Annotated in this window: 45 protein-coding genes, 2 tRNA genes and 2 pseudogenes (2 of these 49 cut by a window edge); 28 read left to right on the forward strand and 21 right to left on the reverse strand. The window is 67.1% G+C overall.

What is annotated here, in order from left to right; all coding sequences use genetic code 11:
* From AB0O65_RS02110 to AB0O65_RS02175, 14 genes and pseudogenes are all read left to right on the forward strand, one after another.
* Window positions 1–444 carry the final stretch of a hypothetical protein gene (locus AB0O65_RS02110; RefSeq protein WP_363382631.1) on the forward strand. The gene continues 762 nt to the left of window position 1, outside the view, so only the last 444 of its 1,206 coding nucleotides appear in the window; the start codon falls outside the window, past its left edge; the stop codon is at window positions 442–444.
* Window positions 441–3,221, forward strand: coding sequence for a multicopper oxidase domain-containing protein (locus AB0O65_RS02115; RefSeq protein WP_363382634.1), 2,781 nt, complete (start codon window positions 441–443; stop codon window positions 3,219–3,221). Before AB0O65_RS02110 ends, AB0O65_RS02115 begins: the two co-directional genes overlap by 4 nt.
* Window positions 3,222–3,608: 387 nt before the next feature.
* On the forward strand, window positions 3,609–4,301 hold the full coding sequence (locus AB0O65_RS02120) for an ankyrin repeat domain-containing protein (protein WP_363382636.1): 693 nt from the start codon (window positions 3,609–3,611) through the stop codon (window positions 4,299–4,301).
* A gap of 13 nt (window positions 4,302–4,314) precedes the next feature.
* Window positions 4,315–4,797 carry a nucleoside deaminase gene (locus tag AB0O65_RS02125; RefSeq protein WP_313478871.1) on the forward strand — a complete coding sequence of 161 codons (483 nt, stop codon included), beginning with the start codon at window positions 4,315–4,317 and terminating at the stop codon, window positions 4,795–4,797.
* 9 nt (window positions 4,798–4,806) lie between these two features.
* Complete coding sequence (locus AB0O65_RS02130; RefSeq protein WP_071643660.1) at window positions 4,807–5,298, forward strand: FBP domain-containing protein; 492 nt, start codon at window positions 4,807–4,809, stop codon at window positions 5,296–5,298.
* A 283-nt stretch (window positions 5,299–5,581) separates the two neighbouring features.
* Window positions 5,582–6,391, forward strand: a complete 810-nt coding sequence (locus AB0O65_RS02135) for an enoyl-CoA hydratase/isomerase family protein (protein ID WP_363382640.1) — start codon at window positions 5,582–5,584, stop codon at window positions 6,389–6,391.
* Between the two features lie 73 nt (window positions 6,392–6,464).
* Window positions 6,465–7,832 carry a hypothetical protein gene (locus AB0O65_RS02140; protein ID WP_363382643.1) on the forward strand — a complete coding sequence of 456 codons (1,368 nt, stop codon included), beginning with the start codon at window positions 6,465–6,467 and terminating at the stop codon, window positions 7,830–7,832.
* Window positions 7,829–8,622 (forward strand): annotated as a pseudogene (locus AB0O65_RS02145) (inositol monophosphatase family protein). Before AB0O65_RS02140 ends, AB0O65_RS02145 begins: the two are co-directional and overlap by 4 nt.
* Before the next feature lie 280 nt (window positions 8,623–8,902).
* Window positions 8,903–10,051 (forward strand): M23 family metallopeptidase, encoded by a 1,149-nt coding sequence (locus AB0O65_RS02150; RefSeq protein ID WP_363382645.1) that lies wholly within the window; start codon window positions 8,903–8,905, stop codon window positions 10,049–10,051.
* Window positions 10,052–10,117: 66 nt separating this feature from the next.
* A tRNA-Thr gene (locus AB0O65_RS02155) sits at window positions 10,118–10,189 on the forward strand.
* A 32-nt stretch (window positions 10,190–10,221) separates the two neighbouring features.
* Window positions 10,222–10,295 (forward strand) — tRNA-Met (locus AB0O65_RS02160).
* A 93-nt stretch (window positions 10,296–10,388) separates the two neighbouring features.
* Window positions 10,389–11,858, forward strand: coding sequence for a DUF3375 domain-containing protein (locus AB0O65_RS02165; RefSeq protein WP_363382648.1), 1,470 nt, complete (start codon window positions 10,389–10,391; stop codon window positions 11,856–11,858).
* Window positions 11,859–12,015: 157 nt separating this feature from the next.
* Window positions 12,016–12,693 carry a DUF4194 domain-containing protein gene (locus tag AB0O65_RS02170; protein ID WP_363383506.1) on the forward strand — a complete coding sequence of 226 codons (678 nt, stop codon included), beginning with the start codon at window positions 12,016–12,018 and terminating at the stop codon, window positions 12,691–12,693.
* On the forward strand, window positions 12,690–16,037 hold the full coding sequence (locus tag AB0O65_RS02175) for an SbcC/MukB-like Walker B domain-containing protein (protein ID WP_363382650.1): 3,348 nt from the start codon (window positions 12,690–12,692) through the stop codon (window positions 16,035–16,037). Before AB0O65_RS02170 ends, AB0O65_RS02175 begins: the two co-directional genes overlap by 4 nt.
* A 121-nt stretch (window positions 16,038–16,158) precedes the next feature.
* Here the strand turns inward: AB0O65_RS02175 and AB0O65_RS02180 are convergent, their stop codons facing one another.
* Window positions 16,159–17,532: a DUF222 domain-containing protein gene (locus AB0O65_RS02180; protein WP_363382652.1), complete on the reverse strand. Its 1,374-nt coding sequence runs from the start codon at window positions 17,530–17,532 to the stop codon at window positions 16,159–16,161.
* A 204-nt stretch (window positions 17,533–17,736) separates the two neighbouring features.
* Here AB0O65_RS02180 and truA point away from each other — a divergent pair, with 204 nt between their 5' ends.
* Both truA and AB0O65_RS02190 read left to right on the forward strand, forming a co-directional pair.
* A complete protein-coding gene (gene truA, locus AB0O65_RS02185) occupies window positions 17,737–18,585 on the forward strand; it encodes a tRNA pseudouridine(38-40) synthase TruA (RefSeq protein ID WP_363382655.1) in 849 nt (282 codons plus the stop codon).
* A gap of 63 nt (window positions 18,586–18,648) precedes the next feature.
* Window positions 18,649–19,317 carry an endonuclease/exonuclease/phosphatase family protein gene (locus AB0O65_RS02190; protein ID WP_071640488.1) on the forward strand — a complete coding sequence of 223 codons (669 nt, stop codon included), beginning with the start codon at window positions 18,649–18,651 and terminating at the stop codon, window positions 19,315–19,317.
* 438 nt (window positions 19,318–19,755) lie between these two features.
* Here AB0O65_RS02190 and AB0O65_RS02195 read toward each other — a convergent pair whose 3' ends face one another.
* Window positions 19,756–20,751, reverse strand: a complete 996-nt coding sequence (locus AB0O65_RS02195; RefSeq protein WP_363382658.1) for a hypothetical protein — start codon at window positions 20,749–20,751, stop codon at window positions 19,756–19,758.
* Window positions 20,752–21,221: 470 nt separating this feature from the next.
* Between AB0O65_RS02195 and rplM the strand changes: the two genes are divergently transcribed.
* The 5 genes from rplM to AB0O65_RS02220 all read left to right on the forward strand — a co-directional run bounded on the left by rplM (window position 21,222) and on the right by AB0O65_RS02220 (window position 26,261).
* A complete protein-coding gene (gene rplM, locus AB0O65_RS02200; RefSeq protein ID WP_071640481.1) occupies window positions 21,222–21,668 on the forward strand; it encodes a 50S ribosomal protein L13 in 447 nt (148 codons plus the stop codon).
* A 29-nt stretch (window positions 21,669–21,697) separates the two neighbouring features.
* On the forward strand, window positions 21,698–22,183 hold the full coding sequence (gene rpsI, locus AB0O65_RS02205) for a 30S ribosomal protein S9 (protein WP_363382661.1): 486 nt from the start codon (window positions 21,698–21,700) through the stop codon (window positions 22,181–22,183).
* A gap of 17 nt (window positions 22,184–22,200) precedes the next feature.
* Window positions 22,201–23,565, forward strand: a complete 1,365-nt coding sequence (gene glmM, locus AB0O65_RS02210; RefSeq protein WP_363382663.1) for a phosphoglucosamine mutase — start codon at window positions 22,201–22,203, stop codon at window positions 23,563–23,565.
* Window positions 23,566–23,902: 337 nt separating this feature from the next.
* On the forward strand, window positions 23,903–25,237 hold the full coding sequence (locus AB0O65_RS02215) for a hypothetical protein (RefSeq protein WP_363382665.1): 1,335 nt from the start codon (window positions 23,903–23,905) through the stop codon (window positions 25,235–25,237).
* 106 nt (window positions 25,238–25,343) lie between these two features.
* Window positions 25,344–26,261, forward strand: a complete 918-nt coding sequence (locus AB0O65_RS02220) for a Wzz/FepE/Etk N-terminal domain-containing protein (protein WP_363382668.1) — start codon at window positions 25,344–25,346, stop codon at window positions 26,259–26,261.
* Window positions 26,262–26,286: 25 nt separating this feature from the next.
* Here the strand turns inward: AB0O65_RS02220 and AB0O65_RS02225 are convergent, their stop codons facing one another.
* The 3 genes from AB0O65_RS02225 to AB0O65_RS02235 all read right to left on the reverse strand — a co-directional run bounded on the left by AB0O65_RS02225 (window position 26,287) and on the right by AB0O65_RS02235 (window position 29,975).
* The gene (locus tag AB0O65_RS02225) at window positions 26,287–27,780 is read right to left on the reverse strand and encodes a glycoside hydrolase family 16 protein (protein ID WP_363382670.1); all 1,494 of its coding nucleotides are present in this window, start codon (window positions 27,778–27,780) and stop codon (window positions 26,287–26,289) included.
* Between the two features lie 171 nt (window positions 27,781–27,951).
* Complete coding sequence (locus AB0O65_RS02230; protein WP_363382672.1) at window positions 27,952–28,866, reverse strand: hypothetical protein; 915 nt, start codon at window positions 28,864–28,866, stop codon at window positions 27,952–27,954.
* Window positions 28,863–29,975: a Gfo/Idh/MocA family oxidoreductase gene (locus AB0O65_RS02235; protein WP_363382674.1), complete on the reverse strand. Its 1,113-nt coding sequence runs from the start codon at window positions 29,973–29,975 to the stop codon at window positions 28,863–28,865. Before AB0O65_RS02235 ends, AB0O65_RS02230 begins: the two co-directional genes overlap by 4 nt.
* A 198-nt stretch (window positions 29,976–30,173) precedes the next feature.
* Between AB0O65_RS02235 and AB0O65_RS02240 the strand changes: the two genes are divergently transcribed.
* From AB0O65_RS02240 to AB0O65_RS02250, 3 genes are read left to right on the forward strand one after another with little or no spacing between them, the layout of a single operon-like run.
* Window positions 30,174–31,091: a glycosyltransferase family 2 protein gene (locus AB0O65_RS02240; RefSeq protein ID WP_363382676.1), complete on the forward strand. Its 918-nt coding sequence runs from the start codon at window positions 30,174–30,176 to the stop codon at window positions 31,089–31,091.
* A 2-nt stretch (window positions 31,092–31,093) separates the two neighbouring features.
* On the forward strand, window positions 31,094–31,543 hold the full coding sequence (gene pssD, locus AB0O65_RS02245; RefSeq protein WP_363382679.1) for a PssD/Cps14F family polysaccharide biosynthesis glycosyltransferase: 450 nt from the start codon (window positions 31,094–31,096) through the stop codon (window positions 31,541–31,543).
* Entirely contained in the window at window positions 31,540–32,112 is a 573-nt protein-coding gene (locus AB0O65_RS02250; protein WP_363382681.1) for a glycosyltransferase, read from the forward strand. The genes pssD and AB0O65_RS02250 overlap by 4 nt, the downstream gene beginning before the upstream one ends.
* Window positions 32,113–32,143: 31 nt before the next feature.
* Here the strand turns inward: AB0O65_RS02250 and AB0O65_RS02255 are convergent, their stop codons facing one another.
* From AB0O65_RS02255 to AB0O65_RS02285, 7 genes are all read right to left on the reverse strand, one after another.
* On the reverse strand, window positions 32,144–33,655 hold the full coding sequence (locus AB0O65_RS02255) for a lipopolysaccharide biosynthesis protein (protein WP_363382683.1): 1,512 nt from the start codon (window positions 33,653–33,655) through the stop codon (window positions 32,144–32,146).
* Window positions 33,645–34,988, reverse strand: coding sequence for a hypothetical protein (locus AB0O65_RS02260; protein WP_363382686.1), 1,344 nt, complete (start codon window positions 34,986–34,988; stop codon window positions 33,645–33,647). The genes AB0O65_RS02255 and AB0O65_RS02260 overlap by 11 nt, the downstream gene beginning before the upstream one ends.
* A gap of 14 nt (window positions 34,989–35,002) precedes the next feature.
* Window positions 35,003–35,710, reverse strand: a complete 708-nt coding sequence (locus AB0O65_RS02265; protein WP_363382689.1) for a CDP-alcohol phosphatidyltransferase family protein — start codon at window positions 35,708–35,710, stop codon at window positions 35,003–35,005.
* Window positions 35,707–40,149, reverse strand: coding sequence for a fibrinogen-like YCDxxxxGGGW domain-containing protein (locus AB0O65_RS02270; protein ID WP_363382691.1), 4,443 nt, complete (start codon window positions 40,147–40,149; stop codon window positions 35,707–35,709). Before AB0O65_RS02270 ends, AB0O65_RS02265 begins: the two co-directional genes overlap by 4 nt.
* Window positions 40,150–40,233: 84 nt before the next feature.
* Window positions 40,234–40,887: a hypothetical protein gene (locus tag AB0O65_RS02275; RefSeq protein WP_363382693.1), complete on the reverse strand. Its 654-nt coding sequence runs from the start codon at window positions 40,885–40,887 to the stop codon at window positions 40,234–40,236.
* On the reverse strand, window positions 40,887–42,419 hold the full coding sequence (locus tag AB0O65_RS02280) for a sugar transferase (RefSeq protein WP_363382696.1): 1,533 nt from the start codon (window positions 42,417–42,419) through the stop codon (window positions 40,887–40,889). The genes AB0O65_RS02275 and AB0O65_RS02280 overlap by 1 nt, the downstream gene beginning before the upstream one ends.
* A gap of 225 nt (window positions 42,420–42,644) precedes the next feature.
* Entirely contained in the window at window positions 42,645–43,088 is a 444-nt protein-coding gene (locus AB0O65_RS02285) for an adenylyltransferase/cytidyltransferase family protein (RefSeq protein ID WP_363382698.1), read from the reverse strand.
* Window positions 43,089–43,222: 134 nt separating this feature from the next.
* Between AB0O65_RS02285 and AB0O65_RS02290 the strand changes: the two are divergent.
* Both AB0O65_RS02290 and rfbB read left to right on the forward strand, forming a co-directional pair.
* Window positions 43,223–43,324 (forward strand): annotated as a pseudogene (locus AB0O65_RS02290) (glucose-1-phosphate thymidylyltransferase); the annotation flags it as partial.
* Entirely contained in the window at window positions 43,321–44,316 is a 996-nt protein-coding gene (gene rfbB / locus AB0O65_RS02295) for a dTDP-glucose 4,6-dehydratase (protein WP_363382701.1), read from the forward strand. The pseudogene AB0O65_RS02290 and the gene rfbB, both read left to right, overlap by 4 nt.
* A gap of 106 nt (window positions 44,317–44,422) precedes the next feature.
* On the opposite strand, the gene galE is transcribed toward rfbB, so the two are convergent.
* Window positions 44,423–45,448: a UDP-glucose 4-epimerase GalE gene (galE, locus tag AB0O65_RS02300; RefSeq protein WP_363382703.1), complete on the reverse strand. Its 1,026-nt coding sequence runs from the start codon at window positions 45,446–45,448 to the stop codon at window positions 44,423–44,425.
* A gap of 129 nt (window positions 45,449–45,577) precedes the next feature.
* Between galE and AB0O65_RS02305 the strand changes: the two genes are divergently transcribed.
* Complete coding sequence (locus tag AB0O65_RS02305; RefSeq protein WP_363382704.1) at window positions 45,578–45,946, forward strand: VanZ family protein; 369 nt, start codon at window positions 45,578–45,580, stop codon at window positions 45,944–45,946.
* 50 nt (window positions 45,947–45,996) lie between these two features.
* Here AB0O65_RS02305 and AB0O65_RS02310 read toward each other — a convergent pair whose 3' ends face one another.
* From AB0O65_RS02310 to AB0O65_RS02325, 4 genes are all read right to left on the reverse strand, one after another.
* Window positions 45,997–46,587: a hypothetical protein gene (locus AB0O65_RS02310; protein WP_363382707.1), complete on the reverse strand. Its 591-nt coding sequence runs from the start codon at window positions 46,585–46,587 to the stop codon at window positions 45,997–45,999.
* A 249-nt stretch (window positions 46,588–46,836) separates the two neighbouring features.
* Window positions 46,837–48,597: a DUF4012 domain-containing protein gene (locus AB0O65_RS02315; protein ID WP_363382710.1), complete on the reverse strand. Its 1,761-nt coding sequence runs from the start codon at window positions 48,595–48,597 to the stop codon at window positions 46,837–46,839.
* Window positions 48,598–48,643: 46 nt separating this feature from the next.
* A complete protein-coding gene (locus tag AB0O65_RS02320) occupies window positions 48,644–49,531 on the reverse strand; it encodes a UDP binding domain-containing protein (protein WP_363383508.1) in 888 nt (295 codons plus the stop codon).
* Entirely contained in the window at window positions 49,425–50,735 is a 1,311-nt protein-coding gene (locus tag AB0O65_RS02325; RefSeq protein ID WP_363382713.1) for an ISL3 family transposase, read from the reverse strand. The genes AB0O65_RS02320 and AB0O65_RS02325 overlap by 107 nt, the downstream gene beginning before the upstream one ends.
* 301 nt (window positions 50,736–51,036) lie before the next feature.
* On the opposite strand from AB0O65_RS02325, the gene AB0O65_RS02330 reads away from it, so the two are divergent.
* Entirely contained in the window at window positions 51,037–52,113 is a 1,077-nt protein-coding gene (locus AB0O65_RS02330; RefSeq protein ID WP_363382716.1) for a polysaccharide pyruvyl transferase family protein, read from the forward strand.
* Window positions 52,114–52,147: 34 nt separating this feature from the next.
* Here the strand turns inward: AB0O65_RS02330 and AB0O65_RS02335 are convergent, their stop codons facing one another.
* The 4 genes from AB0O65_RS02335 to AB0O65_RS02350 form a co-directional block, all read right to left on the reverse strand.
* Window positions 52,148–53,455, reverse strand: a complete 1,308-nt coding sequence (locus tag AB0O65_RS02335) for an O-antigen polymerase (protein ID WP_363383510.1) — start codon at window positions 53,453–53,455, stop codon at window positions 52,148–52,150.
* Window positions 53,456–53,555: 100 nt separating this feature from the next.
* Window positions 53,556–54,701 carry a glycosyltransferase gene (locus AB0O65_RS02340; protein WP_363383512.1) on the reverse strand — a complete coding sequence of 382 codons (1,146 nt, stop codon included), beginning with the start codon at window positions 54,699–54,701 and terminating at the stop codon, window positions 53,556–53,558.
* Complete coding sequence (locus AB0O65_RS02345) at window positions 54,701–57,037, reverse strand: glycosyltransferase (RefSeq protein WP_363382718.1); 2,337 nt, start codon at window positions 57,035–57,037, stop codon at window positions 54,701–54,703. The genes AB0O65_RS02340 and AB0O65_RS02345 overlap by 1 nt, the downstream gene beginning before the upstream one ends.
* 139 nt (window positions 57,038–57,176) lie before the next feature.
* Window positions 57,177–57,671 carry the end of a sugar transferase gene (locus tag AB0O65_RS02350; protein ID WP_363382721.1) on the reverse strand. It continues 1,026 nt past the right edge of the window, so the window shows 495 of its 1,521 coding nt (coding positions 1,027–1,521); the start codon falls outside the window, past its right edge — the gene reads right to left on this strand; the stop codon is at window positions 57,177–57,179.

Below are 57,671 nucleotides of genomic sequence, written 5' to 3' on the forward strand. Positions count from 1 at the left end.
TACATGGCCGCGTGCATCCTCGCCGGGTACGTCTGGCTCGCGGTCGCCGGGCTGGTGCTGCTGCTCGGAGCGCCGCAGGCGCAACCCGCCTACGACGCGGTGATCCACGCGATCTTCCTCGGCTACACGTTCTCGATGATCATGGCGCACGCGACGACGATCCTGCCCGCCGTGCTGCGCACCGCCCTGCCGTACCGCCCCGCGTTCTGGGCGCCGATCGTGCTGCTGCAGGTGGCGCTCGTCGTGCGGGTCTGGTTCGGCGACGGGCTCGGGATGCCGGTGGCCTGGCGCCTCGGGGGAGTCCTCGGCGTCATCGCCCTGCTGCTCTTCGTGCTGACGGCGGTGGGCAGTGCGGTGCTGGCCGGCGCGGTGCGGAGGAAGGCTCCCGCGGTCGCGGCACCCGCATCCGCCGATGCCGCCGCACGTGAGGGAGGCGCACGATGACGAAGAACCGCGGATTCTGGCCCATGCGCGACATCCCCACGGTGCTGTGGCTGCTGCTCACGGTGATCGCCGCTCTCGCGCACCGCGCGCTGCCCATGCCCGGCTGGCTCATGATCCACCTGCTGCTGCTCGGCGCCGTCACGCACGCGATCCTCGTGTGGAGTCAGTACTTCTCGTTCGCGCTGCTGCGCCGCGCGGCGACCGACGGTGACCGCCGCCGTCAGAGCATCCGGCTGATCCTGTCGAACGGTGCCGCCGCGCTCGTGATCACCGGCGTGCTGAGCGGCATCTGGGCGGTCACCGTGGCCGGCGCCGCGGCGCTGATCGTGGCGGTCACCTGGCACGCGGCGACGCTGGTGCGCCGCACGCGCGGCAGCATGCCGGGCCGGTTCGGGCGCACCATCCGGTACTACATCGCCTCCGCGGCGCTGCTGACGATCGGCGCGGCCCTCGGTGCGTGGCTCGCCCGCGGCGATGCGGCGTCGAACCTCGTGGTCGCCCACGCCCTGATCAACCTGCTGGGCTGGATCGGCCTCACGGTCGCCGGCACGGTCGTCACGCTGTGGCCCACCATCCTGCGCACTCGCGCCGACGAAGGCGCGGCGACCGGGGCATCCCGCGCTCTGCCCGTCCTCGCCGGGGCCGTCGTGATCGCGGCCACCGGTGCCGCCCTCGAGCAGCTCGTCGCCGTCGCCGCCGGGCTCGGCGCGTACCTCGCGGGGCTCGGCATCATCTTCTTGTCGCTGTTCCGCGCCGCACGTCAGAAGGCGCCGCGCAGCTTCGCCGCCCTGTCGGTGACAGCCGCCATGCTGTGGTGGGCGGGCGCCGTCGCCGCGGTGGCCGTCGGCGCGATCGTCGCCGCTGTCGACGGCGGCGGCTTCGAGGCGCTCGATGCGCTCTTCGGTCAGGTCGTGCCCTATCTCGCCGCGGGATTCGCGGTGCAGGTGCTCGTCGGCGCGCTGAGCTATCTCGTGCCCGTCGTGCTCGGCGGAGGCCCCACACCCGTGCGCGTCGGCACGGCCGGATTCGACGCGGCAGGGATTCTGCGCGTCACCGTCGCCAACGCTGCGCTCGCCGTCTGCGCGCTGCCGGTGTCGAGCCTGATGCGCGTGGCCGCATCGATCATGTACCTGGTGGCGATGGCGTCGTTCCTCGTGGTGATGTGGCGCGCGATGCGCACGCAGCGACGGGCGAAGGCCGCGCCCGGTCTGCCCGACGGGGGTCTGCCCACGATCGACCGCCCCGGCGGCGGCCTGCTCGCGATCGGCCGGCCCGGCGGCGGCCGGCGCGCGGCCGACCAGCCCGCGGCCGGTCTGACCGACGGCGGCCGGCCCGACGGCGGTCTGTCGCGCCGGCACGGGCCGATCGTGCCCGAGGGTGCTCAGCCGCCGGGACGCCGTTCGGGGCAGGCGGTCGCGGGTCTGCTGTCGGTCGTCCTCGTCGCGGCGGGCCTCGCGGCGGCCGATCCGGTCGGGCTCGGCTGGGGTGCGGCTCCGGTCGGGGCGGCGGATGCTCCGGTGCAGACCGTGCAGGTCGAGGCGGCGAACATGCGCTTCACGCCCGACCGCATCGAGGTGCCCGCGGGCACCCGGCTGGTGATCGAGGTGACCAACACCGACGACGAGCAGGTGCACGATCTGGTGTTCGCCAACGGCATCGCCGGCGGCCGCCTGGCACCCGGCGAGAAGGAGACCATCGACGTCGGCGTGATCACCGCGGATCTTGACGGCTGGTGCTCGATCCTCGGGCATCGGCAGATGGGCATGACTCTGCAGATCGTCGCGACCGGCTCTGAAGCCGTCTCCGGTGCGAGTCCGGATGCCGGTGCGCGTCCGGATGCCGGTGCGCACGGCATGGGCCACATGGGCGGCGGCACGGCCACCGGGTCGTCGACCGCTCCCGACCTCATGGCGGAGCCCGGCCCCGGCTTCGACCCGATCGATGCCGAGTTGCCCGCGCTTCCGGCATCCGATTCCCCGATCACCCGCGAGCTGACCCTCACCGTCCGCGACGAGAAGCGCGAGGTCGCGCCGGGCGTGACCCAGACGCTGTGGACGTACAACGGCACCGCGCCGGGGCCTGTGCTGCACGGCAGGGTCGGCGACCGGTTCGTCATCACGCTCGAGAACAAGGGCACGATGGGTCACTCCATCGACTTCCACGCCGGCTCGCTCGCGCCGGACCGGCCGATGCGCACCATCCCGCCCGGCAAGAGCCTGACGTACACGTTCACCGCCACGCGCGCCGGGATCTGGATGTACCACTGCTCGACCATGCCCATGAGCACGCACATCGCCAACGGCATGTACGGCGCCGTGGTGATCGAGCCCGCAGGGCTGCCTGCCGTCGACCGCAGCTACGTGCTCGTGCAGGGCGAGTACTATCTCGGCGACCACGACGGGGGCACGGTCGACCCCGACCGCATCGCGACGCGCAACCCCGACCTCGTCACCTTCAACGGGTACGCGAACCAGTACGACCACGCGCCGCTGCCGGCGCGGGTCGGTGAGCGGGTGCGCATCTGGGTTCTGGATGCCGGTATCGAGCGCCCCAGCAGCTTCCACGTGATCGGAGGCCAGTTCGACACGGTGTGGGCCGAGGGCGCGTATCTGCTGGACCACGCGACCGACACCGGTTCGCAGGCGCTGGCGCTGCAGCCGGCCCAGGGCGGCTTCGTCGAGCTCGCCTTTCCCGAGGCCGGCACGTACCCGTTCGTCTCGCACCTCATGGTCGATGCCGAACGGGGAGCACACGGCCTGTTCGCGGTGGACGAATAGCCGCACCGCCCGCCGCCGCCCGCCGCTCGCCGGCCGGTCGCGCGGGGCAGCCGGTCGCCCATTCGCGGGGCGGCCTGTCGCCCGGGACGGTTGACGAATCGGGGGCCGACACGCCACCGGTCGACGGTTTCCCCGTGATCGGTCCGACATCTGGAGTGTCGGCCCCCGAAGTGTCGCGGGCACAGGACAGGCTGGCCCGACCGGGTGGCTGACGAATCGGGGGCCGACACTCCACCGGTCGGCCGTTTCCCCGTGATCGGTCCGACATCTGGAGTGTCGGCACCCAAAGTGTCGCGCGCACAGGGCCGCGCGGACCGGCCCCGACCCGGGCAGCGTCCCGCGGTCGCAGGCCGGTGGCCTACGCTTCCCTTGATCCGAGGAGGCACCATGATTCGCACGGCCCTGGTCGCGGCAGCGGCCGCGTTCACGCTCGGCAGCCTGGTCGGGTGCGCCCCGGCATCCGACTCCTCCCCGCCCGACGCGACGGAGCGCGCGACGGCTGCGCTCTGGGCGGCGATCGAGGCGGAGGATCCCGACGCCACAGCCCGCGCGATCGAAGACGGCGCGACGCTCGAAGACCGCAGCGGTGAGAAGAACGCGACGCCGCTCGTCGAGGCCACGAAGAAGAACCTCCCGCCGATCGCTCGGGCGCTCATCGACGCCGGCGCCGATGTGAACGCGAAGGACGCCATCCAGGACTCCGCGTTCCTGTACGCCGGAGCCGAGGGGCTCGACGAGATCCTCACCCTCACGATCGCCGCCGGAGCCGACGTCACCAGCACCAACCGCTACGGCGGCACGGCGCTGATTCCTGCCAGCGAGCACGGGCACGTGAGCACGGTGAAGATCCTGATCGCGGCGGGTGTTCCCGTCGACCATGTGAACGACCTCGGCTGGACCGCCATGCACGAGGCGATCGTGCTCAACGACGGCGGGCCCGCCCAGGTCGAGACCGTGGGGCTGCTGCTCGAGGCCGGCGCCGACCCCGACATCACCGACCGGGAGGGACGCACCTCGCGCGAGCTGGCTCTCGAGCACGGCCACGACGAGATCGTCGCGGTCATCGACGCCGCCGGATGAGAGGGTGGATGCCATGGACGCCACAGACATGACCCACCTGCGCCGCTGCGTCGAACTGGCCCGCGAGGCGCTCGACGCCGGCGATGAGCCGTTCGGCTCGCTGATCGTCTCGGCCGACGGGGACGTGCTCTTCGAGGACCGCAATCGCGTCGCCGGCGGTGACCACACCCGGCATCCCGAGTTCGAGATCGCGCGGTGGGCGGCGGCCCACCTGTCTCCGCAGGAGCGGGCGGATGCCACGGTGTACACCTCGGGGGAGCACTGCCCGATGTGCTCGGCCGCGCACGCCTGGGTGGGCCTCGGCCGCATCGTGTACGCGACGTCATCGGACCAGCTGTCGCAGTGGCATGCGGAATGGGGACTCGAGCCCGGGCCCGTGGCCGCGCTGCCGATCCGGACGGTCGCTCCCGGCATCCCGGTCGATGGTCCCGCAGACGACCTCGTCGACGAGGTCAAGGAGCTGCAGCGGCGCCTCGCGGAGCGCCGGTCTTCCTAGACTGGATCGATGCGACCACTCACCGAGACCCAGGTCCGCGAGGCGATCAAGAACGCCGATGCCGATGAGATCGAGCAGATCGGGATGCCCCACGACTTCATCCTGACCGACTGGGACTACATCGACTTCCTCGCCTGGCGCGACCCTGAATCGAGCCGTCGCGCGGTCGTGGTCGTCGAGCACGACGGGCATCCGATGGGCATCGTGCTGCGCTCCACCGACCCGGCGCGGGTGCGCTCGGGCATGTGCAACATCTGCCGCACCATGCAGCCGGGCAACCAGGTGGCGCTGCTGACGGCGCGGCGCGGTGGAGCGAAGGGCCGGCGCGGCGACAGCGCGGGCACGTACATCTGCGCCGACCTGTCGTGCCACGACAACGTGCGACTCGCGCATCCGCTGGCACCGAGCGAGGTGCGCGCGCCCGGCCAGATCGATCAGCGGCTCGACGGCACGAAGCACCGCATGGAGGACTTTGTGGTGCGCGTCCTCTCGGAGGACTGACCGCGCCGGCGGGGTCGCGTCGGTACCGGGTCACTTTCGTACGCTTTCGAGCCGATGCGCGTACCGAGGTGACCTGGCATGCGCGGCCGTGCGCGCAGGGGCGGTGCGGCGGGCGGCACTGCGGGCAGTGGTGCGGGTCGCATCCCGGGCGTGTGGGGTCAGGTTCGTACGGTTTCCGGGCCGTGAGCGTACCGAAGTGACCTCGCAGCGGCTGCGGCTCCCGCAAGGATGACGCTCAGTACCAGGTAGTCTGGAACCCCGTCCTGCGCATCGAAGGAGAGCCATGACCGAGCCGCTGCTGCTCACGATCGACCAGGGTCTCGCCCGACTCACGCTCAATCGTCCCGCGAGCCTGAACGCCTTCGACGCCGATCTCGCGCACGCGTGGCGTGATGCCACGGCCGAGGTGGTCGCCCGCGATGACGTCGGGGCGATCCTCATCGACGCACGCGGCCGCGCCTTCTGCGCCGGCGGCGACGTGCGCGCCATGTCGACGAGCATGTCGGGCGGGCACGAGATCACCGCCCTGGCGCGGGTGATCAACGCCGGCATCCTGTCACTGACCACCTCCGCCATCCCCGTCGTCGCCGCCGCGCATGGCACGACGGCGGGCGGGGGGCTGGGCATCCTGATGTGCAGCGACTACGCGGTCGTCGGCGCGAGCTCGACGATCGGCAGCCGCTACGCGAACATCGGCCTCACGCCCGACCTGTCGGTCTCGGCGCAGCTCGCGCGCGCCATCGGCGAACGTCGAGCGCTGCAGCTGCTGCTGCAGGACCGGATGCTGTCAGCCGACGAAGCCGTCGAATGGGGCCTCGTCGCCGAGCGGGTGGCAGGACCGGCCGACGCGAGCGGGTCTGATCCGGAGGCCGAGGCGGATGCCGTGCGCGGGCGCGCCGAGCAGGTCGCGCGGTTCTGGCTGGCGGGCGCCTCCGTCGCGTACGGGCAGGCGAAGCGCCTGGTGCGCTCGCAGCCGGCGCGCTCCTTCGAGGAGCAGCTGAACGCCGAGGCCGACTCCATCGGCGCGGCGTTCGACACGGCGGACGCGCAGGCGCGCATCGCCGGATTCGCGGCCGCCTCGCGCCGGCGCTGAGGCTTATCCACAGCATCCGATCGTCCTGACGGGCGCATGCGAGGATGAGACCACCGACCGGGAGGATCTCACCATGTCCGACGTCACACCGTCAGCCGAGCATCCGGCGAATGCCGATGCGCACCAGCCGATGTCGTCGAAACTGCTGCGCGGCGCGATCTGGATCGCCATCGGAGCGCTGATCGCCGCCGCTCTCGTCTGCGTGGTCTGGGTGCTCGTCGGCGATCAGGACGGCATCATCGGCCGGGCGTTCCTGACGATCCTCCTGCTCGCCCTGTTCGCGGGTGTCGCGATCGCCGAAGCGCATCTCGCCGAGCGGCGTCCGGACTGGCTCGCCCTCGCCAGCATGATCAGCTGGATCATCGTGCTCCTGGTCGGCGCGGTGAAGATCTGGCTGCCGTACGACGCCGCGGAGCCCTACGGCTGGGCCGGAGCGAGGTTCTTCCAGTTCCTGTTCGTGATCGCGGTCCTTCAGCTCGCGCTCGCGCACGTGCGCCTGTTCACGAAGGCATCCCGTCGGTATGTCACGACCTTCACCCGGGTCATCGTCATGGTCACGTTCGCGATGCTCGCGGGCCTGGTCGCTCTGCTGGTGTTCCACCTGACCTTCCCCGATCAGTTCCGGTACGACGATCTGTACTGGCGCATCGTGGTCGCGCTCGCGATCCTCACCGCGGTCGGCACCACACTGATCCCGCTGCTGAACGCCCTGTTCGCACCCCGAGCACCTCGGCCCGCGCAGCCGGCCGCCATCGCCCCGCAGCAGATGTGGCCGACGTACGCCGACGGTCGCACGCCGCTGCCCGCGCTGCCCGACGGCAGCCCGGACCTCAACGCGTACTACACCGGTCGCCCGACATACGCGCCGCAGCAGACCTCGAGCTTCCCGACCCTCGAGGCCCCGCCTCACGCGTACGGGCACGGAGCGCCGGCGGGCGCGCCGGTTGCGCCCCGGGTCGAGTCGAGGCGGGATGCCGATGCGCCGTTCGCCCGGGTTTCCGAGCGTCACGGTGGCGGGTCGGCTGCCGGTGCGAGCGCGGCTCCTCCTGCGCCACCGGCACCACCTGCGCCGCCCGTACCACCGGCCGCGAACGCGCCGTCCGCGCAGTCTGCGCCGGCGGGCGGTGGCGGCGCCGGTGCGCACGCCGCGGCACCGGTTCCGCCGGTTCCGCCTGCGCCCGGCGTCAGCGCCGACGTTCCGCCGGCTCCGCCTGCACCCCCCGCTCCCGGCGAGGGCGTCGGTCTTCCTCCGGTTCCCCCGGTTCCGCCCGCACCTCCGGGTCCGCCCGCGATGGACGCGAGCTCCCCGGCTGCGCAGCCCACCGGTGAGCCGCACTCAGCCGAGCCGCACTCAGCCGAGCCGCGCTCAGCCGAGCCGCACTCAGCCGAGCCGCACTCAGCCGAGCCACACGAGCCGCACGAGAGCGAGGGCCAGCGATGACCGCCATCGATCTCGGAGCCCTCGCCGCGGAGATAGCGCGCGAAGCCGGAGACCTGGCGCGACGGCGACGCTCCGAGGGCGTCGCGCTCGCCGCGACCAAGTCCACGCTCGCCGACATCGTGACCGAGGCCGACCGCGAGGTCGAGCAGCTGATCCGCGAGCGACTGCGGGTCGAGCTGCCCGATGACGGATTCCTCGGCGAGGAGACCGGAGCCGAGCGCGGTTCCAGTGGACGCACCTGGGTCGTCGACCCGATCGACGGCACCGTGAACTACGCGTACGGCATCCCGGGTACTCGATCAGCATCGCCGTCGTCGAGGGTGAGCCCGACCCCGAGCGCTGGCAGAACCTCGCCGCAGCGGTGTACGCCCCCGCGCTGGGAGAGCTGTTCACCGCCGTTCGCGACGAGGGCGCCTGGCTCGACGGCACGCGCCTGGCGGTGAACACCGAGACCCCGGCCGGAGCACTGCTCGGCACCGGGTTCGGGTACGACCCGTCGACCCACGACGGTGACCTGGCCACCGTCCGGCGAGTGATGGCCATGGCCCGCGACGTGCGCCGCATGGGGTCCGCGGCGATCGACCTCGCATATGTCGCAGCCGGGCGCCTCGACGGGTTCTTCGAGCGCGGACTGAAGCCATGGGACTTCGCCGCCGGAGCCCTCCTGGTCGAGGAGGCCGGGGGAGTGGTGACTCGTCTTGATCCCGGCGTCGACCGGCCCATGCTGGTCGCCGGCGGCCCCGACGTCCACCGTCGGCTGTGCGAGCTGATCACCGAACCGCGCGGCTGAGCGATATGTTCGGTCTCATGGCTTTTTCAGTCTGAGCACGTTATCGTTTATCTGATCGTTACTTTCGTTGCCCGAACGACGAGAGTGATCAAGCCCTCATCTGCTTGACCCGAAACACGAGAGATCCGTTTTGCCCCCTGAGCACACCGAGAACGCCGCTGCCCCGACGCGTCGTTCGAATCGACTTCGCACCGCGACCGAGGTCTCCGCGAACTCGACGACTCCGAACGCAGACCAGGTCGTCCCCTCTTCGGCATCCGCTGTCGCCGCCGCTGCAGCCGTGACCGCCGCCGCTGTCTCGGCCGCCGCGAGCAGCCGTCGCGCGCGGCGGATGGCCGCGAGCGGAAGCGCCGAGGGTCAGAGCGTCACCGAGCCTGAGTCCGTCATCGCCGCACCCGCGGCGGTCATCGCCGAGATCGTCGCGTCCGTGGCATCCGCTGCCTCGACCGCGCCGGCGCCCGCCGTGCGCGAGGAGCCGGCCGAGATCGTCGATCCGGCCGCATCCGAGAGCGATAAGGACGCACTCACCGAGGCGACCGGGAGCGATAAGGACGCGTTCACCGCGGCATCGGCGGCCTTCGGCTTCCGGCCCGTGGATGACGCTCCGGCCGACGACCAGTCCGTCGATGACGTGCCCGTGGCCGACAAGCCCGTGTCTGCGGGTGTCGTCGTCCCGCACGTCGCGCCCCGTCGTGCGCGGGTCTCACGATTCGTCGCCGCCGGTGCGAGCCTCGGCGTCATGGGCGTCGCCGGCCTCATTGCCGTGTCGATGACGCTGCCCGTCTCGGCCGTCGCCGCCACGCAGGGCGGCGCGTCGGCGTCGCTCGTCGCCGGTGCGACCGCGGCCTCCTCGACGAAGGTCGGCGAGGGCGAGATCCAGGCGTTCGTCGCCCCCGCCGATGTGCAGGACGAGTCACTCACCCGCTCCGACTCGTACTCGTCGGTCTCGCTGGCACAGGTGGCTGCCGAAGAGGGCATCAAGTTCTCGGAGAGCCTGTACACGAACGACCCCGAGGCCGCGATCCAGTGGCCGTTCAAGGTCGGCGTGGCCATGAGCTCGCCCTACGGCCAGCGCTGGGGCCGACTGCACGCCGGCATCGACCTCGTCCCGGGAGAAGGTGCGCCGATTCAGGCCATCGCCGACGGCACGGTGCGCATCGCCACCGAGTCTGGCGGCGCGTACGGCGTGACGATCTACATCGACCACGTCATCGACGGTCAGGTGGTGACGAGCCACTACGCGCACATGCAGCAGGGCTCGATGCAGGTCAAGGCCGGCGACAAGGTCACCGTGGGCCAGGTCATCGGGCACGTCGGAAACACCGGCCGGTCGTACGGCGCGCACCTGCATTTGGAGATCATCATCAACGGCTCGACGGTCGATCCGCTGCCGTGGATGCAGCGAAACGCCGGGCGTTACGACTACTAGGCCTCGATTTCGCACGAGACACCGTGAGGTGATAATCTCATCTGGTTGCCCGGAAACGGGTGGCACGCCCCGATAGCTCAGTGGCAGAGCACTTCCATGGTAAGGAAGGGGTCGTCAGTTCAATCCTGACTCGGGGCTCGCAGCATTCGCATTTCGATCGGATGCCCTGCGGCAGGGTAGCTCAGTTGGTGAGAGCGCACGACTCATAATCGTGAGGTCGCGGGTTCAAGCCCCGCTCCTGCTACAGATTGAAACCCCCGGTTATCCGGGGGTTTTGTCGTTTGGCCGCCAGGCGGCGGGGACGGGAGCACCAGGTCCGCCAGATAAACTTGAGCGTGTGACTGGCGCGCGTGCCGAGGCGGCATACTCTCGCTCCCTCGCGGCGTTCCGCACGCCGACGCTGGGGCTGCTTCACGGTCGCCAGGCGCCCTTCGTCATCGCCGCGCTGTCGATGCTCTTCTCGCCAGAACGGCCCGCCGTGCCCGTCGCCGACGCGCACGCCGAGGTCGCCGAGGCGCTCGACGAACTGCGTTCAGCGGGCCACGACGACGACGACCGTCGCATCCCGTCCGGCAGCGGGCGGGAGGTCTGCCGCACGTGGGCGAAGCAGGGCTGGCTCGTGCAGCAGATCGACGACGACGTCGAGGTGTACCGGCTCTCCGCGCACGCGGTCGAGGCGCTCGAGATCACCGGCCGCACCGGAGGCGGCCGCACCCGCGTGTCGAATTCGCGGGTGCGCACCCTGCTCGACGCGGTCGAACGGCTGGCGGACGAGGCCGAGGCCGACCCGATCAAGCGCATCGCCCGGCTGACCGCCGAGCGCGACGCCATCGACGCCGAGATCCTGCGGGTGCAGGCCGACGGCACGGTCACCGTCGACGACGAAGAGCTGTACGAAGAGGCCGAGAACATCCTGCATCTGGCGCGCGAGCTGCCCGCCGACTTCACCCGCGTCGCCGAGTCGCTCAAGGCGATGCAGCGCGATGTCGTCGCCCACCTGCGACGCGACGAGCGCCCGACCGGCGAGGTGCTGCGCGAGTACCTGCAGCGCGCGAAGGACGTCATGCAGTCGACCCTCGAAGGGCGCGCCTTCGCCGGAGCGCTGCGGCTGATCGGCGACCCCGAGCGCATCGACGCGCTCGCCGAGCAGCTGCACGACCTGCTCGCGCACCCGTTCGCCCGTCACCTCGACCCGACCCAGCGTGCGGAGTTCGACGCGATCGGCCGACGCGTCGAATTGGGCGTCGAAGAGGTGCTCGCCGCGCAGCGCCGCGCCTCGCACGTGATCACCGGTCAGGTGAAGACCCACGACCCGCTGCGCGACAGGCAGATCGACGACCTGCTGCGCGACGTCATCTCGGGCCTGCACCGCTGGGCGCAGGCGGCACCGTCGAACGCGACCGTCGATCCGGTGCGCAGCCTGCCTCTCATCGACCTCGGACGACTGCGCCAGACCGTGGGCGATGTGCGCCCGCCCGGGGCTCCTGCCCCGCTGACGGATGCCGACGACGTCGAGTACCTCGAAGCCGACTCGCGCTCGTGGGGCGGGCCGCGGTACGCCGAGCTCGAGACGTACGTGGCGGGTCTCGGCGACGAGTTCGATCTGGCGGAAGCCTTCGCCCACGCCCCCGATGACACGCGCCGTCCGGTGGACCTGGTCGGTCTGCTCGAGATCGCGCACCGCAACGGCATGAACGAGACCGACGGTCTGTCGACCGTCGAGACGCTGCGCCCCGACGGCACTACGAGACGCTTCGCGTTCGTCTCGGTGACCGCTCGCGCCGCCGAGGAGGACGATGATGACTGACGAGATTGCTGCTTCGGGCCCGGCCGCGGGCCCGGCATCCGGTTCAGAGAGGGGAAACGCCGGTGCGGATGCCACGGAACAGGCGTTCGGCATCCCGGAACAGGCCGACGACCGCGCGGGCGACCAGACCGAGGCGCCCTTCATCGTCCCGGTCGCGATGGAGGACGACCCCGACGAGCTGTTCCCCGGTGACCGCGGCACTCTCGACCCTGAGGTGCGGCGCGTGCTCGTGCACGTGCTGCAGCGGCGGTTCCTCAGCGCCGACAACCGCGCCGAGTGGGCTCTGCTGCTCGAGCATCAGCAGCTGATCGAGTCGCGGATGCACGACATGTACCTGCGCCTGGTCGTCGATCTGGGCCGTGGCCTGGCGTACAAGCAGCAGGTGCGCTCGAACGAGTTCGAGGTGCCGATCCTGCTGAAGGACGCCCCCTACAACCGCACCGAGACGCTCGTGCTGGTGCACCTGCGCACGGTCTTTCAGCGCGAATCGGCGGCGGGGGAGCCGGCGCCGCGCATCGACATCGAAGACATCGAGCAGACCGTGCTCAGCTATCTGACGGATGCCGACGGCAGCACCGCCCGTCAGCAGAAGGCGATCCGCGCCGCGCTCGACCGGCTCGATCGCGAGGGCGTCATCGACGAGGAGACCCTCGGTCGCTACCGGATCAGCCCCCTCGTCGAGGTCGTGCTGAGCGCAGAGAAGCTCGCCGAGCTGCGCGCGTGGCTGCGTGAGCAGGCGGCGCAGCAGGCATCCCGAGCCGCAACCGCCGAGAAGCAGACCGCCCCCGACCAGACCGCCCAGACGCCCACCGCCCAGAAGGAGGCAGCGCTGTGACGATGCTCGACACGCTCTTCGGGCTGATCCCCGCAGACTCCCGGGGTCAGCAGTGGGTCGCCGAGGACCTGCAGCTGATCAACTGGGGCGGGTACGACGGCGGCCCGCACCGGGTGCGCTTCTCGCCGAATGCGACGATGCTGTGTGGCGGGTCGGGATCGGGCAAGTCGACGCTCATGGACGCGTACATCGCGCTGATGATGCCGCACACGACGCCGTTCAACGGCGCCTCCAACGGCGGAATCACCGGGCGTCCTCGAGGCGACGAGCAGCGCAACATCCTCTCCTACGGCCGCGGCAAGATCGACGAGTCGCGCACCGACGAGGGCACCAGGCTGCGTGTGCTGCGCGGCGACGGCGAAGACACCTGGACAGCCATCGCGATGACGTGGCTCGACCACGACGGCTCGCGGTTCACCGCGCTGCGTGCCTGGTACATCCCTGCCGGCGCCCGCATCCTGGAAGACACCGTGCGGGTGCGCGCGACGACCGACGCATTCTTCGACCTCGCGCGCCTCGAAGAGGCGGCGTCGCAGCGGCTCGGAGACTCGGCGCTGCGGGCACTCGGCCTCGATACGCTGGCCACCGACCGCGAGTTCTCCGCCCGCCTGCATGCCGTGCTGGGTATCGGTGCGGCCGGCTCCGGTGCGAAGGCGATGAGCCTGCTCGCGCGCATCCAGGCCGGGCAGCAGATCACGACGGTCGACGACCTGTACAAGCGGCTGGTGCTCGAAGAGCCCGAGACGATGGCGACGGCGGATGCCGTGGTCGCGCACTTCGACGAGCTCGAGAGCACCCGCGCGAGCATGATCACCGCACGCCAGCAGGTGAACGCCCTGGAGCCGATTCCGGGCATCCGGGAGAGGATCACGGCAGCCGCTGAGCAGGTGCGGCTGATCGACGAGGTGGGTGACTTCGCCTCGCCCGACTCGCGTGCGACGCTGTGGCGGGCCGAGCGCCGTCTCGATCTGCTGCGCGAGGTCGAGGACGAGCTGCGCGAGCGCACCCATGCGCTCGATCTGACCCTGCGTGAGAAGAAGGCGCTCGTCGACGCCGCCGAAGCCGAGCGCGACGGCCTGCTCGACCTGCTGCGCCAGTCGGGCGGCGACCGGCTCGAGACCGCACAGCGCGAGCTGCGCGCGGTCGAGCGGCGCCTCACCGAGGTGCAGCGTGAGCGCGACCGCTTCGACACCGTGCTTGCCGAGCTGGGACTGTCCGCGGCCACGGCCGAGGAGTTCGCCGAGGTGCAGGCGACCGCCCGCGCCGCGCAGTCCGAGGCATCCACCCGCCGCCAGGCCAGGGCGACGTTCGCCGAGGCCGAGTCCGCCAGGCAGGCGCTCGCGAAGCGCCGCCGCGCGCTCGCCGAAGAGCGCGCTGAGGCGGATCGGCTGCGCGGCAGCATTCCTCCCGCTCTCGACCGGGCGCGCATGCTGCTGGCCGAGGCCGCGGGTCTCGACGTCGGCGACCTGCCGTTCGTCGGCGAGCTGATCGAGGTGCGCACGGAGTTCGAGCCGTGGCGTGAGGCGTTCAACCTCGCCCTGGGCGGGTTCGCCATGACGCTGCTGCTCGACGATGCGCACCTCGACCGGTTCCGGGCGGCGATCGACGAGGTGCGTCTGCCGATCCGGCTGCGCTACGAGGGCGTGCAGACCGGGCTGGCCGAGTCGCCGAACGCCGACGCGCGGACCCTGCCCGGGCGCCTCGACCACCGTCCGACGCCGTTCACGGGCTGGTTGCAGCAGCGCCTCGACGAGCGCTTCGGGTTCGTGTGCGTCGACTCGTCGGCGCAGCTGGGGGCGCACTCGATGGCGCTCACGATCGCCGGGCAGATGTCGCAGGGCAGCCGCGGCGCCCACGGCGGGCACGGCCGTGAGAACGTGCTCGGCTTCTCGAACGAGCGGCGCCTGCGGGCGCTCGACGAGCAGGCTGCCGCGCTCGAGGCGGAGGCTGCGGCCGCGACCGCCGCGGTGACCGACGCGGAGGCGGCGATGGATGCCATCGAGCAGCGCTCGACGGCCTTCGCGATGATCCACGACCTGACCTGGGAGCAGATCGACGTCGCATCGCTGGTTGCGGAGGTCGAGCGCTGGCAGGGCGTCGAGGCGGAGGTCACGACGGCGAATCCCGAGATCGCCGATCTGCGTGAGCGGGCCGAGGGCCTCAAGGTGCGCGCGGCCGTGCTGCGCGACGAGATCGGCGCGCTCGGTGCCCAGCGTGCCGACGCCCAGGAGCGCTGGGCCGCGGTGACCGACGACGTCGACGAGTGCCAGCGCGTCGTCGACGACGCGGCGGAGACGACGCTCGACGATGCGCACACGGCGTTCCTCGATGCACGGTTCATGCTCTCGGCGTCTGACGACGGTGAGGGGCTGTCGGCGACCGATCGGCTCGCACGGCTCGATCTCGCTCTGACGTCGGCGGCGGCACGCCTGGCATCCGATCGCCGTGCCGCCGTCGAAGCGCACGACGAGCAGCGCGAGCGGATGCGCCAGCTGATGTCGTCGTTCCTCGAGCGGTGGCCGAACCTCAATCTGCTGCCGGATCCGGATGCCTCGGTGCCGGAGTTCCTCGGCATCCTGGACGCGCTGCGGACGAACGGTCTGCACGAGCTCGAGAACGAGTGGCGCGACAGCCTGCTCGGGCTCTCGGGCAACGACCTGACCAGCCTCGATTCGACGCTGAGCCGATCGGTGCGCGAGATCAGGGAGCGCATCGAGCCGATCAACAGCATCATGCGCGATCTGCCGTTCTACGACGACAGGCACCGGCTGCAGATCTCGCCGCGCGAGAACCAGTCCGAGGCGCGCAAGCGCTTCCGCCGTGACCTGCGCGAGGTGCGCGGGCTGATCGAGGCGGCGTCGAGCGACGATGAGCGCGAGCATGCGTACAGGCGGATGAGCCGGCTGATCGGGCGGATGCGTCGTACCGCTCCCGACTTCGCCGAGCTGATCGACGTGCGCAACCACGTGCGGGTGTCGGCCGAGCGGGTGCTCGCCGAGACGGGCGAGCACGTCGCGCTGTACGACCACATCGGCGAGAAGTCGGGTGGGGAGTCGCAGGAGCTGGTCGCGTTCATCGTCGGGGCGGCTCTGCGGTATCAGCTGGGGGATGCCGGTGCTTCGCGTCCGCGCTACGCGCCGGTGTTCATGGACGAGGCGCTGATCAAGGCCGACGCGCACTTCACCAAGCGTGCGATCGGCGCGTGGCGGGGGCTGGGGTTCCAGCTCGTGATCGGAGCGCCGAACGACAAGTACAGCGCCATCGAGCCGCACGTCGACGTGGAGTACACGATCCTCAAGGACACCCGCGGCCGGTCGTGGGCGAAGCCGAAGGTCGCGGTCTGAGGGAGCGGTTTCTGAGCCGGTGATGGCGGGGCCGAGACAGCACGCTGGTCCGTCTCTCCTGCGGGGTCAGGCGGGGCCGAGCCAGCACGCTGGCCCGTCTCACGTGCGCGGTCAGGTGGGGTCAGGCGGCGATGTCGTAGCGGGCTCTGCCGCCGGGGCGGGGTGTTCGGGTGGGGTCGATGTGGGGTGGGGGGATGAACCATACTCGTCCCCTGGTGCCGGAGCGTGCTTCGGTGTTCTCGATCCGGATCTCCCACCCGTTGTCGTGGATGCGATGGTGACAGGTGGAGCACAGCAGGATGCCGTTGGTGAGGTCGGTGGGTCCGGTGTCTCGGTTCCACCAGTCGATGTGGTGCACCTCGGTCATGTGGGGTGGGAGCCCGCACATCGCGCAGCCGCCGTCGCGGTCGACGAGCGCGAGTTTCTGTTGTCGGGTGAACAGGCGTTTCTCGCGTCCCCAGTCGAGGATCTCCCCGGTGCTGTCGAGCACGCAGGGGATGACCCCGCCTGCGGCGGCCATGCGCCGGATGGCGGTGACGGAGAGGGGTTGGTCGATGCCGTCGATCGTCCCGGATCCGGTTCCGGCGTCCAGGTCTGCGGCGTTGATGCGGACGATGACGGTGGCGCCGCTCACGGGCATCCGGCTGTCGCAGTCGAGCGTGTGGGCGCAGAACAGGGTGAGGGCGTCGGCGCGCATCATGGTGACGGTGCGCTGATCGGCATCCGCGCCGTCGGGATCCGCGATGCCCACGTCGGTGAGGTCTTTGCGTGCTTGGAACTGCGCGGTGACGTATCCGTCGATCGCGGCTTTGATCGGTGCGCCTTCTTCGACGGGGGTGATGAGGTTCAGGTGCAGCATGCCGTCTCGTTCGAACATGCTCAGCGACCGTGCCGCCCGGCGCTCTTCTTCCCGCGCTTCGAGCCGGTCGTCTTCGAGCACGGCTTCGGCGCGTGTGACCAGTCGGCGCACGTCATCCAGCGACAGCCCCACCGCGCGTTCGACGAGTTGCTGTTCGACGTCGGCGACCAGGGTCTTGTCGGTGCCGATGCGGGCCCGGTCGAGGAACTCCACGATCAGCGCCGCCCCTGCCCCGCCCAGGCGGCCGGAGGTCACCGCGGCCTGCACGGCCGGGTATTTCGCCGGAGCGGGCTCGCCGAGCAGGTTCAGCCGCGGCGCGATCGCCTCCCCGACCTTCACCAGCCGTGCGGCATCTCCCGCGCTGGTGCCCGTCGTCGTCGCGATGAGCTGGGCGGTGTTGCGGAACCCCTGCTGTTTCGCCAGCGAATCGGCTCCCAGCTCCGGCCGGGATTCGTGCGCGATGGCCGCGGCGACATCGGCCTGCAGCGCATCCAGCGCCCGACGCGCCGACCCGATCGCGCAGGTCACCGCCACGAGGTCTGACCGGTCGAGGTCGGCCGCCGTCAAGGCATCCGCCCACACCCCGGCGAGAGCCGTGACGGCGTCTCGCAACGGCTCCAGGGCTGGTGCTGACATGTGAAAAGCCTAAGCCTCGGCCAACCACAAGTCAAGCAAATCTACGAAGAAAAGTCTAGAACTTATCCACAACTATGGTAACTATATACGAATGCATGCGACGGTCGATCACGCACCATATGCAGGACCCGCAGACATTCCTCGCCGGGGGCCGCGTCGGCGACCGGCTCCGTCCCGGCCGAGGCTCGCGTCTAGGCTGGACGGGTGCGCATCCGCCTCGACATCGCCTACGACGGCACCCATTTCCGCGGCTGGGCGAAGCAGCCGGGCCTCCGCACGGTGCAGGGCACGCTCGAGGCGGCGCTCGCACGCATCCTCGGCTCCGAGGCGCAGCTGGTCGTGGCCGGGCGGACGGATGCCGGGGTGCACGCCGCCGATCAGGTCGCGCACGTCGATCTCGACGACGCGCAGTGGTCTCGCGTGCAGACGCGCCATGGGCAGGCCGCCACGGATCCGGCGGGGTCGCTCGCCCGGCGCATCCGGGGTGTGCTCGGCAGCTATCCCGACGTGACCGTCACCCGCACCAGCGTCGCGCCGGACGGGTTCGACGCGCGCTTCTCGGCGGTGTGGAGACGGTACAGCTACCGCCTCGCCGACGCGACGGTCGGCTACGACCCGATGCGCCGCAACGACACGACGACCATCCGCGCCGCTCTCGACGTCGAGCGGATGGATGCCGCGGCCCAGACACTCATCGGGCTGCACGACTTCGCCGCGTACTGCAAGCCGCGCGAGGAGGCGACGACGATCCGCACCCTGCTCGACTACCGCTGGACGCGTGACCGCGACGGTGTGCTCGTCGCGGCGGTGAAGGCCGACGCGTTCTGCCACAGCATGGTGCGCGCGCTGGTCGGCGCGTGCGCGGCGGTGGGGGAGGGCAAGCTCGAGGTTGCCGATGTCGCGCGCCTGCGTGACGAGCTCACTCGCACCAGCGCGTTCAAGGTGCTGCCCGCGAGGGGTCTCACCCTCGCCGAGGTCGGATATCCGGCCGACGGGCTGCTGGCATCCCGCGCCGAGCAGACCCGCGCCCGACGCGACCGCGACGACGGTTAGTGCGGTGCGGGCCCGCGGCGCAACCCCGTCGCGCGCTCGGATCCCGGCGGTAACGTGTCGGACATGAGAGTCATCTCGTACAACCTTCGCAAGCACCGTGCCGCGACTGAGCTCACCGGCTTGGTGACTGAGCACGACCCGGACATCCTCTGCCTGCAGGAATGCGACACGGCGGCGCTTCCGGATGCGATCGAGGGGCTGTCTCTCGTGCACACCACCAGCGGCAACAGGCTGGGTCTTGCGATGTATCTGCGCAGCAACACCTTCCAGGTTGAAGAGGTGCGCACGATCGGGCTGAAGAAATCGCTGCACGACCGAGTGCTCAAGCCGGCGCACGAGCGGGTGCTCGGGGCGCGGCTGCGCGACATCGACGCCGGGCGGGGACTCATCGTCGCGTCGTTCCACGCGGCCCCTCTCACCGCGCTCAACTCGCTGCGTCGCAACCAGATCAGGTCGGCGCTGGATGCCCTGCAGGAGCTCGGACCCGGGATGCCCGTGCTCATGGTCGGCGACTACAACTACCCCGTGTTCAAGGAGAGCCTCGGTCAGACCGTGCGCGAGCACGGGTACACCCTCACCCTCAGCGACGACCGCACGTACACGCGGTACCGGGTGTTCAAGGGCCACTACGACTTCGCGACCTCGGTCGGGTTCGACATCTCGAAGATCACGACTCTGCCGCAGGCCACGAGCGATCACCGCCCGATCCTGGTGACGGCTGAGGCCGCATAACTCGGGCCTCTGGGCCTCGGTGTCCTCGGGGTCCTCGCCTCCCGCCGGGTGGTCCCATATGGTCGCGTCGGCGCACGGGATGCGGCCATTCGGGCCCACTCGTGTGGGGCGGGTCCTCGGGGTTCTCGCCTCCCGCCCGGGTGGTCCCATATGGCCGCGTCAGCGCGTGGGGATGCGGCCATTCGGGCCCACTCGTGTGGGGCGGGGGTGCTGTGGAGCCAGTCTTCTCGCCCCGGGTGGTCCCATATGACCGCGTCAGCGCGTGGGGATGCGCCCATTCGGGCCCACTCGTGTGGGGCGGGGGTGCTGTGGAGCCAGTCTTCCCGTCGGGGGTGGTCCCATATGGTCGCGTCAGCGCGTGGGGATGCGCCCACATCGGCCCACTGGAGGAAGACACCACCGGCGCGGGGCGAGCGTGAGAGGGGCCGCGAGCGCCACTCAGAGTTCGGGACGCCAGCCCCGCCGAATGAGCACCTCGCGGACGATGCGAGCGGCCCTCCGCGTCGTCCGGACGTCGTGCGCGGTCAACCGCACGACCTCCCAGCCGGCGCTGGCGTAGTCCCGGTACTTCTGCAGATCGCGATTCCACTGGTGCTTCGACGAGCGGTGGTGATCTCCCTCGATCTCGACCACGACGCTGTACTGCCGATAGACGAACTCCGAGATGCCCACTCTGCGGTCTCGCGCGTCGAAAATCTCGACATCGAGCTCAGGCTCCGGCAGCCTGGCGTCCTCGGCATCGAGCCGGTAATCGGTCTCCAAGGGCGATGAGCAGCCGACCCGGATCCGCTCCAGCGCGGCGCGCAGCTTCTTCAGCCCCGGCCGAGACCCCGCGTCGATCGACGCCTGCAATTGCTCGATCGTCGCCCCGGCCCGCTCGGGATGGCGAATGCCTCGCTCGTCGCGGGGAATGCCGACGATCGCGTCGCCGAGGATGATCAGCTTGCGCTCACTGAGATCGCGACCGAGCATCGCCCAGGTGCTGGCTGGAGACGAGGCCGGGATGCCGTCGACCACGTCGATGTCGACCAGATGCGATCTGATGGTGCGTCCCCTGACGCCGCGCCCCTTCGGCGCCCGTCGCGGAGCGAAGACGGCGACGTCGAGATCGCTCGATGCGGTCGCCGGGTAGCCGCGCAGCACGGCGGCGCTGGCCCCGCAGATGAAGCTGCCCGGAGCGGCGACCTGCAAGTAGGACAGCGCTTTCGAGCGCATGAGGCGCATGCTCGAGCGTGTGAGGGCGAGAGGCTCGGTGTCGCGGTCGATCGCGTCCTTCTCCGCGGTGATGTCGGCAACTGCGCGGCGTGCGCCGTGGAACGGCCGGTCGAGATCCTTTGCTCGCATGCGGCCGCGTGTCAGGCCCGACTCGCGCCCACACTCGACGCTGAAATGCACGCCGAGCTCAGTGGGCAGGCGGCTCGGCGTGATCGGCATCCATCCACTCTCGCGCCGACCTCCGACTCGCGAGCCTGCTGGCCCCGCGCCCTGTGAAGAAGCCGACGAAGACGACGCATGTGGAGGATGAGGGCGCCACCTCGGGCGGGCCCGTATGGTCGCCTCGCGCGCGGGGATGCAGCCATATGGGCCCAGCAGCGGTAGGGGGGGCATGACGAGTGGGGGCGCGATCACCTCGGGTGGGCCCATATGGTCGCCTCGACGCGCGAGGATGCAGCCATTCGGGCCCACCCGGCGGGCAGACGGCACCCACCACCCCCGCCCAGCCCAAGTTCGGCCCCCGCCCCCGGATGCTGTAGCATTGACCCTTGGTGTGTGACCAACTGCGGTCGCACCCGCGAACGTGAGCCCTCCACTGGCGCGTGTTCCGGCTCGGATCATCGAGACGGAACCCACCCCGGAGTGGGATTCACGAACCTCTCCGTTCGAATCAAGAAAGCAGCACTATCGTGACGCGCACTTACACCCCGAAGGCCGGGCAGGTCCAGCGTGACTGGATCGTCATCGACGCCACTGACGTCGTTCTCGGTCGCCTCGCCTCGCACGCCGCAGCAATCCTGCGCGGCAAGCACAAGGCAACCTTCGCACCCCACGTCGACACCGGTGACTTCGTCATCATCGTCAACGCCGAGAAGGTCGCCCTCACGGGCCAGAAGCTCCAGAAGAAGATGGCGTACCGCCACTCCGGCTACCCGGGCGGCCTGACCGCCACGAGCTACGCCGAGCTCCTCGAGAAGCACCCGGTTCGCGCCGTGGAGAAGGCCGTCCGCGGCATGCTCCCGAAGAACACCCTGGGTCGTCAGCAGCTGTCGAAGCTCAAGGTCTACGCAGGTGCCGAGCACCCGCACGCCGCTCAGCAGCCCACGCCGTACACCCTCGACCAGGTCGCGCAGTAAGCGCCCCTCAGATTTCAAAGGACATACTCGTGGCTGAAATCCAGGACACCACCGAATTCCCGCAGGCCTTCTCGACCTCGAGCCCTGAGGCTGAGGTTCAAGAGTCGGCTCCCCGCCCCGTGCTCTCCGTTCCCGGCGCCGCTGTCGGCCGTCGCAAGCAGGCCATCGCCCGCGTGCGTCTGGTTCCCGGCTCGGGCACCATCACGATCAACGGTCGTACGCTCGAGGACTACTTCCCGAACAAGCTGCACCAGCAGCTGATCAACGACCCCTTCACGGTGCTGAACCTGCAGGGTGCGTACGACGTCATCGCCCGCATCTCGGGTGGCGGCGACTCGGGTCAGGCCGGCGCGCTGCGCCTCGGCATCGCCCGTGCGCTGAACAACATCGACGCCGAGAACAACCGCCCGACCCTCAAGAAGGCCGGCTTCCTCTCGCGCGACGCCCGCGTCATCGAGCGCAAGAAGGCCGGTCTCAAGAAGGCCCGCAAGGCTCCTCAGTACTCGAAGCGCTGATCCGCACAGTCCCTCCTATGGCACTGTTCGGAACGGACGGCGTGCGGGGGCTGGCCAACGGTCAGCTCCTCACCGCCGAGCTTGCGCTCCACCTGGCCCAGGCGACTGCTGTCGTCCTGGGCCAGGGCCGTATTGCCGACGCGCGTCGCACCGTCGGCAAGCGGCTCACGGCCGTCGTCGCGCGGGATCCGCGCATCTCGGGGCACTTCCTCAGCGCCGCCGTCGAGGCGGGTCTCGCCTCGTCGGGCGTGGATGTGCTGGATGCCGGCACCCTGCCCACGCCGGCCGCGGCCTTCCTCATCTCAGACGTCGACGCCGATTTCGGCGTGATGATCTCGGCCTCGCACAATGCGGCTCCCGACAACGGCATCAAGATCTTCGCGCGCGGCGGGGTGAAGCTGCCCGACCTCGTCGAGCAGCGCATCGAAGAGCACATCGAATCGGGCGAGAAGCTGCAGCCCACCGGCGGCGACGTCGGTCGCGTCATCCGGTTCGCGGATGCCGAGGACCGCTACGTCATGCACCTGCTGGCCTCGCTGCCGCATCGCCTCGACGGCATCCACGTCGTGCTCGACTGCGCCAACGGCGCAGCATCCGGTGCCTCGCCCGAGGTCTTCACCGCGGCGGGCGCGAAGGTGACCGTCATCGGCGCCGACCCCGACGGTCTGAACATCAACGACGGTGTGGGGTCGACGCACCTCGACAAGCTCGCGGCAGAGGTCATCCGCGTCGGAGCCGACGTCGGCATCGCCCACGACGGCGACGCCGACCGCTGCCTCGCCGTCGACGCGCAGGGCAACATCATCGACGGCGACCAGATCATGGCGATCCTCGCGGTGGCGATGAAGAGCCGTGGCAAGCTGGTCGACGACACCCTGGTCGCCACGGTGATGAGCAACCTCGGTCTGCACGTCGCCATGCGCGAGCAGGGCATCACCGTGCGCCAGACCGCGGTCGGCGACCGCTACGTGCTCGAGGACATGACCGCGGGCGGCTATTCGCTCGGCGGCGAGCAGTCGGGTCACGTGATCATGAGCGAGTTCGCCACCACCGGCGACGGCCTGCTCACCGGTCTGCACCTGGTCGCCGAGATGGCGCGTCAGAAGAAGTCGATCGCCGAGCTCGCGTCGATCATGACCGTCTACCCGCAGGTGATGATCAACGTGAAGGACGTCGACAAGGACGCCGTCTCGGATCACGCCGGCGTGCAGGCGGCCGTGAAGGACGTCGAGGCCCAGCTGGGCGCGACCGGTCGGGTGCTGCTGCGCAAGTCGGGCACCGAGCCGCTCGTGCGTGTGATGGTCGAGGCGGCGGATGCCGAGACCGCGAACTCCCACGCCGAGTCGCTCGCCGAGACGGTACGACGGCATCTCGCGCTCTGAGCGCGAATCAGTCGAAGAAGGCGGTCACCTGCGGGTGGCTGCCATTTTTCGCGCTCCTGAGCCCCGAAAAGGACGCGGCCCCAGCGAGTGGGGACTCAGCGGGGGCCGCTGATGCGGGCCGCTGGGGACGGCTTCGCATCTGACGCGTGGCACTGGGGATGCCGTATCGCGCCAGCGACGCGTGTGACAGCGTCGCCCTTCGACCCTATCGGTCAGAGCGCCGCTGCACGGATTCCTGAGCAGGTGTCGGCAGTGAAGCGGCGGCGGATCTAGCATGTAGATGATCGGCACGGCGCCGAAGCTTGTGGGGAGCTGTCATGAAGCACGGGGAACTGTCATGAGGAAGGCCATCTTCGACGCGAAGACGAGTGTGCTCATGCGTCGCGACCGACGCGCGCTTCGCGAGATGCTGCGACATGAACGCTTGACCCGGGAACAGGCGCAGTTGGTCAGTGACGAGCGCAGTGCGAGGATCGCTCTTCACGCGTACCGAACCACCCCGTTCTATAGACGGCACTTCAGCGACGCCGGATTCACGGAGGCCGACGTCTCTCGCCCCGAGAATTTCGCCCTGCTGCCGGCGCTGAGCAAGGCGGCGGTTCAGGATGCCGGAGATGCGCTGGTCTCATCGGATTCGGCCTCCAGGGATCTGCTCGTGTCACGGACCGGCGGAAGCACGGGGCGTCCGCTGCAGGTGTTCAACGATCGGCGTGCACCCGTCGCCGCGCTGTGGTGGCGCGTGTACTCGTGGTGGGGTATCCACCCTTCCGATCACGCCGCGTTCATCTATCGCCAGAGTCGTGTGGGAGCCAAGAAGCTCCGTTACGACATGGAATGGTGGCCGACGCGACATCTGCTGCTGGATGCCCGGGGGGCGACGCCCGAGTCAATAGCCGATTTTGAACGCGAGGTGGCACGTCTGCGTCCCCGTCTGCTGGTCGGCTACGTCGAGGGGGTGGTTGATTTCGCCCGGTTCGTTGCCAGGCAGGGAATGTCGGTTCCGGGGCTTGCTGCGATCTCGGTTACGGCCTCGATGTTGCATCCCGGGCAGCGAGAAGAGGTGGAGAGCGTCTTGCGCGCTCCGGTGTTCGACACCTATCGCAGCGCAGAGGTGCCCTGGATTGCGGCCGAGTGCGCGGCTCACTCGGGGCTGCACGTCCTGTCGGATCGACGACGGGTGGACATCGTCGACGGTACCGCTGCCGTGCTTGAGCCCGGGGCCGTCGGGGACGTCCTCGTCACCGATTTCGATAATCGCGCATATCCGCTGATCCGCTACGCGATCGGCGACCGCAGCAGAATCATCGGCGGCGAGTGCGCCTGCGGACGATCGCTTGCGCGCATCGACCACATCCAAGGTCGCATAGCCGATGTGCTGCGCACGCCGTCCGGTCGGAGCGTGTCGGGTGGGCTGGGGGGTCTCTTCAACGCCTGGCCAGGCGTCGTTCGCCAGTTCCAGATCCACCAGACGGAAGATTACAGCGTGACGATTCGCTACGTGTCAGGTCCCGACCATCAAGCGGCGGCGAGAGCAGCCGAGTCCGTGTGCCGCACAGTCTCGGGCTTTCTCGCCCGTGAGGTCGAGGTGCGCGCGCAGCGTGTCGACGCCGTGCAGAATCAGGGCGGGAAGGCGCGCATGGTCATCTCGGATGTGCCGGCTGCGGTCGGGTGAAAGCCAGTGGGCGGGTCGTCGGCGGCCTGTCTGCCCGACCGCCTCGGTTATAAGATGAATCCAGGGGAGGCGTCCGCACGGCTGCGGACGCGGATTGGGGGCAGCCGTGGCTGCACAGGGAACGAGTTGGACTCTCGAGGATCTGTATCTCGGGATCATGCGGTCATGGTTCGTGCTCGTCGGCGTGATCGTTCTGTTCGCCCTCATCGGCGCAGGCGTCTTCATGATCTACCCCCAGAAGTACACGGCCGATGCTCTGCATACGGTGGAGCCGATAAGCGTGCTCACCTCAGGGTCGAGCTTCAATACGGTCAACATGGAGACCGAGAAGGTGGTCGCCACCTCCACTGCAGTGCTCGAGCGCGCAGCAGCGCAGCTCGACGACACCTCTGTCGACGCGCTCAGGGCGAACACCACGATCGAAGTGCCCCGAGACTCACAGGTTCTGGTCTTCCACGTCACTGCCAATACGCCGGCTCTTGCGGCAGACCGGGCGAATGCACTTGCCGTGGCTTACGGCGAGGAGCGCACCAAGAATGCCCGCGCCGTGGTGACGGAGACGACCGAAGAGCTCGGAAAGTCGATCGCCGCTCTTCAGGCCGTGGTGTCGGGTCTGCCGGAGGGAAGCGCCGAGCGGTCTGCGACCGAGCTGCAGGTGCAGTCGCTACTCGACGAGCAGGCGCGCATCACCGCCACGCCGTTCTACTCGGGCGCGTTGGTGACGCCGGCGAATCCACCGCAGGCTTCGAATCGCCCTTCGGTGCTCGTGTTCATCGCGGCGGGCCTGTTCCTCGGCATTCTGGTCGGTGCGATCGCCGCGCTCATCGTGTCGCGCGTACGCGGTCCTTCTCAGAGCTACCGTCGCACCGGCGAGGAGAGCACTGCGCAAGACCAGAGCGGCGACGACCAGACCACGGAGTCCGTCGGGCCCTTCCGGCTCGACGACGACCACCCGGTGAATGCCGATCGCGCCGCGGAGACGCCCGTGGCGCGGCCTATGCGCGCGATGAAGCGTGGTGGCTGAGGCCTGCAGCCACCACGCTTCACGGTCACTTGCCGGTGTAGGCCCAGGTGCGGACGTAGTCGACCTGGTAGTCCAGATTCTGCGTCTCGCTCTTGCGTGCCGGGTCGGGCAGGCCCCAGTAGGTGGCCGAGGGTCCGACGTGCAGGTTGATGCGCATGTGCAACGGTGAGTTGAAGTACGACGCGTTCCACAGCTCGGGGTACGAAGCGGGTGTGACGCGCATCACCTGAACGCCGTCCACGAAGGTCGCCGCGTAGGTGGGAGTCAGCTCGAACGCGTACGTGTGGAAGCCGTCCCACGGCACAGCCGTCGCACCCTGCTCTGCGTGACGCCACAGGCGCTTACTGCCGCTGCCATCCGTCTTGGTGTGGATGGTGGTGGCAGCCGTGTCTTGGACGTAGTTCTTGTACTCCGCGCTCATCTGGCTGCCCTGACCCCAGGCCTCCATGATGTCGATCTCGCCGGAATTGTCATTACGTAGCCAGAACGCGGCCAGCGCGCCCAGAGTGTTCGGGCCGGTGGGAGTCTTCGCGCGAATCTCCCAGCGGCCGTACCGCTGCTCGCGCGAAACGTCGCCGGCCTCGAGGCCACGCTGATCCAGGTAGCCCGTCTTGTGCCACAGCTGGCTGGGCCCCCTCTGCCCGGAGGGTCGTTCCACGGGCTTGTCGAGCCAATCAGCACGTACGTGCAGCACGCCCGCATCGTCAACACTCACCTGTTCGCGCTCGACCACGGCGGCATCGAACAGCAGACCTAGATCGTCACGATCCCGCACGTTCCACTTCGCGGGATCGACGGCGGGGCGTCCGGAGGAGTCGACATAAGAGAACTCGTCGCGCCAGTCTGGGGCGCCCCATCCGGCGACGGAGCCGTCGGCTGAACCTTCGCCCGAGCCGTTCGCTTCAGGAGCATCGGGCTTCGACGCGGTGGGTGCATCGGCGGCCGACGAGTCGTCTTCGCGCACGAGGTGTCCGTCGAAGCTGATGTCTGGCGTCTTCCGCCAGCTGGAGAGCACCTGGACGGCAATCGTGTTCTCGCCGACCTTGAACAGCGATCGCGGCACCTTGAAGGTGACCGGGTCGCGACGAGCGGCCGTCGATGAGGGGGCGACGGTCGAGTAGCTCGAGGGCGTGATGGTTCCGTTCGGGGCGTTCTTGCGGCCGATCTCGACGCCGTTGACCCAGACGACGATGCCGTCGTCTGCCCAGGTGTTCAGCCAGGACCATTCCGGGAGATCGGACGTGAGGGTGAAGGACTTGCGGAAGAACGCCGACAGTGGTTGCCGTCCCGAGCTCACCGGGAGCTCGGTGGTCGCGGCAGCGCGTGAACCGCGCCCCAGCGGTGCGGTGCCCGTTGGCCAGGGCTGCTTGACTGTGCGCCAGTCGGAGGCAGGTGCAGTGTTGGAGTACGAGTACTGCCAGCCGCTGGATTCGCGAGGAATGATCGAGCTCACAGACCTGGACGCCGCCGCGGCGCCGCTCGAGGGAGTGACGACGACGGCACCGATCGCCGTCAGCACAGCGGCGAGGATGAAGGTGAGGGTTCGGGAGGGGAAGAGGCGGGAAGGGGAAAGGGGGGAGGGGTGTGTTCTGCTCATTCTCAGGGGAGGAGGCCGCTGTTCAGCGGCCTCCTCGTGTAGCGGACGCCGGGTATCTGTTTCGGCGTCCTCGGTGTACGTTGCCCCGCAAGGCTACGCGTTGCCGTCCCAAAGTTCCCTGACAGTCCGTACCGTATTTTCGATAGATGAGCGCGACGACGCGCCGAACACGATCGACTCCACGGCCGCATGGTCGTGAATCCACTCGAGCGCGCGTTGCGGAGGAATGGCGCCCGACGCGAAGACTGACATCGCGACGGGTCGAAAGCGTCGATCCCGCAGCGCACGCTCGTATGCCTCGATACCGCCCGACATGCGGAAGCCGATCTCGTTGATGTTCGCGCACACGATCGGATTCTCGATGCCCAGCCTTCCCAGTGTCTGCAGCAGCATCGGGAGATTCATCGTGATGTACCCGGGCTCAGACCCGTATCGCTCGCGCACGTACCTGTCGAAGATCGTGAACGCCTCATCGAAGCCCAGGCCGAGCAGCAGATCCACGACCACGTTCTGCAGGAAGATGACGGGAGTGTTCAGCCCGTGGAACATCTTCATCTCGGCGTCGACCAGCAGCGTGATGATCCCCTCGACATCCTGAGTCAACAGGGAGCGCCCCCCGCGCATCGCCGCATTCAGCAGGCCCTCATCGGGCAGGAACTGGCGAAGAGCCCCGAGCATCCCGCTGTCGGTGACGGCGTTGGCGTACTTGTGCGCGTAGGGCATGCACGGATAGAAGCGGTAATCGGCATAGCGCTGCGGATTGGCTCTGGCATGCTCGCAGACCTCGGCGATCCGCTCGTGCGTCGTGCACATGAGCGTGCGAATGCCATGGTCGAGCGCGACCTCGATGACCCCGATGATCGCCTCGGTGTCCTGGAAGCGGATGGCTTGAGCCCTCGCCTTCTCTTCAGACATGTGGTTGATGCCGAAGAACTGATTGTCACCCAGCAGCAGTCGGTCCATCTTCGCGTGCGTGGGCGTGCTCGACACGATCTCCTGCATGGTCATGCTGTCCTCCGCTTCCCGAACATGCCGCGGCGGGCCGCCGCGACGGGTTGACTCGACGCGACGTGTTCTCCTGCGGCATCCTGCAGGATCCACTCGATGACGCGATCGGTCTCGGCAGCCCCGGCGAACCCGTTCTGCCGCGCGGCCGTCTCGCGATTGCGGACAGCTTCGATGAAGCTCTCCATCTGCGCGGTGTACTCCTCACCGCGCAGGTAGAACGACACCGGCTGGGTCAGATCGGTCGTGTACGCTACGTTCCAGCCTGCGCGATATCCGTCGGGAACGTGCGGGCCCTCGCGAAGGTACACGCGCAGCTCTTGGCGATCAGCGACGATGCGCCCGTGCGAACCCGAGATCGTCATCGATGTCGACATCTTGCGATACGACTCATCAGACCAGTTGACCGAGACCTGCGCGTTCAAGTCGCTTGGATAGTCGAGTGTCGTGTACACCTCGTCATCGGTGTCGGATGAGTAGATGCTGCCGAGTGCCGAGCCGCGTACACGTGCTGGCATGCCGAAGTACCAGTTCAACAGGTCGAGTGGATGCGCCGCGTAGTCGTAGAGGCATCCGCCGCCGGTGTTGCGCCTGCTGCGCCACGTGGATCCTTTGCGCTTGAGGACGACAGGGCCATACGCCTCGGCCTGCGCGTGGGTGACGCGACCGATGGCGCCGCAGTCGAGAAGGCGCTTCACTTCGCGGAAGGTCGCGATGAACCGGTTGTGATATCCGACCTGCGCGATCAGTCCGCGTTCCGCGGCGTGAGTCGCGAGCTCAGCAGACTCGTCCGCGCTGAGCGTGAGCGGCTTCTCACAGAACACGTGAACCCCTCGTGCGAGGGCCGTACGCACGAGCTCCGCGTGGGACCCGGTGGGCGTCGCCAGCACCACCGCGTCGGGGCGTGCAGCGTCGAGCATCCGCTCCAACGACGAGAAAGTCGCAGCGCCGGTGTACTTGGCCAAGATGTCGAGCACATAGTCGGTGGCGTCGACGACGCCTGCGATCTCGACGCCCTCGAGCGCCCTCACGATGGCGAGATGCGAGATCCCCATCTTCCCCACACCGACAACACCCACGCGCACGGGCGCGGTTTCGATCTCCTCCGACACGACGGAGCCCCTTCCCCAGATTCCCCAGATCGGCGCCCCTTCCCCTGGGGCGGCCGTTCGCCCTATAGTAGCGGTCGAGCCGGCATTTGCACCGGGCGATTTTCCGGACCGTCATTCGGTCGGGACCGGTGGCCGACGGATCTGGGGAGGTCCGGTCTGCTTGATCTTCGATCGAGCGGACAGCGTCGCATAAGGGGAGTGCGCACCGTGGTGGAAGTGTCTGTCGTCGTTCCGACGCACAATCGTCCTGAGCTCATGAAGCTCGCCGTGGAGAGTGTGCTCGCGCAGGAAGCCGGGGTGATCGGCGAGGTCATCATCGTATTCGACGCGTGCCCCATAGATCTTCCGGGGGTGACTGCCGCAGCGGGGTGGACAGTTCGAGGCATCTCCAACACTCGGTGCCGGGGGCTCGCGGGTGCGCGCAACTCCGGGATAGACGCGGCGCGAGGGCAGCTAGTGGCTTTTCTCGATGACGACGACGAATGGCTGCCGGGTAAGCTCGCCGCGCAACTGGACCGGCTAGCGGAGAAGCCGGAGGCAATCGTCGTGGGGACGGCGATGGCGATCGACGACGGGCAGGCCCAGCGTATTCGGCTTGTTCCCTCTGAAGAGCTGACGCATGAGTCTTTCCTGCGTGATCGTCATCCCGGCCTTCATTCGTCTAGTCTGCTGTTCCGGCGGGATGCGCTGCGCGAAGAGTTGTCGGGTATCGACGAGAACCTCCCAGGAAGCTACGGGGAGGATTACGACCTCCTGCTGAGGGCTTCCGCCGTCGGCCTCGTCACCGTCGTCAACGAGCCACTCGTGCGGGTGCGTTGGCAGGGGCAGTCCTACTACTTCGGCCAGTGGGAGACATACGCGGCAGCGCTGCAGTACTTGTTGAGAAAGCACCCCGACATCGGGAGGATTCCCGCCGCGCTGGGCCGGATCGAGGCGCAGATCGCGTTCGCGCTGGTCGCAGCTGGGCGACGCGCTGAAGGTCGGAGATGGGCGTGGCGCGCGCTGCGCCACAATCCCAAGCAGATCAAGGCCATGCTCGCGATCGCCATCTCGTGGCGCCTCGTGTCCGCCGACCGGGTGATCCGATTCGTGCGCAGCCGTGGCAAAGGCATCTGAGCATGAAGATCCTGCTCGCCTGCTCATCGGGTGGCCATCTCACCCAAGCATTGGCCTTGAAGGAATGGTGGAATGCGCACGAGCGGTGCTGGGCGACTTTCCCTGTGGAGGACGCACGCTCACGGCTGGCCGAGGAGAAGGTCTACGAGATCCACTATCCCACTGTGCGGAACCTCCCGAACCTCGCGCGCAACTTCGCCCTCGCCCGCCGCGTGTTGCGTGCAGAACGCCCTGACGTCGTCTTCTCCACGGGAGCGGCCATCGCCCTGCCGTTCTTCGCGCAGGCGCATCGGTTCGGCGCCCGGACCGTGTATCTCGAGCCGGTCGACCGCATCACCTCGCCTGGTCTGAGCGGACGCCTCGTCTACCCGTTCGCGGACGAGTTCTTGGTGCAGTGGGAATCGATGCGGAAGTTCTACCCCGGTTCGCGTCACGTCGGAGTGGTGCTGTGAAGCCGCGGCTGGTCGTGGTCTCGGCGGGGACGTACCACTTGCCGTTCGATCGTCTGTCGCGCTGGGTGGAGGACTGGCTTCGCAACCACGACGATGTGCGAATGATCATGCAGCACGGCCCGTCCGCACCCGTGGAGGGCGCCGAGAACGTCGACATCCTGCCCTACGACGAGCTGCTCTCTCTGTGCCGGGAGGCGACGGCCGTCGTCCTGCAGGGCGGCGCCGGCGGGGTGATGGACATGCGCGCTCTCGGCATCACGCCCATCGTGGTGCCCCGAGTTCCAGGCGGTGGCGAGGTGGTGGACGACCACCAGCTGGTGTTCACTGCGGAGATGGAGGCGTTGGGGGTGATCCGCCGCGCTCTGTGCGCGGCGGACCTCACGCGTCTCCTCGATCGCGCGCTCGAGGAAGACGCCACGAGCGCGCCACCCCCCGAGGTCGCCGCTCCGGGAGCTGCGGTCGTGCGAGAGCTGATGCAGCAGCCGATCCGGGTCGCGCCGGCGTGGGCACGCGTTCCTCGGATGCTTCGCAGCATGACAGCGATCGCAGCGGCGCGGTTGCGCCGATGACCCTGCGCGATCGACCAGCCAGCGCTTGAGGTCAGGCGCGCGCGCCGGCCAGCGGTACCTTCCGCCACAGCGGTTCGATGTGCAGACGCTGGCGGAGCAGCCACAGGACGGCGGCGTAAATCAGGCACAGGGTCACCGTGGCGAGGGCGAGCATCGTCAGATCGGTCCCACCCCACCAGGCGAAGAGCGCGCCGCCGCCGCCGAAGACGACCACGGGGATGCACATCGCCGGGATGAGCGCTGCGGGCTGCAGGTGCACACGCATTCCGCGGTGAACCTGCACGGCCGCGATCACGTTGTCGACGGCGACCACGAGCACCCACGTGATGGCGGCACCCCAGATCCCCCACAGCGGAACCAGGGCGATGTTGCAGCCGATGCTGAGCGCCAGCGCGATCGACTTGTTGTACATCTGCCATGTGCTGCGTCCGCCCTGCAGAAGAATGCTCTGCAGCATGCCGCACGCAGTCTGGAACATGAGGGCAAGAGCCAGCAGGATCATCGGACCCCAGCCGACGACGAACTCCTCGCCGAAGACGGCGAGGACAGCCGGTCCCATTGAGATGAGCAGCATGTAGAACGGCCAGTTCATCAGGATCATCGCGCGTACGACCGTGGTGTGCAGCCGCGTCGACTCTGCGTACTGCTTCTGAGCGAGCAAGCCGGAGATGGTCGGCGACACAGCGACGCGCATCGCCTTGTCGACCACGCCGCCGGCGCGTACAGCGCGCGTGATCACGGCGTAGACCCCGGCTGCGGCTGGCGAGGCGAGTGCCGCGACGATCAGGACGTCGGACCACTCCAGAGCCGTCTCCAGCCCTGAGCTCACCGACCGAGGCGCGTTGAAACGCCAGAAGGAGCGGAAGCTCGGCCGTGCCGCAGCATCGGCGTCGGAACGACGCCGGAGGTCGCGCAGCAGCGGGCCGCTGATCAGCGCCAGACCTATCAGCAGCCAGATCGGGAGCGGCCAGAGCCACGCCTCGAACGCGCCCCATGCCGTTGCGCCCAGCATTGATACGACGAGCAGGACGGTGAGCAGCCTGCTAGCAGGTAGCAGCACGCTCTGCAGCAGGGTGAATGTGCCCACGCCACGGAGCATCCGTGCGGCGATCTGCAGGACCCCCGTCACCGCCCCGAGGATGACGAAAGGCGCCATCGCGCGCAGCAGGTCGGCGAGGCGGCTCGCATCCTCGGGCGCCGCGAGCCATCGTGCGAGCGAGTCGGCGAGCAGCCACACTGCAATCGAGGCCGCTGCGGACAGAACGGCGACCGGCACCGCGGCGTACATGACGATGCGCCATTCGGATCCCGCTCGTCCGAGCGCGCGCTGCTCGGCGATGAACCGCACGATCCCGCTGTTGGTGCCGAGGCGCAGCACTTGAGTGAGGATGGTGAAGATGCCCATCGCCTGGAAGAAGAGGCCCGTGCCGCTCGCCCCGAGCGTGTTTCCGACGACGGCGGTGAGCAGAAGCGCGGCGAGGGCGGCGAAGGCGGAACCGAGCAGGCTGATGACGCCACTGCGGGCGAGACCCTCACGTCTCATTCTGGGCTCGCGCGAACGGGACTGGTTGAGTCAGCCAATAGGTCGATCCGCCGAGGTACTTCTCCCGGAGCAGGACAGCGAGGGCGATGCCCACGAAGACCAGCTGTCGGTCCAGGCCGTAGAAGATCGAGAGGAACAGCGCCACGACGACGCTTGAGTGGATCCACACCGCAGACAGATTCGGCGCGTCGAAGGTGCGCACTGCTCCCAATGCGATCATGCTCAGGAAGAGCACGAGTCCGACCAGGCCGAAGCAGAACATCGCATTCCAGATGGCTCCCTGCGTGCCGACGTGAATCTCGCTCCACAGACTCGGGCGCGGCGCACCGTAACCGAGGACGGGCGATTGGAGAGTGCGCTCCCATGTCTCGGCGTAGAGACGACCGCGGCCCTCCGTCGTGTCGACTGTCTCCTGCCTCTCGACGATGCCGTCGAGGAAACCGGAGAGCATCAGGATCGTGGCGGCGGCGATGCCGAGCATCGTGACCCAGAAGAAGGCGAGCAGTCGACCGCGGATCAGCAGGCAGAAGAGCACGTACACCACGGCCCCGGCGATGCCGATGAAGAGTCCTCGGTTGGTCGTGGCGATCGCAGGTGGGATCGCCACGACGAGTGCGATGACCAGCAGCCACATCGCACGCGCGGTGCGGTGACCGACCGCCGTGCCGATCGCGATCGGGGTCAGCACAGCCATCGCGGCGCCCCACCCGTTGGTGTACGCGAACGGAGCGGAAGGACGCACGAACGGCTCCTCTGCGCCCCACGGCGTCTGCACCTCGGCGAGGGTGGGAAACACGAGCTCTTTCACGTAGTCGTTCTCGGTCAGGGCGCCGGGCAGCAGACGTCCGATGGTCATGGTGAGCTGCACTTCGGGGAAAAGCATTCCGAGGTAGCCGCCCACGATGACAAACACCCAGATGAACGTCAGCCCGTTGAAGATGCGCTTGGCCGACAGCGATCGGCGGGCGTTCACGATGTAGACCATGATGATCGCCAGCGCGAGGAACTGGCTGAACCGCACGGCCAGGCCGACACCGCGACCCAGCTGGTCGATCATCAGGGCGGACGGCACCATCCACAGCACGAATCCGATCCACGGCAGGATGCCCGGAACGAGGAGGATCCGTCGGCGCATGATCAGCAATGCCAGCATGGGCACGGCCATGATCACGGAGGCGAGAGGCAGCAGCCCGACCAGCCAGAAGATCGGGTATCCCCACAGCACCGTGAGCACCGGCCACGCGGGCAGAATGCGCGGCTCTGTCTCAGCGTTCGGGTCTTGCCCCGTTGCGGCGATGAGCGAACGACTCGGCGAGGGGATGAGGGCGGTCATCTGTGGCTGCAGGGTCAGAGCGCCGTCAGCTGAGCGTACTTCCGACGGAGCGAAAGTCCGAAGATCAGCACGTGCCAGACGAACAGGGCGATGTAGAGGAATGCGAAGATCGCGGGAAGCCCGACGAACATCAGCGCGAAATACGTCGTCGAGGTGTCTTGCGGCTGCTTGACGAAGGATTCGAGGATGCCGTTCCGGTCTTCGGCGGCGGCGTGGCCCACCGGCCGTGGGAGCAGCTTCTCAGCGAGAAGCTGAGAGAGGAACCACGCGGAGACGACCGCGGAGAAGACGAGTGCCACGTACGCCATCCCAGGAGGGGAGTCCGTGCGCAGCAGATGGATCGCCAGCGCAACATGCACGAGCGGTGCGCGCACTCCGTCGACCACGTGATCCAGCCACTCACCTGCCGGGCCTCCGCGCCGCTGAATACGCGCCAGCTGGCCGTCGGCGGAATCGAGGACATAGCCGACGAGAAGCAGTCCGCCCGCGACCACGCCGGCCCACCACTCGGTGCTGATGGCCAGGACGCCGATGCCGATCGCACCCGAAACGGCGCTGAGCGCTGTGATCTGGTTCGGCGTCCAGCGCCAGCGTGCCGCGACCACCGCTACCTGCCCGCCGAGCGGCCGGTTCACCCATCTGAGGTAGGCGGGTACGCCCGCCGCCGGTTTCTGCGCGGCGGCGAGTGCCCGGCGTGCGTCGACGGTCGACATGCGATTCATCTGCGCTCCATCCTCACGGAGAGGGCGAAGCTGAGATCGGGAGTTGCGCGCCAACTCGCCTGTGTCGACGCCGCGATGACGTTCTTCCCATCGATCAGGAGAGAGGAGGGAACGGCAAAGGCCACCGGGTTGGCGGAAGCAGTGCTGTGACGCGGCGCGACGGTGGCGTACGAGGTCTGAGTGAGAGTGCCGGTCGGCAGGTTTGCTCTTCCCAGCTCGACGCCGTTGACGTATACGACGACGCCGTCGTTCACGATCACGCTGACGCTGCCATCGGCCAGCCCGGCGGCATTCTCGACGGTGAACGCATGCCGGAACTGCGCGCTCAGCGGCTTGCGTTCCAGATTCGTCGGGTCGATGTTCGTCGTCGCCGACGAGACGCCGCGGCCGAAGAGTCCGCTGCCGGTCGCCCACGTGGAATCGTCGAAGGCGGTGCTGTTCCAGTCGGCGGGCAGCGGATCGTCGGAATACCGCCACGACCACACCGACGCCTCATCTACGACCACCGGGAGTTCGGCGGGTGACGGCGGCGCTTTCGTGGTCGCCTGCACGGACCGCGGCTCGGATACGAGGCTGCCGGGCCCCGTAGCCGTGACCGTGTAGCTGTACGCGGTCGCGGGTGACAGACCGGAGTCGGTGAATGTCTTGGTCGCCGCGTCTGTCGAGCCGACCGGCGCGCCATCCCTGGTGATCGTGTATCCGGTGGGGGCGGTGCCGCCCGTCGGTGAGTTCCACGTCAGGGCGACAGAGTCGGATGTACTCGTCGCCGCCAGGTCGGTGACGGCTGCCGGAGGCGCCGGCTTCTCCCCGCGAATCGCGGTGAACGAGAGGGCGAAGCTGAGGTCCGGCGTCGCACGCCAGCTGGCGTGCGTCGACGCGGCGATGACATTGTCGCCGTTCACGAGCAGACCCACAGGCACCGTGAACTCCACGGGGTTGCGCGACGCGGTGCTGTACCGTGGCGCGGTCGTCGCGTACGTCGTCGACGACAGCACGCCTGTCGGCAGATTCGCTCTGCCCAGCTCGACGCCGTTGAGATAGACCACGACTCCGTCGTCGACGATGACGCTGACCCTGCCGTCGACGACGCTCGCCGCCTCGGTCACGGCGAACGTGTGCCGGAACTGCGCGCTGAGCGGCTTTCGAGTCAGGTTGGTCGGGTCGATGTTCGTCGTCGCGGTCGGCACATTGCGGCCGAAGAGTTCGCTGCCGGTCGCCCACGTGGAATCGTCGAAGGCGGTGCTGTTCCAGTCGGCGGGCAGCGGATCGTCGGAATACCGCCACGACCACACCGACGCCTCATCTACGACCACCGGGAGTTCGGCGGGTGACGGCGGCGCTTTCGTGGTCGCCTGCACGGACCGCGGCTCGGATACGAGGCTGCCGGGCCCCGTAGCCGTGACCGTGTAGCTGTACGCGGTCGCGGGTGACAGACCGGAGTCGGTGAATGTCTTGGTCGCCGCGTCTGTCGAGCCGACCGGCGCGCCATCCCTGGTGATCGTGTATCCGGTGGGGGCGGTGCCGCCCGTCGGTGAGTTCCACGTCAGGGCGACAGAGTCGGATGTACTCGTCGCCGCCAGGTCGGTGACGGCTGCCGGAGGCGCCGGCTTCTCCCCGCGAATCGCGGTGAACGAGAGGGCGAAGCTGAGGTCCGGCGTCGCACGCCAGCTGGCGTGCGTCGACGCGGCGATGACATTGTCGCCGTTCACGAGCAGACCCACAGGCACCGTGAACTCCACGGGGTTGCGCGACGCGGTGCTGTACCGTGGCGCGGTCGTCGCGTACGTCGTCGACGACAGCACGCCTGTCGGCAGATTCGCTCTGCCCAGCTCGACGCCGTTGAGATAGACCACGACTCCGTCGTCGACGATGACGCTGACCCTGCCGTCGACGACGCTCGCCGCCTCGGTCACGGCGAACGTGTGCCGGAACTGCGCGCTGAGCGGCTTTCGAGTCAGGTTGGTCGGGTCGATGTTCGTCGTCGCGGTCGGCACATTGCGGCCGAAGAGTCCGCTGCCCGTGGCCCATCCGGAGTCGTCGAACGAGATCGAGGACCAATCCGCCGGCAGCGGGTCGTCCGAGTACCGCCATGACCAGAGCGACGCCTCGTTCGCGAACGTCAAGGTGTTGACCGGCGCCGGTGCGAGTGTGAACGCAGGTGTGGTCGCAGATCGATTGCCTGCCGCGTCTCGTGCACGCACGAAATAGTCAGCCGGTTCATCGGTGATCGGCGCGGTGTAAGACGTCGCAGTCGTCGTTGCGATGACGCGGTTTCCGCGGAGGACTTCGTACGTCACGCCGTTCGCATCCGAAGACGAGCCCCAGTTGAGAGTCGCTTCTGTGGCGCCGATGGCAGGGGAGGACGTGATCGCGCCCGGCTGCGTAGGTGCGGTCGTGTCGGTCGGCGCGAAACGCACGTATCCGCCGGACCACTGCGCAGCGCCTCCGGCGCGCACAGAACGCGAGAAGTCGCCGCCCACCCACAGTACGCCTCGTGAGTCGTAGAAGGTGCCCCAGGCGCCGTAGCCGGCCCGCGCTTCGAGAGTGGGAGACCACGCGGCGACATAGTCACCCGACGCCGCGTCCCAAGCCCCGACCAGGTTAATCTTGTCGGACTGCTTCCAGTTCGTGCCCACGCCGTCCCACTTGTAAGCGTCCTGGTAGACCCAGTGGCCGCAATGGCAGCCGGCGATCACGAGCGAATCGTTGTGCTCGACCGTCTGGAAATCGCCGCCGGCTTTGGTGATGGAGCCCCGCAGAAGCTGGAAGGTGTTGCGGTCATAGGCGAACAGCGAGTGCTCCGATCCGCCGAGCCAAACCTTTCCGCCTGCTTCCGTCACGCCGAGCTGCCAGACGTTACCGGTGATGTTGCCGGAGGCGTCCACCCCCGACTTGGAGAACGACGGCACCCAGAGCGGGTCGACGAGCGGTGCGCCGGCGGCAGTCTGAAGCGCGACCGCACTCGGCGTGGATGTGCCCTGCTTCATCTTGAAGTACCCGGAAAGGTACGCGCGGTCGCCCTGGGCGGAGGCGTCGACGGCGACCGAAGTGCCGTTCAGGAACGCGTTCCAGTGGACGTCGGGGGCGCCGGTGGCCAGATTGATGCGGCCGCCGTTCCAGGTGCTGGCACTGGTCGAGCTTCCGGCAGCCGTGAGGTGCGTCATCGCGCCGGCCACGTAGAGGAAGCCATCCTGCACATCGAGATCTCGCACGTACGGCAGGCTGCCGGTGGCACGGTGCTCGGCGACCACCTGCCACCCCGCGAGCTGGCCCGTGTCTGGGTCGAGAATCGCAAGAGCCGGTTGGGGCACACCGTTCACGGTCGTGAACTGGCCGCCGACCGCCAGTCGTCCGTCGGGAAGGGCGGCAATGGCCTTGACCTGACCGTTGAGCGCCGGGCGGAACTCCGGAACCCATTCGCCTGTTGCGACATCGAACGCGGCGAGGTTCGACTGCTGCACCTGGCCGTCGCCGGCCTGAGTGCGCTGCACGTACTTGAAGTTGCCGCCGACGTACACCTTGCCGTCGGTCTCAGCGAATTCAGCCACCTCGGTGTTGAGCTCGCCGCTGCTGCCGTTCGCGAATCCGGACACCCCCCAGCGCGTGGTCATCGCATCGCTCTCCGGGATCGCGGCCACCGTCGTCGCCGGCGCTCCTTCAGTGGGGACGTTGCCGAAGTCGAGGTCTGCGATCTTCAGCTGCGGACGGAGAAAGACCTGGGTGAACGGCCTGGCGTACCCCTGGCCGGACGGACTCCACATGTAGGAGTCTGAGGCGGTGCTGCCGCCCTGGCTCGATCCGTAGGCCCAGCCGCTGAGGAAGCTGTGGGTGGACGGCTGGTTGAAGACGACCCGCCGCAGCTGATTGTTGTTCCCGAAGTTGTTCGTCTGCCCGCTGGTGCCCGAGACGCCGTCGAACGAATAGGTGCGCACTCGGTGCTCTGCACCGAACGTCCACACCCACCGGTCGCGCTGGACGAACGTGAATCGCGCTTCCTGCCACTGCGTTCCCGCGGTGTCGGCCGCGCGACGCAGTCGAACGCCGTCGGCGAGACCGTCGACGCGCTCGCCGTTGAGCAGGCCATCGACAGTGGCAGACGGAAGCTGAGCGGGGAGGAATGCGCCGGTGCCCGTGACCGTGTTGCGAAGCTGGGCGGGGGTGCGCAGGCCGTGGTAGCCCTCCTTCCACGCCTCGCGTCCGCGACCGATGAGAACCCAGCCTCCGCCTGACGTCTCCTGATCACAGTAGAACTGCTCGGGCGCGACGAGCTTCGGCGTCACCAGCCAGTAGATGCCGCTGCTCGCATCGGGGGTGTTCTGCTTGATCTCCCAGCAGGAGGCGGCAGCCGTCTCCTGCGTGCGCCCGTCCGCCGGGGGCGTTACCGCCGAGCTGGCGGCGGCGGGCATCAGCAGGGACCCGACGAGGGCTCCGATCCCCACAGCCGCACCTACCGCGAGGCGCGCGAAGCGGGGCCTCCGGGGTGTGGTGAGTGTGCTCATGATCTGTCTTTCGTTAGTCCGTCGTCAGGGCTTCGGGCAGTCCTGGACGTCCGGGATGTCGTGGGTGGATACCTTCCACGTGCCGTCTTCGAAGACGGCACCGTAGATGTGGGCAGTCGGGCGGCCCGGGTTGTACAGCGCGGCCTTGAGCGACTTGCCGGCGGCGTCGACGACGTCGACCGCCGACACATCGACACATACCTTGATGGTGATGGTCGGGGGACTGGCGGCAAGGTCGACCGCGGTCGGCGTCGACTGGGTCACCGTCGCCTCGCCCGTCTGCCGGTAACCCAGGTCGTACTGCTCACGAGCGCGAGATTGCACCTCGCCGAGCACCCAACCGGTGGCGATGCTCTCGATGCCCACCGCCGAGCCGTCTCCCCGCTGGCTCACCTCGTCGAGCGCGGCGAGCAGCGAATCGATCGCGACGTCGGCTCGTTGAACTTCGGCCGTCTCGTCGTCGGTGAGCGGAGCCGGCGACGGGGTCGGAAAGGCGGTCAGAGGAGCGGATGACACGTCATCATCGTCATCGGTCGACGTGGCCGCCGGAGAGGGCTTGGCTGCCGGCGCTGACAGACGAGCGCCGATCGTCGCGACGGCGACCGTCGCGATGATGATCAGCAGGGCGCCGACCAGCACGAAGAGGATCAGGCGGCGAGTGCGGGTGAGGGTCGACATCAGTAGGCTCCACTCGGCCGCACTACGACCTTCGCCGTGCGCCAGATGATCTGCAGGTCGCTCATCACCGACCAGTTCTCGACGTAGCGCAGATCGAGGCGCACGCTCTCGTCCCACGACAGGTCGCTACGGCCCGACACCTGCCACAGCCCCGTGATGCCCGGGTTGATGTAGAGCCGGCGGAACACCTTGCCGTCATAGCCGGTGACCTCACTGGGCAGTGGCGGGCGCGGTCCGACGACGCTCATGTCGCCCGTCAGCACGTTCCAGAACTGCGGCAGCTCGTCGAGTGACAGCTTGCGCAGCACGCGGCCCACCCTGGTGACGCGAGGGTCGTCCTTCATCTTGAAGAGCAGTCCTGAGCCTTCGTTGTGCGAGCGAAGTGCGGCAAGCTGCTGCTCGGCGTCGGTGCGCATCGAGCGGAACTTCACCATCTTGAACAGCCGTCCGTCGCGACCGACCCTCTCCTGGAAGAAGAAGACGGGGCCCGGAGAGTCGAGCTTGATCAGCAGAGCGAGCACGGGGTACGCCAGCGCGATCGGGATCAGCGCGCAGCAGGCGACCACGATGTCGAGCGCGCGCTTGAGCAGATGCTGCCCGCCAGAGTATGAGGGGATCTGCACCCGGATCAGAGGCAGGCCGTCGAGCGCTTCGAATGACAGACGCGGACCCGCGACATCGGCGAGCCTGCTCGAAAGCACCAGCTCGGCGGCCGTTCCCTCGAGCTGCCAGCTCAGTCTCTTCACGAACTCGGCGTCGCCGCGCGGACGGCTGGCCACCACCACGGTGTCCGCGCCGAGCTCCTGCGCGATGGTGCCGACGGAGTTGACATCCCCCAGCACGGGATACGCACCGTCGCCGACGACGATCTCTCTCGCGTCACCATCGAGCAGCGTCACTCCGACGACACGCAGCCCGGCCGAGTTCGGCTTGCTGAGGTTGGCGATGACGTACTCGACATCGTCATGGTGACCGACGACGAGCGTCCGTGATGAGAACACTCCCTGCGCCCGCTGCGCGAGCAGCCAGCGACGCCACGACCACCGGCTCAGCACCAGCAGCCCCAACCCGGTGGGGAGGGCGACGAGCAAGAGCAGCTGCATTCCATGCAGGCTCAGAAGCGCATCACCAATGGCCAGAGCGCCGAATGCTGAGCCGGTGGCGCGCGCAACGCTGCGGTACTCCACCGCACTAGGGCGGAAGAGGGCGGCGTCGCGCGTATGGGTGCCACCGAGAATCGCCAACCACAGAACGCTCAAGAGAAGAGCGCGAGCAGTCGAGTCGACCGGGCTGGCACCCAGCTGGATCTGGATGCTGACGGTCAGCCCCACAGTGAGGGCGATCGTGCTGGCATCCGTGGCTTGGAGGAGCATCCGGTAGTGCCGTTCCCAACGGCGTCTCTGCTCCAGAGTCGTTGTTGCGCGCGGTGCCACGACGAAGTCGGGCACCGCGCGCAGGGCTCGCGGTGCGGCGACGACGGGACGATCGATCCCGACGCCGCTCACGCTCAGAACGTCTTCTACGGAAGTCATTCCGAGGCTCCATGAGCCGTATTCGTACGCAAACCCCAGTGCGTCATTTCCCCAGACTTTCCCCAGTATCTGCCGTCACGACGGCAGCTTTCCCCTGAGCCGGCCCCCGGCCCAGGTTCCCGTGACCCCAGTTCACGGGATGGATGCGGCTCCCCAGCCCCATCCACGTTTGCAGTGCAACGCGATCAGCTCATCGAACGGGCGGACCTCGCGAGTCGTCCCCGTTCATCGAGCCACCGCCACGGTGTTCTGTGTCAGCACTTCGAGTGTTCGGCGCAGTATCGAGCTCGACGTGTGCACCGTGTACGGGAAGTACACGACCTCTACACCGACGTCGGCGAACTCGCGCTCGAGAGCGATGCCCTTCTCGGTGCCACGCCAATCGTCGCCCTTGAAGAAGTGAGTGAAGTGCAGGTCGCGCCAGGCATCCATCTTCATCGGACGAGTCTCGATATAGACGTCATCGACGTACGAGATGTGACGCACGATCTCTGCGCGTTCAGCGGTGGGTACGACCGGTTCGATGCCCTTCACTGTGCGAAGCATCTCGTCGCTCACAACGCCGGCGATGAGCACGTCGCAGTGCTCTCGCGCGTGGCGAAGGATGTTCAGATGCCCGACGTGAAAAAGGTCGAAAGCCCCAGCGGCATAGCCGATACGCGTCCCCATGATCTCCCCAGATCAACGTTCTCGTACGGATCCCCATCCGTATCACGGCTCCCCATTGGCCGTGGCTGCGACTCTACTAGTGGTTACGCGTGTAGGGCAAGGCGGCGGCGAAAAGTCGCTCAGTGGCTGCGTCAGGGGCCCTCATTGACGACGAATTGCGCGACCGAGCGGAGAAGGTGGTGAAATCGGGATGCGGCTCTCACCTGTTGGGCCTGCTCGAGAGGGGCGATCGATGAAACTGCTGGTCACCGGTGGCGCCGGGTTCATCGGCTCGAACTTCGTGCACCACGTGATCGGGCACACCGACCACGACGTGACGGTGCTCGACAAGCTGACGTATGCCGGCAACCGGGCATCGCTCGCCGGGTTGCCTGAAGACCGGGTGCGCTTCGTGCAGGGCGACATCGCCGACGCGGCTGTCGTCGACTCGCTCGTGGCCGAGGCGGATGTCGTGGTGCACTACGCCGCCGAGTCGCACAACGACAACTCGCTGCACGACCCGCGCCCCTTCCTCGAGACGAACATCGTCGGCACGTACACGCTGCTGGAGGCCGTGCGAAAGCACGATGTGCGCTTTCACCACATCTCCACCGACGAGGTGTACGGAGACTTGGAGCTCGATGACCCCGAGCGGTTCACCGAGACGACACCGTACAACCCATCGTCGCCGTACTCGTCGACCAAGGGCGGCTCCGACCTTCTCGTGCGCGCCTGGGTGCGGTCCTTCGGGGTGCGCGCGACGATCTCGAACTGCTCGAACAACTACGGTCCGTACCAGCACGTCGAGAAGTTCATCCCGCGCCAGATCACGAACGTGATCCGCGGCATCCGGCCGAAGCTGTACGGCGCGGGGCTGAATGTGCGCGACTGGATCCACGCCGACGATCACTCCTCGGCCGTGCTCACCATCATCGAGAAGGGGCGCATCGGCGAGACCTACCTGATCGGCGCCGACGGCGAGAAGAACAACAAGACCGTCGTCGAGCTGATACTCACCCTGATGGGCCAGCCCGCCGACGCGTACGACCACGTCACCGACCGGGCAGGTCACGACCTGCGCTACGCGATCGACTCCACCCGGTTACGGGAGGAGCTGGGCTGGATGCCGCAGTACGCCGACTTTGAGGCAGGCCTCGCCGCGACGATCGACTGGTATCGCGAGAACGAATCGTGGTGGGCGCCGTCGAAGGACGCGGTGGAGGCGTTCTACGCGGGGAAGGGACAGTGAGTATCGAGTTCGGCCACAACCTGACCTCACCGAGACGCCGATCGCCGGGCTGATCTTCCTCGACCTGCCCGAAGTGTTCCGGGTCACCGGTCTGACAGGAAGCGCTTCACTCCCGCGGTGCGAACCCGTTCGGGTTCTTGACCTGCCACGCCCACGAGTCACGGCACGAGTCGGCCAGCGTGCGCGTGGTGCGCCAGTCGAGCGCCTCGTTCGCCTTCGCCGGGTCAGCGATCGTGGTGGCGAGGTCTCCGGCACGCGGTGCGACGATCTCGTAGGGGATCTCACGCCCGCTCGCCTCGGCGTACGCACGCACGACCTCGAGCACGCTCGCGCCTTCGCCCGACCCGAGGTTGTACGCCTCGACGCCGGGGGAGAGGTGCTCGAGGGCCGCGACGTGACCCTCGGCGAGGTCCATCACATGGATGTAGTCGCGCACACCGGTGCCGTCGACCGTGGGGTACTGGTCGCCGAACACCGAGAGCTTCTCGCGACGCCCGATCGCCACCTGCGCGACGAACGGCATGAGGTTGTTCGGGATGCCCGCCGGGTCTTCACCGATCTCGCCGGACGGGTGCGCCCCGACCGGGTTGAAGTAGCGCAGCAGCACGGCCTCGAGCTCGGGCCAAGCGACCTGCACGTCGGCGATGATCTGCTCGATGAACGCCTTCGTGCGGCCGTACGGGTTGGTGATCCCGATACCGACCGGCTGGGTCTCGTCGAGCCGCTCCACCCCGGCTACCGGGGTGCCGTAGACCGTCGCCGACGAGCTGAAGACGAGCTTGCGCACGTCCTTCTCGCGCATGATGTCGAGCAGGTTCAGCGTCGAGTTCAGGTTGGTGCGGAAGTAGCGCGACGGCTGCGCGACCGATTCCCCGACGGCCTTCAGGCCGGCGAAGTGGATGACAGCGTCGAAGTCGACGTCGCGCAGTGCGGCTTCGGCTGCGGCACGGTCGGCGAGGTCGGCTTTGATGACCTGCAGCGTCTTGCCGGTGAGCTGCTCGACCCGCCGCAACGACTCCGGGCTGCTGTTCGAGAAGTCGTCGATGACGACGACATCGTCGCCGCGCTCCAGCAGGACGAGGGCGACATGGGATCCGATGTAGCCGGCACCGCCGGTGAGAAGAATGCGCACGCCCCCAGACTACAGGCGGGCGGATCGGCGACCGATTACGCTCGATTCGGGGATGCTGCAGAGGGAGAGACCATCGACACATCGAGTGAGGGCCGTTCGCGCGCGCACGCGAGGGCGATCGTGATCGGCATGGCCATTTACGGCGTCGCCGTACTGCTGGTCGTCTTCTGGCCGGTGCCGGTGGACTCGGGGCCGCAGGCGCGGGGGCTCGTGCAGTGGATCATCCGCAACGTGCCAGGCATGACGTACGGCCGCCTGGAGTTCGCGTCGAACGTGGCTATGTTCGTGCCGTTCGGCGCCGGATTCGCGGTGCTCTCGCGCCGTCGCTGGGCGGTGGTGCTGCTCACGCTGCTGGCGGCAGCGTCGATTGAATTCGGGCAGGCGCTGCTGCTTCCGGCGCGCACGCCGAGCCTTCTCGACGTGCTGGCCAACGGCTTCGGCGCGTGCCTGGGCGTCATCGCCATTGCCGTCTGGCAGCGCGTGCGCGAGCGGAGATAGCAAAAGCCCCGTGCGCAGACTGCGCACGGGGCTTCTCAATACTGCTGAGATCAGGCCTCGACGGACTGGTCGCGGTTGCGGCGCACGGCGCTCGCAACGGCGACAGCACCGCCGGCGAGCACGAGCGCACCGCCGCCGACCCACAGGCCGAGCATCGCTGCGCTGTCGGGGCCGGTGGTCGCCAGAGCGTCGTCGTCGCTGCCACCGTTCGAGCCGGTGCCTGCTGCGGCGACCGTCACGGTAGCCGAGACGCCGACGGGGTTCGACGGCGAGGTGGCGAGGATGGTGTACGTGCCTGACGCGTTGGCGGGCAGGTTGATGCGAACGCCCGAGACGCCACCGGCACCGTTCGCGGTGGTGGTGCCAAGGGCGCGGGTCTCGACGGCGAACTTCACGAAGCCGAGGCTTGCGCCGCTGGCGTTCTCACCCGTGATCGAGATCGAAACGGTCTCGCCGGGAACGAAGGCGGCATCGGTGACCGAGAACGTGATGGCCTCGCCCGGTGCGACGGTCGAATCGCTGACCTGACCCTGAGCGGGAGGGGTGTAGCCCTCGACTGCCGAGGCAGCGGCAGGAACGGCGAACAGTGCGCCGGCGGCGAGTGCTGCGACTGCGGCGGCTTTGGTGATGGTGTGCTTCAAGGTGTCCCCCTCTGGAACGTTGCGTATGTGTGCTCCGGTCGGCGCGCCCACGCACACCGTTGCTGAACAGCAGGACATCGATCTACCCGCGTCAGCCATCCTCGTCGATTATTCAGGAAAAGCACAGCCAGGCGCAACCGCAGGGGTGTCCATTACGCGAAGAGTCGGTGTCATTCGTGTAACGACACCCTCTCGATGGCTGTGGTGGCGCGGTGAACAGGCTGGCTCAGTGATAAACCGGCGACCGGCTCAGCGCTTCTCGCACACGGTAACCGCGTCGACGCCGTGCACCGTAGGCGTCACGCGAGCCGTCAGGGCGTCGGTGTCGGGCGTGGTCACGGTGACGTCGAGAGTGATCTCGGCACCCGGGGCGAGCTGCGTCGTCCACACGAGCACCTGCCGGCCGGCGTCGGTGCCGCCGCCCAGCGGGGGCGCCTCTTCCTGACCGGGCAACCGGGCCGACACGAGCTCAGCGTTCTCGGGCAGATAGATGTAGGCGACCGTCTCGACCTCGCCCGGGGGGATGCCGTAGTTGCCGCCTCCAGTGATGTACCACGGCAGGGATGCCGCATCGGCGGGGGCGGTGCTGCGCAGGGCGACGCGCAGCGTGCTCTCACCGTTCGTGCACGACTCGACGCCGGCGGCCACCTGCATGTAGTAGTCCATCTTCGAACCGGTGCCATCGTTCAGATACACACCGAACTCTGCGTCGTCGGGATCGACGGGCCCGAGGACGCCCTGCAGCGTAGTGCCGTCGAGCACTGACTGCTCGTCGGGTGCGGCGTTCCAGATCATGAGGCGATGTTCTTCACCCGCGCGCCCGAGGGCAGTCACGAGCGCTACCGGATCGACGGTCCCGGAGGTGAGCGAGGAGAAGACCGACGCCGCGGCGGCCGTGAAGAGCGCATCCTGCTGGCGGGGATCTTCGTAGCGCAGGTACACCTCGTTCAGCAGCAGTTGCACGGCGTTATCGGCGTTGAGCTCGTCGCCCGTCGGCAGCGAGACGGGTCCGGTCGCCTCGAGCAGGTACGACAGGGCGACAGGGTCGAGCGAGAGGACGCCGTCGATCGTGGTGCCGGTCTGGCGCTGCCACATCGCCTGCACGATCGGTGCATCGCGTGTGAAGTCGGGGATCTGAGTGACGTTCTGCACGTAGCTCGCGGGCTGGCGGCCGAACAGCCGGATCTCGTCGTCGGTCATCGGCACGACCGGGTCGTCGTAGCGGGTGAAGTCAGACGACGATGCCTGCGCGCCCAGGGTGATCTGCCCGTTCTCGGTGTGCACGAGCACCATCGCGCCCACGATGCCGCCGAGCGAACGCCACTCGGCGTTGTTCTGGAAGACGATGAGGTAATCGCGCGGTCCGTCGGCGCCGAGCATGGGCGGCAGCAGCGCAGTGGTACGGTTCAGCGCATCGGCGGCGACATGCGCCTGTGAAAGGAGATCCGTGACCTCGTCGACGGCGTCGCGCAGCGGCCCGAGCAGGGGAGCGGCATCGATGCTGTCGACTGCCGATGCGGCGGCTGCCAGCCCCGACGTGCTTTCGGATGCCGCTCCGTCCAGCTCGCTGAACGCCGACAGGTCGATTGCTCCGTTCTGCGGACGGATGCTGTCGAGCGAGACCGACCCGGCGACGGAAGCAAGTGGCGTGAGCGAGTATGACGCGACATCGTCGATCGCGGCCGCGACTGAGCTCACGGCTACCAGTTGCGGCCCCACCCATGGCACGCCTTCGGCGACTCTCCAGGCAGCGTCACTCGTGAGCTCGCGGGCCGCGGACGTGTCGGTGGTAATCTCACGGATGAGCCCTGCGGCCGAGGCAGGATCTGCGAGGGCTGCGGCGGCGTTGCCGGCGCGTTCTCGCGCGTCAGCGAGGTGCTGATATGCGAGGAACCCGCGGATGCCGACCCACGCCGTGAGGCACAGGGTCACAAGCAGAATGCTGCCGAGTACCCATCCGACGATCCGCCCCGTGCGTCGCCTTCGGGCGGACAGGCTCTCAGCACTCACCCCGTCAGCCTAGCCCGCAGCCCGAGAGGCCCTGTCTGCAGCTCTTTCAGGGACGCCCCATCCCGTGGTAGGTCCATCCCGCCTCGCGCCACTCCACAGCGTTCAGGCAGTTGCATCCATCGACGATGACCTTGCCGGCGACCAGCGAGGCTGCGTGCTCGGGTGGAAGTCCACGACGATACTCGTCCCACTCGGTGACCACGATGACAGCTTCTGCTCCCCGCAGTGCGTCATCACGGTCCTCGACGTATGTCAGCTGCGGATGCTGGCGACGAGCGTTCTCGAGAGCTCTGGGTCGGTGACGGTGACGGTGACGGTGACGTCGGCGCCGAGGCCTATCAGGCGCACGGCCACATCGAGGGGGGTCACGGATGTCGTCGCTGTGCGGCTTGAACGCCGCACAGAGCACAGCCACGCGCTTGTCGACCACGTTCCCGGCGAGCGCGTCGACCGCGAGGTGCACCGCGCGGTCACGGCGGCGCAGGTTGATCGCGTCGACCTCGCGCAGGAACGAAACCGACTCGCCGCGGCCCAGTGCTTCGGCGCGGGCGGCGAACGCCCGGATGTCTTTCGGCATGCAGCCGCCGACGAAGCCAATCCCTGCGCCGAGGAAGCGTCGCCCGATTCTGGCGTCGAGCCCGATCGCGTCGGCTAGCTCGGTGACTTCGGCACCGACGACCTCAGCCATCGCATTGATGAACGGCACCGTGGTGGCGAGAAACGCATTCGCCGAGACGTTCAGCAGTTCTGCCGTCCCGAGGTCAGCGACGATGAACGGCGTGCCCTTCGTCAGTGCGGGGTGATATGCCTCGCGAAGGATATCCGGCTCATCGCAGCTGAGCGTGTAGCTGAGGTCTGAAGCCTCCGGCTTCGAGGAGACTGCGGGCGATGTAGTGGGACAGGTTCCGGAAGCCGAGCGCAGAGCCGCGTAGATGCTCGAGTCGGCCGTTGATCGCTTCCGTTGGTCCATTGGACGTCCGCGGCCGATCGAAGTATGCGAGGACGTCCGCGGCGCGCTTCGTGAGCGTTCTGCCGAGCTTGCGAACCTCGACCAACGATGCCGGGACGCCGTCCGCGACGGTGTCGATGACGCACTGCATGAGGAACTTCCCGAGCTTGCGATCTTCCTGCCGGTAGGCGGTGATCATGCGCTGATAGATCCCATGCGTTGCCTCGACCTCGACGTGGTGCTCGTCCGCGAACAACGTCTCCAACCGGGCGACCTGTCGATCCGTCAGCAAGCTCGCGCCCGTGTGCAGGGTTCGACGTGCCTTGTAGAGAGGATCGTCCTTCCGGCCCCTCCTGCCGAAGATGTTGTTCTGAACCCGACGACGACAGGTGTCGAGCGCTTCCCCGGCGAGCCGGACCACGTGGAACGGATCCATCACCGCGACAGCAGTCGGGATCTCCTCCGCCGCGGCGGTCTTGAACCCGGAGAACCCGTCCATCGCGACGACCTCGATCCCCGCCCGCCAGGCCTCCGGCCGCTCGGCGAGCCAGCCCTTGAATACTGACTTCGAGCGGCCCTCGACCATGTCCAGCAATCTCGACGGGCCCGTCCCTTCATGGACCGCAGTGAGGTCGATGATCACGGTGACGAACTTGTCGCCGCGGCGCGTGTGCCGCCAGACGTGCTCGTCGACGCCGATCACGGTGACACCGTCGAACCGTTCCGGATCATCGATCAGCAGTCGCCGCCCTTCCTCGAGAACGGCGGTGTTCGCGGTGTGCCAGGCGACATCAAGGCCTGCGGCGACCCGAGAGACGGTGAGGTGATCGACGACGAGCGCGCGCAGCGCCCAACCCAACGCTGTGCGGGTGAGCTTGCCCCGGGGCTCGGCAACCCTCGTGGTGTCCTCCTGCCAGAACCGGGCGCACGGCTCGCAACGGAACCGGCGAACTCGCAGCAGCAAGGTCGTGGGGCGATGCCCGAACGGTTCATGGGCCAACCAGCGCGCGGCTGTTCCACGAGCAGTCGCCTCACCGCCGCATGCATGGCACCACGGGTCGGGCTCGGCGAGACGGCACTCGATCACCGCCCGGTCTGGTGTGAGATGCATGCCGACGGCGTCGAGGCCGAGCTCGTCGAGGCGGGCGAACCTGGTCAGGTCAGAGCGCGTGAAGGTAGCGTTGATCACCGTCGGGGTCTTCTCGGATGGGGAGTGTAGGAACTTCCATCCTGACGGAGACCTCGACGCCTACCCGGGGACCCCGACGTTGCCGACCGCTACACGCTCAGCTGCGATGAGCCCGTTATGGCCGCTGCATTGACAGCGCCGAGATAACCGCAACGGATGACTGAGAGTTTCGCTGAGCTCTTTGAGGCGTGTGCAAGGTGTGCTTACCACTTACCCACAATCAGCGCCGCATGCGATTTGCGACGCAACTAGTCACTGAAGGTCGAAGCAGCACAGCGGGCGATGATGCTACGTTGTACGAGTGAAATCCCAGGTCTTCATCAGCATGACCGGCCCAGATGGCAATCTAGGCGACGTTCTCATTCGACGGCTGTCGCTCGACTGGGTGAGGAGGCCGGGCGGGCTCGTTGCATTTGTCGGCAATCATAACGATAGTTGGATCCGGGCGATTGGGTTCGATGAACAGGACCGGCTCGTCACTGGTGGAGGACTGGCGCGTGCGGCCTGGATGCTGCGTGCCGCCTTAGGACGATCGAAGCCGATTTTTGTGACTGATCCCGGAGAGGTATGGGTTGGGCGTCACCGTCTCCCGCATCATCTATTTCAACTTGCCACCGGCCTGATTGTCAAAGCCCGCGGGGGGAAGATTATCATTCCTCCACATGCTCTGGCGCAGCACGCGAGGGCTGAAAGATCCGGGATGACCTTGCGGCTGCATCGTAAGTTCTCACAACTTGCGGACGTGTGCTTATGGCGAGAACAACGAAGCCTAGATATCGTCGGTGTAGGCGTGATTTCACCCGACATTGGATTCTCGGATGCGGCTCGCGCCTCGGCGATTGACGAGCAACGGCGAACACTGATCATCTCTCTGCGGGGTGACCGGCCGTTTCCATCGACTGTAGTGCTTCAGGCGATCATTGAACTGGCTCGCACTCATTCTCTGGAGATCGTCTCCCTCTCCCAAGTCGACGTCGACGACGACCGCGCGCGGTCAATTGCGGACCACCTTGGTATTCGAAGTTTGGTTTGGGATCCGCGAAACTCAGGCTCGGAAGAACAGATCCGGGGTCTGTACGACAATGCTGCTTTGGTGATCTCCGACCGTCTTCATGTTCTTGTGCTTGGATTGATATCTGGGGCAATGCCAGTCGAACTCGCGGAGAAGCCCGAACGGAAGATTGCGGCGCATTTCGCGACGGTCGGCTTGCCCGATATATCCATGGACACGCGTTACAGCTCGGTCGATGAGGTGACTTCATGGTTGCGGGTGCAACTTTCGCGTCGCGTCGAGGCGCTCTCTGTTCTTGACAGCGCGCGTGAGCGACTCCGCGTCATTCGCGCACAAGTGGTACACGCCGTCGACTCTCTGGTGTGAACTGATTTGTTCTCTCGTGTGAGAGGGTTTCGGATCACCGATGTTGGCATGCACTCGTCCTGGTCTGTCGATGAGCGTCGGCATATCGTTTCTGTGTGATTGTGAAGGAAGCGCCGATGGCGCCCATTATAAGAACCTGTGCGATTACACGATTGGCATTCGTGAAGTGCCAAGCATTGATAGACCACAATATGGTAGCTACTACGCCGACGTATGCGCCGGCGGCCAGTGGGCTTCCTCTTCGCGAGGCATGATAAATCGCTGCGCTGATTGCCCCCAATGCGATCACGATAAGAAAAGCTCCGACGATGCCCCCGCCCAACACGGCGGCTCGCATCATGGTCGATGCATTCGAGAGCTGTCCATTTCCGATGTAGGTGAATGTTTCACCATCCGCTTGAACGCCTGTTTCGATGGCTAAGCCGAATGCGGAAAATACACCTGCAAGCAGCCGAAATGGATATATCTCTGAACCGCCGCCGGCAGCATGCCAGCTTGAAAAGGTTGGAATATACCCCGCGGCCCACAGGGTGGCGCTCGACCAAGCATTGGCATCTAGCTGTGCGTTCGCGCCAGATACGCGCACTGCTCGTGATGCTACGACAAAAATGGTGAGTGCCACGACGGCGCTGACGGCCGAAACTGTCAGCTTCAATGAGATCTTCTCGTTTCCGCTCGCAACGGCCGCAGCGACATATCCAGCGACTAGCCAAAGGATCGACACAAGGAAGTAAGACCTTTGAGTCGTCACCAAGGTCCAGGCGGCCGCCGACAGAATGTTGAGTGGCAGTACTAACCAGATCCAGCGGTCTGGCCGTATTCGCATGCGCGCGCCAAGAGCAGCAAATCCAAACTGCATGACTGCGTAGCTCATTGTCCCGAAGCTGCTTCTAACTACTTCTCCTCGGTAGATGAGCGATGCGTTGTCGCTACTGGCCTCGAGGGCTCGTGCCAATGAGTCAGCGGATAGTAAGGAGGTTCCAAGCTGGGAGCTGAGTTGCACTGCGCCCAGGAGGCCGACCAGCCCCGTCATCACCAGCAACCAGGCAGGGAAGTCCAGAGCGCTGCTGAGCGAGCGTCGTTTCTCAACGGAGTATTCGTGCGCATCGTGAGAAGCCAGCAATGGTACGACGTTGAACGACGCTGCGAGGAAAAAAAGTAGCGCTGTGCTCGAAGCGTCGTACTCATACGCCTGTCCCAGGACTCCGGCTGAGAGAAAGAGTAATGCCCAACAGGCGTTCCATAGAGGCGCCGGCGCGAGGGGTGACCTCGATCTAGCTAGGGACGCAGCGAGGAGACCGCCGAACAGTGCGGCGTAGATGAAGAGGTACGTGGCGTTGATGCTTGACTCCGCCCGCGCTGACCGCGAGGACTAGTTTGTTGAGGTTGGTGGTTGCCAGGAGAGTGTATCCCGAGGACAGCGGCGCTTCCGCTCTGCGCTTCTATCGCGACTGAGGCGGCGTCCACGTCGCAAAGGTCGCTCCTGTATGTGCCAGCGCAACACCGTGCCCGGTTGCGATAATCGCGATCATGGTTTCGCGTATGACGCGCAGGGGCGGGATCAGGCACACCGCGATCGTCAGCGCTGCGATCGCGCACGCCACGGCGGCGCCGATGGTTGGACTGATAATGCTGATGCCAAGAACGCCGCTGACCAGACCGGCTATCAGAAAGAACGCTCCGTACCATCTGACTAGCTTGTGCGAAATATACTTCCATCTATTAAACCCTGACATCCTACGCACCTGCATTCGCATCTGCGCGTGTGTATGAAGGGCTCGGGCGGCGATCCGGACCTTTCGACGATACTCGTCCGCAGACGCGGCCACGAGCCGCTCATGCACGACCAGATCCTCGGCGGCGATCAGCCGTTGACCTTGGAACACGACGTTCATCGTGGCCGTGAAATCATCTTGCGCGGTTGGTGGTACGTCGGGGTACAAGGATCTCCGCATTACGAAAATGGAGCCGTCGCCGCCCATGACGCTGCCCGTCCTTGACTCAAGCGACTTTATGCGTTCCTCGAGCGCCCAGTAGGCGCCACCAGCTGCTTGAGTCGCCGTTCCGTGAGTAGCCTCGTACTCGAGATGCCCGCACACTCCACCAATCGTTGGATCCTCGAAGTAAGGCGCGGCGCGCTCGATGATGTCTTCGGACAAGAGCACGTTCGCGTCGGTGAATAGAAGGATCGGGCGTGTCGTCATGGCGACGAGCTGAGCCATGCCAGTCGCCTTTCCTGCGCGACCAGGCCCGCTCACCACGACGCTCGGCCCAAGCTGTGAGAACAGTCGGCGAGTGCGATCCGTAGAACCGTCGTCGTAGATAAGAATTTCCAGCGATGGGTGCCTCTTCTGCAGAGCTTTGAGATTCGCGACTTTCTCCTTCGCGACCTGTTCCTCGTTGTAAGCGCAGAATAGGATAGCAAACGAGCCTGCACCCGGACGTTCCAGTTGCGTGACTAGGTGTGGTGCGCGCGGGAAGGCTCGAAGAACTAGTGGATAGATGGCGTACGGATAAACGACGGCTAGTGCGCACAGCGCGGCGGTTGTGATGAGTGCAATCCCCAAAAGGTCCATGGAAGCCTCCATCACGACATCAGTCTTAATGCGGGGGCAATGTGTAGATCCCAGGAGAATCTGTCGAGTGCAGTCCTTTGTGCCGCGGCCCCAAGCCGTCTCCGCAGTTCACCGTCCGCTACTAGCTCGCCGAGTGCCTGCGTTAGTTCGCGGTCGTTCAAGCCGTCAATAAGCCGGCCATCGACACCGTCTTCCACGAGCTCGCAGGGACCGCCCGCGTTGCCGACGATAACCGCGCAGCCGAAAGACATCGCGTCGGCAATTGTGATCCCAAATCCTTCGAAATCGTTTCCCTCTCCGACATGCGTATGAGGGTGCAGGAAAATGTCCGATTTCGCGTATAGATCCGGTATTTCGTCGTCACTTACGAAGCCAAGGAATTCGACGATATCACTGAGTCCAAGCTCCGTAGAGAGCGTTTCGAGAGCGCCGCGTTCCGGGCCCGCTCCTGCGATCCGGTAGCGGAGGGGCGTCTGACTGGTGCCACGCACTTCTGCGACAGCGCGAAGTGTGGCCGCGATGTTCTTGCGAGGCACCAGCCGACAAAGAGAGAAAACCTCGATTGGACTGCGTTCGGTGGCTCGCGGAGAGGCCTGCGCCGCTATATCCGGGAGTGAGACACCATTATATTGCACAAGCCAGTTATCCTTCCGTGACCCGTCTGGCAACTGCGCTAGCGCTACTTCCTTCGTCGCGTTTGAGACGGCGAATATCTTGGTGGCGCTCACTAATGTTCGTCGGAAGAACTGTTTTCCAAATCTCGAAACATTCAATGCTTCACGGCCATGCACGGTCACGACCCGTGGTGCGCGAATACGTAGCGTCTGCGCGACGATTGACATCTTCCAAGTGGTCGCGTGCACTAGTTGAAACTGTTCGTGTTTGACAAGGCGCAATGTCGCGCGGAGGAACTTCATGAAGGCGACGAGCTGTGAGCCCTTGCCGACATTGAGAACCCGAAGCTTCGGCTCCTGATCATCGGTGTGCCAACCGGAGTCGGCAACGGCCTGGGTGACCGCTACAACGTCGTAACCATGTCGCGCGTACGCTCGCCCTACCTGAAGCGAGTACTGAGCGACTCCTCCGGCTGCGGGTGGAAAGCGCTTCGCAAGTAGTAAGATGCGCGCGCGGTTCTTGCCCACGCCATTGGAATCAGCCAAGGGGACATCGTGGGGTGAATCTTTCGAGTTGGTGAGGTCTTGCATGCGGCGATCCGTTCGGTATGCGCTGGTGACGATTATTAGTAGTTGTATGCAGTATCCAGCGGAGGTTGAAATGCTCCACCACACCGCTGCGATAAGCAAGTTCTGTGTGAGCGTCGCAGTGATTGCCGTACCGCCAACTACGACGGCTAGGCGAACCACATTAAGTGCCAGGAGAGATTTCTGGGCAGCAAGCAGGATGCCGACCGGCACCAGTGTGAGGCTCAGCAGTTGGAGCGCCAGGGCTGGCGCGGTGATCGGTAAGAGAGACTCCAAGGGCGCCCATGATTCTCCGAGAACCGGCACCACAAGCGGTGGCGCGATAAAAGCGACGGCAAGGCCAGCGGCGAGCGAGATCGTTCCGAGACGCAGCACAGTGGGCATCAGCGCTGCCAAAATTGTTTCATTGGATCCGCGAAGCGCTTGCGATACTCGAGCTTGGGCAACCTGACCGAGGCCACCGACAATCATTGACGCTGGTGACGTAGTAATGCGTTGAGTCATCCCCATGTACCCGGCAGCGGACGCGCCAAGGACGGCACCCGGAACGAAGACGAAACTCTGAAGCGTCAGGGTGTCGAGGAGGCTCGTGGTTACCGTGGTAATCATCCGCCGTGTTGGGTAGGGATCGGTATCATCGCGGCGACTAGCCTCGAGTGGGCGGCGAGCGCGCGCCTTCATCCTGCTCAGGCCGACTGCTAAGAATCTCGCAGCTACGATGGCGCAGGTTAGTGCCGCCGCTGTGGGTATGAAGATTACGAGGATGCACTGAAAGACGGCAGCAGCCAAGCCAGAGACGAGATTCCGTGTGGCCAGCGCATCCAGGTCTTGCGTGCGTATGAACCGGCCGCCATCGATAGCGAGCCAGCTGTACGCAACGGTGAGGACTCCCGCATAGGTTGCGATTTCGGCCGCCCGGGGAATTCCTGCTAACGCCAAAACAGTTGCAGTTGCAGCTGCAACGAGCAGAATGGCGAATCCAGCGGCGTAACCTCGGCGTTGAATTCTCCAAGCCATAAAATCGGAAGCAACGCCCGGCAGGGCGAAATCTACTCGGAGAGTCGCAACGGGTTGCAAGGCCAGTGCGATGGCGAGTGCGATCTGATAGGTCCCAAGCTCAGAGACGGGAACCAGTCTGCTGAGCAACGGGGTTGCGAGTAAGACGCTCGCCTGCCCTGCCGCTTGGGCGAGTACAACTCTGCGATGGGGAGTCAATGGAGGCATTAGCAGGAGGAGGATAGGCAGGGTGGTGTGTCAAGACGCAATGCCACGTTGTTCATTGGTCTCAATGCGCTGTCTTCCCCGGCGCAATCACGACTTTGAGTGTTTTCAGCAATATCCCGATGTCTCCGATCAGCGACCAATTCTCCACGTAATAGAGATCGAGCCGCACAGCCTCTTCCCACTTCATCGCTGATCGGCCGCTCACCTGCCAAAGCCCTGAAATGCCAGGACGCGCGAGCAACCGCCTGCGAGCAGCCTCCGTGTAGAGCGCCACCTCTGCGGCGATCTGGGGGCGGGGCCCCACCAGGCTCATTGTTCCACCCAGCACGTTGAAGAACTGCGGTAACTCATCGAGGGAGTGTTTCCGAAGGAACCGACCGACTGGCGTGATGCGGGGGTCATTCTGGATCTTGAAGAGCGGCTGCTCGCTGGTGCCCTGGGACTCTAGCAGTGCCTGTAGTTCCTCATCGGCACCGATCCGCATAGAGCGGAACTTCAACATGAAGAACGGTTCGCCGTTCAACCCGATGCGCTCCTGCTTGTAGAGCAGCGGGCC

This window comes from Microbacterium sp. NPDC077391, from assembly GCF_040686955.1.
GTDB lineage: Bacteria > Actinomycetota > Actinomycetes > Actinomycetales > Microbacteriaceae > Microbacterium > Microbacterium commune.

What these genes read in the sequence shown, in the direction of transcription:
- pssD (WP_363382679.1), top strand. Translation starts at nt 31,094, where the DNA reads ATGAAGATCCTGCTCGCCTGCTCATCGGGTGGCCATCTCACCCAAGCA.
- AB0O65_RS02255 (WP_363382683.1), bottom strand. Translation starts at nt 33,655, where the DNA reads ATGAGACGTGAGGGTCTCGCCCGCAGTGGCGTCATCAGCCTGCTCGGT.
- AB0O65_RS02170 (WP_363383506.1), top strand. Translation starts at nt 12,016, where the DNA reads ATGGAGGACGACCCCGACGAGCTGTTCCCCGGTGACCGCGGCACTCTC.
- AB0O65_RS02130 (WP_071643660.1), top strand. Translation starts at nt 4,807, where the DNA reads ATGCGACCACTCACCGAGACCCAGGTCCGCGAGGCGATCAAGAACGCC.
- rfbB (WP_363382701.1), top strand. Translation starts at nt 43,321, where the DNA reads ATGAAACTGCTGGTCACCGGTGGCGCCGGGTTCATCGGCTCGAACTTC.
- AB0O65_RS02260 (WP_363382686.1), bottom strand. Translation starts at nt 34,988, where the DNA reads ATGACCGCCCTCATCCCCTCGCCGAGTCGTTCGCTCATCGCCGCAACG.
- AB0O65_RS02275 (WP_363382693.1), bottom strand. Translation starts at nt 40,887, where the DNA reads ATGTCGACCCTCACCCGCACTCGCCGCCTGATCCTCTTCGTGCTGGTC.
- AB0O65_RS02215 (WP_363382665.1), top strand. Translation starts at nt 23,903, where the DNA reads ATGAGGAAGGCCATCTTCGACGCGAAGACGAGTGTGCTCATGCGTCGC.
- AB0O65_RS02265 (WP_363382689.1), bottom strand. Translation starts at nt 35,710, where the DNA reads ATGAATCGCATGTCGACCGTCGACGCACGCCGGGCACTCGCCGCCGCG.
- AB0O65_RS02120 (WP_363382636.1), top strand. Translation starts at nt 3,609, where the DNA reads ATGATTCGCACGGCCCTGGTCGCGGCAGCGGCCGCGTTCACGCTCGGC.
- glmM (WP_363382663.1), top strand. Translation starts at nt 22,201, where the DNA reads ATGGCACTGTTCGGAACGGACGGCGTGCGGGGGCTGGCCAACGGTCAG.
- AB0O65_RS02180 (WP_363382652.1), bottom strand. Translation starts at nt 17,532, where the DNA reads ATGTCAGCACCAGCCCTGGAGCCGTTGCGAGACGCCGTCACGGCTCTC.
- AB0O65_RS02125 (WP_313478871.1), top strand. Translation starts at nt 4,315, where the DNA reads ATGGACGCCACAGACATGACCCACCTGCGCCGCTGCGTCGAACTGGCC.
- AB0O65_RS02140 (WP_363382643.1), top strand. Translation starts at nt 6,465, where the DNA reads ATGTCCGACGTCACACCGTCAGCCGAGCATCCGGCGAATGCCGATGCG.
- AB0O65_RS02190 (WP_071640488.1), top strand. Translation starts at nt 18,649, where the DNA reads ATGAGAGTCATCTCGTACAACCTTCGCAAGCACCGTGCCGCGACTGAG.
- AB0O65_RS02195 (WP_363382658.1), bottom strand. Translation starts at nt 20,751, where the DNA reads ATGCCGATCACGCCGAGCCGCCTGCCCACTGAGCTCGGCGTGCATTTC.
- AB0O65_RS02115 (WP_363382634.1), top strand. Translation starts at nt 441, where the DNA reads ATGACGAAGAACCGCGGATTCTGGCCCATGCGCGACATCCCCACGGTG.
- AB0O65_RS02305 (WP_363382704.1), top strand. Translation starts at nt 45,578, where the DNA reads ATGGCCATTTACGGCGTCGCCGTACTGCTGGTCGTCTTCTGGCCGGTG.
- AB0O65_RS02285 (WP_363382698.1), bottom strand. Translation starts at nt 43,088, where the DNA reads ATGGGGACGCGTATCGGCTATGCCGCTGGGGCTTTCGACCTTTTTCAC.
- AB0O65_RS02280 (WP_363382696.1), bottom strand. Translation starts at nt 42,419, where the DNA reads ATGACTTCCGTAGAAGACGTTCTGAGCGTGAGCGGCGTCGGGATCGAT.
- AB0O65_RS02135 (WP_363382640.1), top strand. Translation starts at nt 5,582, where the DNA reads ATGACCGAGCCGCTGCTGCTCACGATCGACCAGGGTCTCGCCCGACTC.
- AB0O65_RS02340 (WP_363383512.1), bottom strand. Translation starts at nt 54,701, where the DNA reads ATGGAGGCTTCCATGGACCTTTTGGGGATTGCACTCATCACAACCGCC.
- AB0O65_RS02230 (WP_363382672.1), bottom strand. Translation starts at nt 28,866, where the DNA reads ATGACCATGCAGGAGATCGTGTCGAGCACGCCCACGCACGCGAAGATG.